53 protein-coding genes (2 of these 53 only partly in view) are annotated in these 55,323 nt (G+C 71.9%); 23 read left to right on the top strand and 30 right to left on the bottom strand.

Annotated elements, in window-relative coordinates; all coding sequences use genetic code 11:
- The 3 genes from ACWDVB_RS00500 to ACWDVB_RS00490 all read left to right on the top strand — a co-directional run.
- Positions 1–986: the 3' portion of a copper amine oxidase gene (locus ACWDVB_RS00500; protein ID WP_451513322.1), read on the top strand. The gene continues 331 nt to the left of window position 1, outside the view; the window shows 986 of its 1,317 coding nt (coding positions 332–1,317); the start codon falls outside the window, past its left edge; the stop codon is at positions 984–986.
- A 104-nt stretch (positions 987–1,090) separates the two neighbouring features.
- Positions 1,091–2,332 (top strand): SAV2148 family HEPN domain-containing protein, encoded by a 1,242-nt coding sequence (locus tag ACWDVB_RS00495; protein WP_451513321.1) that lies wholly within the window; start codon positions 1,091–1,093, stop codon positions 2,330–2,332.
- 126 nt (positions 2,333–2,458) lie between these two features.
- The gene (locus ACWDVB_RS00490; protein ID WP_451513320.1) at positions 2,459–3,181 is read left to right on the top strand and encodes an exonuclease domain-containing protein; all 723 of its coding nucleotides are present in this window, start codon (positions 2,459–2,461) and stop codon (positions 3,179–3,181) included.
- A 24-nt stretch (positions 3,182–3,205) separates the two neighbouring features.
- Here ACWDVB_RS00490 and ACWDVB_RS00485 read toward each other — a convergent pair whose 3' ends face one another.
- On the bottom strand, positions 3,206–4,069 hold the full coding sequence (locus tag ACWDVB_RS00485) for a phosphotransferase enzyme family protein (RefSeq protein WP_451513319.1): 864 nt from the start codon (positions 4,067–4,069) through the stop codon (positions 3,206–3,208).
- Between the two features lie 173 nt (positions 4,070–4,242).
- On the opposite strand from ACWDVB_RS00485, the gene ACWDVB_RS00480 reads away from it, so the two are divergent.
- Genes ACWDVB_RS00480 through ACWDVB_RS00470 form a run of 3 tightly spaced genes read left to right on the top strand, consistent with a single transcriptional unit; the run spans position 4,243 to position 7,294 of the window.
- A complete protein-coding gene (locus ACWDVB_RS00480) occupies positions 4,243–5,166 on the top strand; it encodes a carbohydrate ABC transporter permease (RefSeq protein WP_451513318.1) in 924 nt (307 codons plus the stop codon).
- On the top strand, positions 5,163–5,999 hold the full coding sequence (locus ACWDVB_RS00475) for a carbohydrate ABC transporter permease (protein WP_451513317.1): 837 nt from the start codon (positions 5,163–5,165) through the stop codon (positions 5,997–5,999). The genes ACWDVB_RS00480 and ACWDVB_RS00475 overlap by 4 nt, the downstream gene beginning before the upstream one ends.
- Positions 5,999–7,294: an ABC transporter substrate-binding protein gene (locus tag ACWDVB_RS00470; RefSeq protein ID WP_451513316.1), complete on the top strand. Its 1,296-nt coding sequence runs from the start codon at positions 5,999–6,001 to the stop codon at positions 7,292–7,294. Before ACWDVB_RS00475 ends, ACWDVB_RS00470 begins: the two co-directional genes overlap by 1 nt.
- A gap of 70 nt (positions 7,295–7,364) precedes the next feature.
- On the opposite strand, the gene ACWDVB_RS00465 is transcribed toward ACWDVB_RS00470, so the two are convergent.
- Positions 7,365–8,429: a hypothetical protein gene (locus ACWDVB_RS00465; RefSeq protein WP_451513315.1), complete on the bottom strand. Its 1,065-nt coding sequence runs from the start codon at positions 8,427–8,429 to the stop codon at positions 7,365–7,367.
- A 169-nt stretch (positions 8,430–8,598) separates the two neighbouring features.
- Here ACWDVB_RS00465 and ACWDVB_RS00460 point away from each other — a divergent pair, with 169 nt between their 5' ends.
- The 5 genes from ACWDVB_RS00460 to ACWDVB_RS00440 all read left to right on the top strand — a co-directional run bounded on the left by ACWDVB_RS00460 (position 8,599) and on the right by ACWDVB_RS00440 (position 13,610).
- Positions 8,599–9,000 carry a MarR family winged helix-turn-helix transcriptional regulator gene (locus tag ACWDVB_RS00460; RefSeq protein ID WP_451513516.1) on the top strand — a complete coding sequence of 134 codons (402 nt, stop codon included), beginning with the start codon at positions 8,599–8,601 and terminating at the stop codon, positions 8,998–9,000.
- A gap of 75 nt (positions 9,001–9,075) precedes the next feature.
- Positions 9,076–10,308, top strand: a complete 1,233-nt coding sequence (gene mgt / locus ACWDVB_RS00455) for a macrolide-inactivating glycosyltransferase (RefSeq protein WP_451513314.1) — start codon at positions 9,076–9,078, stop codon at positions 10,306–10,308.
- Between the two features lie 204 nt (positions 10,309–10,512).
- Positions 10,513–11,508 carry a CDP-alcohol phosphatidyltransferase family protein gene (locus ACWDVB_RS00450; protein ID WP_451513313.1) on the top strand — a complete coding sequence of 332 codons (996 nt, stop codon included), beginning with the start codon at positions 10,513–10,515 and terminating at the stop codon, positions 11,506–11,508.
- Between the two features lie 403 nt (positions 11,509–11,911).
- Entirely contained in the window at positions 11,912–13,120 is a 1,209-nt protein-coding gene (locus ACWDVB_RS00445) for a S8 family serine peptidase (RefSeq protein WP_451513312.1), read from the top strand.
- 121 nt (positions 13,121–13,241) lie between these two features.
- Positions 13,242–13,610, top strand: a complete 369-nt coding sequence (locus tag ACWDVB_RS00440; protein ID WP_451513311.1) for a nuclear transport factor 2 family protein — start codon at positions 13,242–13,244, stop codon at positions 13,608–13,610.
- Here the strand turns inward: ACWDVB_RS00440 and ACWDVB_RS00435 are convergent.
- The 16 genes from ACWDVB_RS00435 to ACWDVB_RS00360 all read right to left on the bottom strand — a co-directional run bounded on the left by ACWDVB_RS00435 (position 13,597) and on the right by ACWDVB_RS00360 (position 28,664).
- Entirely contained in the window at positions 13,597–14,124 is a 528-nt protein-coding gene (locus tag ACWDVB_RS00435) for a GNAT family N-acetyltransferase (protein WP_451513310.1), read from the bottom strand. The two genes, ACWDVB_RS00440 and ACWDVB_RS00435, sit on opposite strands and share 14 nt — an antisense overlap.
- Before the next feature lie 41 nt (positions 14,125–14,165).
- Positions 14,166–15,023, bottom strand: a complete 858-nt coding sequence (locus tag ACWDVB_RS00430; RefSeq protein WP_451513309.1) for an SCO6745 family protein — start codon at positions 15,021–15,023, stop codon at positions 14,166–14,168.
- An 11-nt stretch (positions 15,024–15,034) separates the two neighbouring features.
- Entirely contained in the window at positions 15,035–15,820 is a 786-nt protein-coding gene (locus ACWDVB_RS00425) for a sirohydrochlorin chelatase (RefSeq protein ID WP_451513308.1), read from the bottom strand.
- Positions 15,821–15,826: 6 nt separating this feature from the next.
- Positions 15,827–16,753: an ABC transporter permease gene (locus tag ACWDVB_RS00420; RefSeq protein ID WP_451513307.1), complete on the bottom strand. Its 927-nt coding sequence runs from the start codon at positions 16,751–16,753 to the stop codon at positions 15,827–15,829.
- Positions 16,740–17,531: an ABC transporter ATP-binding protein gene (locus ACWDVB_RS00415; protein WP_451513306.1), complete on the bottom strand. Its 792-nt coding sequence runs from the start codon at positions 17,529–17,531 to the stop codon at positions 16,740–16,742. The genes ACWDVB_RS00420 and ACWDVB_RS00415 overlap by 14 nt, the downstream gene beginning before the upstream one ends.
- Positions 17,532–17,577: 46 nt before the next feature.
- The gene (locus tag ACWDVB_RS00410; RefSeq protein ID WP_451513305.1) at positions 17,578–18,681 is read right to left on the bottom strand and encodes an aliphatic sulfonate ABC transporter substrate-binding protein; all 1,104 of its coding nucleotides are present in this window, start codon (positions 18,679–18,681) and stop codon (positions 17,578–17,580) included.
- 221 nt (positions 18,682–18,902) lie between these two features.
- Positions 18,903–20,258, bottom strand: a complete 1,356-nt coding sequence (locus ACWDVB_RS00405; RefSeq protein ID WP_451513304.1) for a sulfate adenylyltransferase subunit 1 — start codon at positions 20,256–20,258, stop codon at positions 18,903–18,905.
- Positions 20,259–20,260: 2 nt separating this feature from the next.
- Positions 20,261–21,199 carry a sulfate adenylyltransferase subunit CysD gene (gene cysD / locus ACWDVB_RS00400; protein WP_451513303.1) on the bottom strand — a complete coding sequence of 313 codons (939 nt, stop codon included), beginning with the start codon at positions 21,197–21,199 and terminating at the stop codon, positions 20,261–20,263.
- A complete protein-coding gene (cysC, locus tag ACWDVB_RS00395; RefSeq protein ID WP_451513302.1) occupies positions 21,196–21,795 on the bottom strand; it encodes an adenylyl-sulfate kinase in 600 nt (199 codons plus the stop codon). The genes cysD and cysC overlap by 4 nt, the downstream gene beginning before the upstream one ends.
- Positions 21,792–22,502, bottom strand: coding sequence for a phosphoadenylyl-sulfate reductase (locus tag ACWDVB_RS00390; protein ID WP_451513301.1), 711 nt, complete (start codon positions 22,500–22,502; stop codon positions 21,792–21,794). The genes cysC and ACWDVB_RS00390 overlap by 4 nt, the downstream gene beginning before the upstream one ends.
- Positions 22,499–22,678 carry a hypothetical protein gene (locus ACWDVB_RS00385; RefSeq protein WP_358583515.1) on the bottom strand — a complete coding sequence of 60 codons (180 nt, stop codon included), beginning with the start codon at positions 22,676–22,678 and terminating at the stop codon, positions 22,499–22,501. Before ACWDVB_RS00385 ends, ACWDVB_RS00390 begins: the two co-directional genes overlap by 4 nt.
- On the bottom strand, positions 22,675–24,372 hold the full coding sequence (locus ACWDVB_RS00380) for a nitrite/sulfite reductase (protein WP_451513300.1): 1,698 nt from the start codon (positions 24,370–24,372) through the stop codon (positions 22,675–22,677). Before ACWDVB_RS00380 ends, ACWDVB_RS00385 begins: the two co-directional genes overlap by 4 nt.
- Positions 24,373–24,511: 139 nt before the next feature.
- Positions 24,512–24,595, bottom strand: a complete 84-nt coding sequence (locus tag ACWDVB_RS00375; protein WP_317850486.1) for a putative leader peptide — start codon at positions 24,593–24,595, stop codon at positions 24,512–24,514.
- 123 nt (positions 24,596–24,718) lie between these two features.
- Positions 24,719–25,306 (bottom strand): GNAT family N-acetyltransferase, encoded by a 588-nt coding sequence (locus ACWDVB_RS00370; RefSeq protein WP_451513299.1) that lies wholly within the window; start codon positions 25,304–25,306, stop codon positions 24,719–24,721.
- Between the two features lie 130 nt (positions 25,307–25,436).
- Positions 25,437–26,735 carry a GAF domain-containing protein gene (locus ACWDVB_RS00365; RefSeq protein ID WP_451513298.1) on the bottom strand — a complete coding sequence of 433 codons (1,299 nt, stop codon included), beginning with the start codon at positions 26,733–26,735 and terminating at the stop codon, positions 25,437–25,439.
- 294 nt (positions 26,736–27,029) lie between these two features.
- On the bottom strand, positions 27,030–28,664 hold the full coding sequence (locus ACWDVB_RS00360; RefSeq protein WP_451513297.1) for an acyl-CoA dehydrogenase family protein: 1,635 nt from the start codon (positions 28,662–28,664) through the stop codon (positions 27,030–27,032).
- 17 nt (positions 28,665–28,681) lie between these two features.
- On the opposite strand from ACWDVB_RS00360, the gene ACWDVB_RS00355 reads away from it, so the two are divergent.
- On the top strand, positions 28,682–29,818 hold the full coding sequence (locus tag ACWDVB_RS00355; RefSeq protein WP_451513296.1) for a YihY/virulence factor BrkB family protein: 1,137 nt from the start codon (positions 28,682–28,684) through the stop codon (positions 29,816–29,818).
- Between the two features lie 33 nt (positions 29,819–29,851).
- On the opposite strand, the gene ACWDVB_RS00350 is transcribed toward ACWDVB_RS00355, so the two are convergent.
- Positions 29,852–30,721 (bottom strand): NAD(P)H-binding protein, encoded by an 870-nt coding sequence (locus tag ACWDVB_RS00350; RefSeq protein ID WP_451513295.1) that lies wholly within the window; start codon positions 30,719–30,721, stop codon positions 29,852–29,854.
- A gap of 80 nt (positions 30,722–30,801) precedes the next feature.
- Here ACWDVB_RS00350 and ACWDVB_RS00345 point away from each other — a divergent pair, with 80 nt between their 5' ends.
- Positions 30,802–31,740 carry an AraC family transcriptional regulator gene (locus ACWDVB_RS00345; RefSeq protein ID WP_451513294.1) on the top strand — a complete coding sequence of 313 codons (939 nt, stop codon included), beginning with the start codon at positions 30,802–30,804 and terminating at the stop codon, positions 31,738–31,740.
- A gap of 10 nt (positions 31,741–31,750) precedes the next feature.
- Positions 31,751–32,476 carry a helix-turn-helix domain-containing protein gene (locus tag ACWDVB_RS00340; RefSeq protein ID WP_451513293.1) on the top strand — a complete coding sequence of 242 codons (726 nt, stop codon included), beginning with the start codon at positions 31,751–31,753 and terminating at the stop codon, positions 32,474–32,476.
- On the opposite strand, the gene ACWDVB_RS00335 is transcribed toward ACWDVB_RS00340, so the two are convergent.
- Complete coding sequence (locus ACWDVB_RS00335; protein WP_451513292.1) at positions 32,459–32,902, bottom strand: VOC family protein; 444 nt, start codon at positions 32,900–32,902, stop codon at positions 32,459–32,461. The genes ACWDVB_RS00340 and ACWDVB_RS00335 overlap by 18 nt on opposite strands.
- A 100-nt stretch (positions 32,903–33,002) precedes the next feature.
- Between ACWDVB_RS00335 and ACWDVB_RS00330 the strand changes: the two genes are divergently transcribed.
- On the top strand, positions 33,003–33,416 hold the full coding sequence (locus ACWDVB_RS00330) for an NUDIX hydrolase (RefSeq protein WP_451513291.1): 414 nt from the start codon (positions 33,003–33,005) through the stop codon (positions 33,414–33,416).
- Positions 33,417–33,431: 15 nt separating this feature from the next.
- Here ACWDVB_RS00330 and ACWDVB_RS00325 read toward each other — a convergent pair whose 3' ends face one another.
- The 3 genes from ACWDVB_RS00325 to ACWDVB_RS00315 are packed head-to-tail and all read right to left on the bottom strand — an operon-like array spanning position 33,432 to position 38,793.
- Positions 33,432–34,169 (bottom strand): hypothetical protein, encoded by a 738-nt coding sequence (locus tag ACWDVB_RS00325; protein ID WP_451513290.1) that lies wholly within the window; start codon positions 34,167–34,169, stop codon positions 33,432–33,434.
- A gap of 45 nt (positions 34,170–34,214) precedes the next feature.
- Positions 34,215–35,807 (bottom strand): hypothetical protein, encoded by a 1,593-nt coding sequence (locus tag ACWDVB_RS00320; protein ID WP_451513289.1) that lies wholly within the window; start codon positions 35,805–35,807, stop codon positions 34,215–34,217.
- A 52-nt stretch (positions 35,808–35,859) separates the two neighbouring features.
- Positions 35,860–38,793 carry a glycoside hydrolase family 2 TIM barrel-domain containing protein gene (locus ACWDVB_RS00315; RefSeq protein ID WP_451513288.1) on the bottom strand — a complete coding sequence of 978 codons (2,934 nt, stop codon included), beginning with the start codon at positions 38,791–38,793 and terminating at the stop codon, positions 35,860–35,862.
- 185 nt (positions 38,794–38,978) lie between these two features.
- Between ACWDVB_RS00315 and ACWDVB_RS00310 the strand changes: the two genes are divergently transcribed.
- Positions 38,979–39,671, top strand: coding sequence for a pyridoxamine 5'-phosphate oxidase family protein (locus tag ACWDVB_RS00310; protein WP_451513287.1), 693 nt, complete (start codon positions 38,979–38,981; stop codon positions 39,669–39,671).
- A gap of 22 nt (positions 39,672–39,693) precedes the next feature.
- On the opposite strand, the gene ACWDVB_RS00305 is transcribed toward ACWDVB_RS00310, so the two are convergent.
- Positions 39,694–40,965 carry a hypothetical protein gene (locus ACWDVB_RS00305; RefSeq protein ID WP_451513286.1) on the bottom strand — a complete coding sequence of 424 codons (1,272 nt, stop codon included), beginning with the start codon at positions 40,963–40,965 and terminating at the stop codon, positions 39,694–39,696.
- Positions 40,953–42,224 (bottom strand): hypothetical protein, encoded by a 1,272-nt coding sequence (locus tag ACWDVB_RS00300; RefSeq protein ID WP_451513285.1) that lies wholly within the window; start codon positions 42,222–42,224, stop codon positions 40,953–40,955. Before ACWDVB_RS00300 ends, ACWDVB_RS00305 begins: the two co-directional genes overlap by 13 nt.
- Before the next feature lie 191 nt (positions 42,225–42,415).
- On the opposite strand from ACWDVB_RS00300, the gene ACWDVB_RS00295 reads away from it, so the two are divergent.
- Positions 42,416–44,974, top strand: coding sequence for a polysaccharide lyase family 8 super-sandwich domain-containing protein (locus ACWDVB_RS00295; protein WP_451513284.1), 2,559 nt, complete (start codon positions 42,416–42,418; stop codon positions 44,972–44,974).
- A gap of 29 nt (positions 44,975–45,003) precedes the next feature.
- Here ACWDVB_RS00295 and ACWDVB_RS00290 read toward each other — a convergent pair whose 3' ends face one another.
- Both ACWDVB_RS00290 and ACWDVB_RS00285 read right to left on the bottom strand, forming a co-directional pair.
- Positions 45,004–45,228 (bottom strand): ferredoxin, encoded by a 225-nt coding sequence (locus ACWDVB_RS00290; RefSeq protein ID WP_451513283.1) that lies wholly within the window; start codon positions 45,226–45,228, stop codon positions 45,004–45,006.
- A gap of 13 nt (positions 45,229–45,241) precedes the next feature.
- A complete protein-coding gene (locus ACWDVB_RS00285) occupies positions 45,242–46,555 on the bottom strand; it encodes a cytochrome P450 (RefSeq protein ID WP_451513282.1) in 1,314 nt (437 codons plus the stop codon).
- A 215-nt stretch (positions 46,556–46,770) separates the two neighbouring features.
- Here ACWDVB_RS00285 and ACWDVB_RS00280 point away from each other — a divergent pair, with 215 nt between their 5' ends.
- From ACWDVB_RS00280 to ACWDVB_RS00265, 4 genes are all read left to right on the top strand, one after another.
- Complete coding sequence (locus ACWDVB_RS00280; RefSeq protein WP_451513281.1) at positions 46,771–47,346, top strand: GNAT family N-acetyltransferase; 576 nt, start codon at positions 46,771–46,773, stop codon at positions 47,344–47,346.
- Positions 47,343–48,092, top strand: coding sequence for a class I SAM-dependent methyltransferase (locus ACWDVB_RS00275; RefSeq protein ID WP_451513280.1), 750 nt, complete (start codon positions 47,343–47,345; stop codon positions 48,090–48,092). Before ACWDVB_RS00280 ends, ACWDVB_RS00275 begins: the two co-directional genes overlap by 4 nt.
- A gap of 238 nt (positions 48,093–48,330) precedes the next feature.
- The gene (gene rsgA, locus ACWDVB_RS00270; RefSeq protein ID WP_451513279.1) at positions 48,331–49,473 is read left to right on the top strand and encodes a ribosome small subunit-dependent GTPase A; all 1,143 of its coding nucleotides are present in this window, start codon (positions 48,331–48,333) and stop codon (positions 49,471–49,473) included.
- Positions 49,474–49,625: 152 nt separating this feature from the next.
- Positions 49,626–51,104: a DNA-3-methyladenine glycosylase 2 family protein gene (locus ACWDVB_RS00265; RefSeq protein WP_451513278.1), complete on the top strand. Its 1,479-nt coding sequence runs from the start codon at positions 49,626–49,628 to the stop codon at positions 51,102–51,104.
- Here ACWDVB_RS00265 and ACWDVB_RS00260 read toward each other — a convergent pair.
- The 3 genes from ACWDVB_RS00260 to ACWDVB_RS00250 all read right to left on the bottom strand — a co-directional run bounded on the left by ACWDVB_RS00260 (position 51,040) and on the right by ACWDVB_RS00250 (position 53,014).
- On the bottom strand, positions 51,040–51,411 hold the full coding sequence (locus ACWDVB_RS00260; protein WP_451513277.1) for a PPOX class F420-dependent oxidoreductase: 372 nt from the start codon (positions 51,409–51,411) through the stop codon (positions 51,040–51,042). The two genes, ACWDVB_RS00265 and ACWDVB_RS00260, sit on opposite strands and share 65 nt — an antisense overlap.
- Before the next feature lie 80 nt (positions 51,412–51,491).
- Entirely contained in the window at positions 51,492–51,974 is a 483-nt protein-coding gene (locus tag ACWDVB_RS00255; protein WP_451513276.1) for a DUF456 domain-containing protein, read from the bottom strand.
- A 41-nt stretch (positions 51,975–52,015) separates the two neighbouring features.
- Entirely contained in the window at positions 52,016–53,014 is a 999-nt protein-coding gene (locus ACWDVB_RS00250) for a helix-turn-helix domain-containing protein (protein ID WP_451513275.1), read from the bottom strand.
- A 348-nt stretch (positions 53,015–53,362) separates the two neighbouring features.
- On the opposite strand from ACWDVB_RS00250, the gene ACWDVB_RS00245 reads away from it, so the two are divergent.
- Together ACWDVB_RS00245 and ACWDVB_RS00240 are read left to right on the top strand one after the other, a co-directional pair.
- Positions 53,363–54,637 carry a protein phosphatase 2C domain-containing protein gene (locus ACWDVB_RS00245; protein ID WP_451513274.1) on the top strand — a complete coding sequence of 425 codons (1,275 nt, stop codon included), beginning with the start codon at positions 53,363–53,365 and terminating at the stop codon, positions 54,635–54,637.
- A 64-nt stretch (positions 54,638–54,701) separates the two neighbouring features.
- Positions 54,702–55,323 carry the beginning of a pyruvate dehydrogenase gene (locus ACWDVB_RS00240; RefSeq protein ID WP_451513273.1) on the top strand. The gene runs 1,121 nt beyond the window's last position, so only the first 622 of its 1,743 coding nucleotides appear in the window; the start codon lies at positions 54,702–54,704; its stop codon lies beyond the right edge, outside the window.

The raw sequence follows: 55,323 nt of genomic DNA, 5'->3' as shown, positions 1-55,323 counted from the left end.
GTCAGGCCGAGTACGACGACATCACCGGCACCGACTTCGGCCAGAAGCTGCAGAACCTCCAGCCCGGCGAGTGCCCCGGCGGCACCATCAAGACCGTCAAGGTCCCCAGCCGGGGCGACGTGAAGGGCCTGTGCACCACCACGCGCGCGCGTGGGCACGCGTACCGCCTCAACGACGACGAGAGCACGGGCGGTACCGGCAAGGTCTACACGGGGCAGGGCAAGGACCTGCTGGTGTACACGGTGAACAAGGCGTCCTGGTACGAGTACATCACCGAGTGGCGCTTCTCCTCGGACGGCACCATCACCTCCAACGTGGGCGCGACCGGCAGCCTCTCGCCGTACGACTACGACGGCGGCGACAGCCGCGGCTGGCCCATCGGCAAGGGCGACCAGGCCAAGGCCGAGAGCCACGCCCACAACGTCTTCTGGCGGCTCAACTTCGGCCTGGACGGTTCGCCGAAGGCCAAGGTCGAGCAGTACGACTCGAAGGTCACCCCGCCCACCGGCCAGGGCAGCCCCACCACGAAGACGACCCGTACGAAGGTCACCAAGGAACTCGCCGGTGACCGCAAGGACATGCGTTGGTGGCGTGTGGTCAGCGGGGCCGGCAAGAACAAGGACGGCCACCCCAGGTCGTACGAGTTCGTGCCCGGGGCCAGCAACAAGCACGCGGGACGGCCGTTCACCAAGCATGACGTGTTCTTCACCCAGTACAAGAAGTGCGAGCAGTACGCGAGCAACAACATCGGCTGCCCGGCGGGCTCGCCGACCAGTGTCGACAAGTGGGCCAATGGGGAGAACCTCACGCACCCCATCAGCTGGGTGCACATCGGTTTCCACCACATCGCCCGTGACGAGGACCAGCAGCCGATGCCGGTGCACTGGCAGGGCTTCTCGCTGGCCCCGCGCGATGTCACGGCTATGAGCCCGCTCACTCCGCAGGACCTGGCGAACCAGAACGGCCAGCCCCCGATGGGCGGTTGAGAAAACACCCTGTGCATCCGGCTGCACCGCCCGCCGCTCCCGGAGTACCCTTCCTTGATCGTTGACCGGGGGAGTGGCTCGGGGGAGCGGAAGGCGGTGCGCGGGTGAGCTCGGGTGGGCGGGAGCTGCCCCCTGGTGACGAGGGTCACGAGGGGGGCTCCGCGGACGTACCCGCCGGAGCGGTGTCCTTGGCGCGGCCGATGGAGATGGGATCTCAGATCGGACCGGAACTGGACTGGGACGCCGACGCCTGGCGCGAGGTCCGTACGCGTGCCCAGCGTGCGGGGCGGGCCTACATCTGGCTGAATCTGGTCGAGCAGCGGCTGCGCGCGGTCGTGGCCGCTGTTCTGCGTCCCATCTACGAACCCGTCCACACCGACGACTGGGTCGTCGCCGCGGCCGGTCCCGCCGGGCAGGAGTGGGTGCAGCGGGCCGTCGCCGTACGCGAAGTGAGCCGCCGCAAGGGTTACTTGCTGGACCCGGCCGACGACAACGTCCTCAGCTTCCTCACGCTGCCCCAGCTGCGCGAGCTGATGGTGCAGCACTGGCCGTGCTTCGAGCCGTACCTCGACGACCGGCGCGACGTCGAGCTGGCCCTGGACGAGCTGGAGGTCACCCGGAACGTCGTCTCGCGCAACCGCGCCCTGTCGGAGGCGGTCCTCGCCCAGGCCGAGCGCGCGTCGGCCAAGCTCCTGGACATACTCGGCGCGGGCACCGACACGCCGTCCGCGCGGCGGCTTCCCGTGGACGCGGTCGAGGATCTGGTCGGCGACCGTTACGCGGATGTGGTGGCCGTGCACCCGGACCGGGTGCGCCTCCTGCGCCAGTTCCCCGCCGAGGACATCTTCGGCGGCGCCCGCCGCCTCGACGCGATCGGTATCGGCCTCAACCTTCTGGCGCAGAACTTCTCGGGGCGGCGTCTGGTCCGGCTGGCCGAGTCGGGGTGCCGGGTGCGGCTGCTGTTCCTCAACCCGGCGAGCAGCGCGGTCAAGCGCCGGGAGCGGGAGCTGGGCATCAAGAAGGGCGAGTTGAGCCGTTCCGTCGAGATGAACATCTTGCACATGCGCCGGGTGCGGGCGCGCCTGCGTGATCCGGGGGCCTTCGAGATCCAGGTCTTCGACGAGACGCCGCGCTTCACCGCGTATCTGGTCGACGGGGACGGGGCGGACGGTATAGCTGTCGTCCAGTCGTATCTGCGCAGGACGCGTGGGATGGAGGCGCCGGTGCTCGTGCTGCGCGGCGGCGGCCGCGTGGTGAAATCGGATGATCCGGGCGATGGTGGCCTTTTCGCCACATACCGCGAGGAGTTCGAGGTGGCGTGGGCGGACTCGCGGCCGGTGTCCTGACCCGTTCCATGGCACGCCCCATGACCCGCCCCGGCCCGGGTGAGTGGAACGCGGACCTCGGATTGTCAGTGGCGCATGGGATCGTGGTGGTCACTGGGGGAAAGCACCACGAGGAAGGGGGCGGCCATGGGCTGGCACCAGGAGCTGCTGATCGGTTTCGACCTGGAGACGACCGGGACGGATCCGGGCGAGGCACGCATCGTCACCGGGGCGGTGATCGAGGTCAAGGCCGGCGAGACGCTGGGGCGCCGCACCTGGCTGGCGGATCCGGGAGTTCCGATTCCGGACGAGGCGGTGGCCGTGCACGGCGTCACGAACGAGCGGGCCGCGGCCGAGGGCAGGCCCGCCGCCGAGGTGGCCGACGCGCTCGCCGACGTCCTCGTCTCGTACTGGCAGTCGGGCGTCCCGGTCGTCGCGTACAACGCGGTCTTCGACCTGAGCCTGCTCGCCGCGGAGCTGCGGCGGCACGGCCTGCCGTCCTTGCGCGAGAGGCTCGGCGGCGCGGAGCCCGGCCCGGTCATCGATCCGTACACCATCGACCGTTCCGTGGACCGCTATCGCAGGGGCAAGCGGAATCTGGAGGCGGTCTGCACGGAGTACGGCGTGGTCCTGGAGTCCGCCCACGACGCCGCGGCCGATGCCCAGGCGGCCGCCCGCCTCGCCTGCGCGATAGCCGGCCGCCACCCCAAGGTCGCCACCCTCGGCCCCGCGGAGCTGCACCGCCGCCAGATCGAGTGGTATGCGGAGTGGGCGGCGGACTTCCAGGACTTCCTCAGGAAGAAGGGCAATCCGGACGCGGTCGTGGACGGGGTGTGGCCCCTCAAGGAGCCCATACCCTCGGCGAGCTGAGCCGGAAGCCGTCGGCGAGCCGAGTCAGAAGGGGTACCAGCGCACCTCGGCGTCACCGTCCCGCAGGGACGCCACCCGCCGCCGGAACTCGGCGAGCGCCTTCGGGTTGGAGGGCGCGTGCTGCGCGACCCACGCACAGCTGGCCGTCTCCCGGGCGCCGCGCAGCACCGCGCACCCCTCCCACTCCCGCACGTCCCACCCGTAGACCGACACGAATCCGTCGTACGCCTCCGGGGGGAGCCCGTACCGGTCGCGGGAGAGCGCCATGACGACCAGATCGTGCTCCCGCAGGTCGGTGGAGAAGGTCTCCAGGTCCACGAGCACCGGGCCGTCCGGACCGATCAGGACGTTGCGGGGCAGCGCGTCCCCGTGGATCGGTCCCGGCCGGAGGTGCGGGGTCAGCGCGGCCGAGGCCGTCGCGAACCCGTCCCTGCGCTCGCGCAGATAGTCGGCGTCCGCCGGATCGATCGTGTCACCCGCGAGCCGCAGCCAGCGCTCCACACCGCCGAGCAGTTCGCGCCGAGGGAGTTCGAAGGAGGGGGAGTCCAGTGCGTGCACGAGACGCAGCAGCGCGGCGAGGTCACGCGGTTCGGCGGGGCGCACGGCTTCCGGGAGCCGGTGCCAGAGCGTCACCGGGTGGCCGTCGACCACCCGGGGCTCGGCCTCGGCGGCCCGCACGGCGGGGACGCCCGCCTTCTCCAGCCAGCGGGCGACGGCCAGTTCGCGCCGCGCCCGGTCGAGGAGTTCGGGGGCGTCGCGGCCGACCTTGACGACCAGGCCGCCGACGCCGAACACCGCGTTCTCGCCGAGGGCGAGCAGCTCGGCCCCACTCACCGGAACCGCCAGCTCCGCCGCGTCCAGTACGTGCCGCGCCCGTGCCTCGTCCATGCCGTGCCTCCCGCACCCGTTGCCCCGTTTCGCCGACAGTCTCGCATTCACACAGGCCAACAGGCATGCGAGGTGGCTGCGCAGCTGCTTGACGTATCAAGATCACATCAGCACGATGACGGGGGCCGCCAGGGCGGCCAGACCCGTATGAGCCGCCCGAAGGAGCCGATTCCGTGACATTGGCGACCGCGACGAAGCGGTCAGCGAGAGGCGCGCCGGACCGCGGGGTCGCGGACCACGGCGCGTGGTTCCTCGTGCTGCCCGCACTGATCCCGATCCTCGTCCTCAGCGTCGGCCCGCTCCTCTACGGCATCGCGCTGGCCTTCACCGACTCCCAGGCGGGCCGCACCGAGCCCACCCAGTGGATCGGTGCTCTCAACTTCCAGGACCTGCTGCACGACACGCTGTTCTGGGACTCGTTCCGCATCGGGCTGCTGTGGGCGTTCGGCGTGACCGTGCCGCAGTTCCTCCTCGCGCTGGGTCTGGCCCTCCTGCTGAACCAGCCGCTGCGGATGCGCTGGCTGGCGCGGGCGCTCGCGATCATCCCCTGGGCGATGCCCGAGGTGGTCGTCGGCATCATGTGGCGGCTCGTCTACCACCCGGACGCGGGCGTGCTGAACGAGACGCTCTCCGACCTCGGCCTCGGAGCCGGCAAGGACTGGCTGACCGGCACGGCCACCGCGCTCCTCGCCGTGATCGTCGTCGGCGTCTGGGCGGGCATGCCGCAGACCACCGTGGCCCTGCTCGCCGGGTTGCAGAACACGCCGCGCGAGTTGCACGAGGCCGCCGCGATGGACGGCGCGGGCGCCTGGCGGCGCTTCCGTACCGTGACCTGGCCCGCCATCAGACCGGTCGCCCTCGCCATCACGGCGCTCAACTTCATCTGGAACTTCAACTCCTTCGCCCTGGTCTACGTCCTCACCCAGGGCGGCCCCGGCGGCCGCACCCGCCTGCCCATGCTCTTCGCCTACGAAGAGGCCTTCCGCTACGGCCAGTTCGGCTACGCCGCGGCCATGGGCTGCGTGATGGTCGCCGTGATCTCCGTCCTCCTCGCCTTGTACCTCGTGGGCCGCCTGAAGGGAGGCGACGAGGCATGATGCGTACGAAGAAGTCGACCCGCGCCGCGCAGTACGCGGCGCTCGCCGCCTACCTCGTCTTCCTCGCCTTCCCGTTCCTCTGGCTGATCTCCACGGCCTTCAAGCCCGCACGGGAACTGGGCAGCCTGCACCCCACCTGGATCCCCAAGGACCCGACCCTGGAGAACTTCCGGCAGGCCTTCGACGAGCAGCCGCTCCTCCAGGCCGCCGGCAACTCCCTGGTGGCGGCGGTCAGCGCGGCCCTGATCTCGGTCGTCATCGCGACGCCGATGGCGTACGTCATGGCCAGGCACCGCACCCGCCTCGCGCGGGCGGCCACCGGCTGGGTGGTGGTCAGCCAGGCCTTCCCGTTCGTCCTGATCATCATCCCGCTCTTCCTGATCCTGAAGAACCTCCACCTGATCAACTCGCTGCTCGGACTGATCATGGCGTACGTGGTGTGGTCGCTGCCCTTCGCGCTGTGGATGCTCGTCGGGTACGTCCGCGCGGTGCCCGCCGAGCTGGAGGAGGCGGCGGCGGTGGACGGGGCGAGCAAGGCGCGTACGTTCGTGTCGGTCGTCGCGCCGCTGCTCGCACCCGGCGTCGTGGCCACCGCGATGTTCGCCTTCATCACCGCATGGAACGAGTTCTTCTTCGCGCTCGTCCTGCTCAAGACCCCGGAGAAGCAGACGTTGCCGGTCATCCTCAACCGCTTCATCGGTGCGGAGGGCGTCGCGGACCTCGGGCCGCTCGCCGCCGCGGCGTTCCTCGCGACGATCCCCTCGCTGGTCATCTTCGCGATCATCCAGAAGCGGATCACGGGCGGCATGCTGGCGGGGGCGGTGAAGGCCTGATGCGTGCCGTAGCGCGCCCGATCGCCGCCGCCGCGACGGCTCTCGCCCTGCTGCTCACCGGCTGCGGCGGCGACTCCGGCGACGGAGACGGGAAGATCACCCTCCAGTTCCAGTCGCTCGCCTGGCAGAAAGAGTCCGTCGACGCCAACAAGGCGCTGGTCAAGGAGTGGAACGCCACCCACCCCGACGTCCAGGTCGAGTATGTCCAGGGCAGTTGGGACAGCGTCCACGACCAGCTGCTCACCTCCTTCGAGGGCGGTGAGGCGCCGGACATCATCCATGACGCCTCGGACGACCTCGCCGACTTCGCGTACGGCGGCTACCTCGCGGATCTCGGCGAGCTGCTCCCCGAACGCCTCACGTCCGACATCCCGAAGCGCAGCTGGGAGACGACGACGTTCGGCGGCAAGGTCTACGGCGTGCCGTTCCTCCAGGAGCCGCGCGTCCTGATCGCCAACGCCAAGTGGCTGAAGGAGTCGGGCGTACGGATTCCCACGCCCGAGAAGCCCTGGAGCTGGGCGGAGTTCAGGGACGTCACCAAGGAACTGGGCGACGGCGAGGACGGGAAGTACGGCGTCGTCTGGCCGCTGAAGGAACCGGTCTCCGCGACGCTCAACCTCTCCCTGTCGGCCGGCGGCCGGATGTTCCACCGCGGTGCGGACGGCAAGGTAGACGTCCGCTTCGACGAGGGCGACGAGATCATGCCCCGCACGGTCCACGACCAGGTCAACAACGACAAGAGCGCCTCCGGGACGACCCTCGGCATGGGCGGTTCCGACACCCTGCCCGGCTTCTTCGGCGGGAAGTACGCGATGGTCCCGCTCGGCTTCTCCTACCGCCAGCAGATCGCCCAGCAGGCCCCCGAGGGCTTCGACTGGCAGGTGCTTCCCGCGCCCGCCGGGTCCCAGGGGCTCGCCCAGGGCGTCAGCCCGCAGACCCTGTCCGTCTCCGAGGACAGCCCGCACAAGAAGGAGGCGGCCGAGTTCATCGACTTCTTCCTCCAGCCGGGGAACATGGTGAAGCTGGCGCGCGGCGACTGGATGCTGCCGACCGGCAAGGAAGCGCTGAAGGACCCCGCGCTGCACACGGAGAAGAACGACTGGGCGACGGGCACCGCCCTCGCCGAGCATCTGCGCTCGGCACCCGCCCAGTCGGTGCGGGGCTACCCCGAGTGGAAGGACAAGGTCGCCACCCCGGCGTTCCAGGAGTACTACAGCGGGGCGATCGGCCTCGCGGAGCTGCGGAAGCGGCTGGTGAAGGACGGCAATCTGGTGCTCGCCAGATATCAGCGCTAGGAGCGCGTGGCGGGGCCGTGCCCCACGTGTGTCCGTAGGGTCGGGGGTGATGGGCAGCGGGCGCCGGGCCTTACACCGCCACCGACTCCTCCATCTCCTCCTCCTGCTCCTGCTCCGCCTCGCGGTGGGCGACGACCGGGGCCACCGCTGTGCGCCGGCGCCGCTCCCACAGCCCCGCGACGGCGACCATCAGCAGGCCGAGCGCGAGCCACGCGGTCAGCGTCACGACGTGCCGGCCGAGGTCGTGGCCGCCGAAGTAGAGGTGGCTGCGGATGCCCTCGACGAAGCCCGCGCCGTTCCAGAACGCGTGCAGCGAGCCGAAGAAGCCGTTCTGCAGCTCGGGCCGGAAGAGACCGCCGGACGTCGTGAAGTTCAGCATCACGAAGAGCACCATCATCGTCAGCGTCGTCCAGCGCTTGAGGAACGTATGCAGTCCTACGCCGATGAAGAGGACCCCGGCCGAGTAGAGCCAGGACATCGCCCAGACGCCCCAGAGGCCCTGGTGCGCCAGGTGGAAGATCGGCCCCGCGAGCGCCGCGCCGATGAGGCTGACCGCGAGGGAGACCCCCACGACGAGACCCGCGCGCGCCCGCATCCGCAGCCCCGCGCCCGCCGCGCCGAGCACGGCCACCGAGGCGTAGGAGCCGATGCTGACGGCGACGAGCAGGAAGAACAGGCCCTGGCCCGTGGGGTCGTCGGCCACCGGCGCCGCCACATCGGTGACCTTCAGCGGAACGCCCTGCTCTGCCGCGACCGGCGTGAAGATCTTCTGCACCGCCATCGCGCTCATGTCGGACCCGGCCGAGGCGACGATCAGCTCGGGCGACTTGGCGTCGGGGACATAGGCCCCGGCTATGTCCAGGGACTTGAGCGCGTCGACCGCCTGCCCGCGGTCGGCGAGGGTGCGTACGTCGAGCGCGTCGCCCGCCTTGTCCTTGACGGTCTGCGCGAGGACCTGGGTCTGCGGGCCCGTTCCGACGACGGCGATCGGCAGGTCGTTCGGCTCGGGCGTGACGAATGCGCCCATGTAGGCGAGGCCCATGCCGAGGCACATCAGCAGGGGCGTCACCAGATGGAGGAGGACATGGCGCAGGGTGTCGCGCAGTCCGGGGGCGGGTGCCGCGGTGGCGGACATGGGGGCTCCAGGTAGGGGGAAGGTAGTAGTTGGTAAATACAACTCTCTCTTGATGTTGTACTCTACAACCATTCGGGAAGAGGGAGAAATCGTGACCGAACGAGACGGTGTCCGCAGTGGCCCCACCCCGGGTCCCAGGGATGAGTCCATCGAGATCATCCAGCGGGAGATGACGGCGTTCGCCCGGCGGGCGCGTGCCACCGCCGCGCGGATGCACCCCGAGCTCTCACTCGTGTCCTTCACGCTGCTCAGCCACCTCGAAGACCGGGGCGGCTGCCGGGCCACGGACCTGGCCGCGCACTACACCCTCGACAAATCGACGATCAGCAGACAGGTGGGGGCCCTGGAGAAGGCCGGGCTCGTCGAGCGGCGGCTCGATCCGGCGGACCACCGGGTCCATGTCCTGCACCTCACCGACCGGGGCAACGACGTGCTGGCGCAGGTCGGCAACGCCCGCCGGGTCGCCTTCCAGGAACGCCTGGGGGAGTGGAGCGGGCCGGACCTGTCGCGGTTCGCCGCGTATCTCCTGCGCTACAACGAGTCGGCGGAGCGGGAGCCGGGCGTCGAATGAGGCGGTGAGTCGGCAGATGGGGCGCACATGCCCAATATGTTGCACGAGACGTATCGTCTCGCTTAAGGTCTGGGTATGACCCCACCCCGGCCCGACAGGCCCGCCCACATCGCCATGTTCTCGATCGCCGCCCACGGCCACGTGAACCCGAGCCTCGAAGTCATCCGGGAACTCGTCGCCCGCGGCCACCGCGTCACGTACGCCATCCCGCACGCCTTCGAGGGGAAGGTCGCCGAGACCGGCGCCGAACCCCGGCTCTACGACACGACGCTCCCGTCGCCGGACGACGACCCGGACGCCTGGGGCACCGAGCTGATCGACAACATCGAGCCGTTCCTCGCCGACGCGATCGAGGTCCTGCCGCGGCTCGCCCGCGCCTACGAGGGCGATGAGCCCGACCTCGTCCTGTACGACATCACCTCGTACCCGGCGCGGGTCCTCGCCCGTCGCTGGGGCGTCCCCGAGATCTCGCTCTCGCCGAACCTCGTCGCCTGGGACGGTTACGAGGAGGAGGTCGCCGAGCCGATGTACGCGGAGCTGAGGGAGTCCGAGCGCGGCCGGGCGTACTACGACCGCTTCGTCGGCTGGCTCGCCGAGAACGGCGTCACGCAGCACCCCGACTCCTTCGTCGGCAGGCCGCCGCGCTCGCTCGTGCTGATCCCGAAGGCGCTGCAGCCGAACGCCGACCGGGTCGACGAGAGCGTGCACACGTTCGTCGGCGCCTGCCAAGGTGACCGGGTGGCGCAGGGCGACTGGGAGCGGCCCGCCGGCGCGGAGAAGGTGCTCCTCGTCTCGCTCGGCTCGGCCCTCACCAAGCAGCCCGGCTTCTACCGCGAGTGCGTCAAGGCCTTCGGGGACCTGCCGGGCTGGCACGTGGTGCTCCAGGTCGGCAAGCATGTCGACGCGAGCGAGCTCGGCGAGGTGCCGGGGAACGTGGAGGTGCACCACTGGGTGCCGCAGCTGGCGATCCTCAGGAAGGCGGACGCGTTCATCACGCACGCGGGCGCGGGCGGCAGTCAGGAGGGGCTGGCCACCGCGACGCCGATGGTGGCCGTGCCGCTGGCCACCGACCAGTTCGGCAACGCCGACATGCTGCAGGGGCTCGGTGTGGCCCGGCGGCTGCCGATGGCGGAGGCGACTGCCGACGTGCTGCGCGAGGCGGTCCTCGCGCTGGTCGAGGACCCCGAGGTCGCCCGCAGACTGGCCGCGGTCCAGGCCTCGATGGCGGCGGAGGGCGGCACGCGGCAGGCGGCCGATCTCATCGAGGAGGAGCTGGCGAAGGCGCGGGCCGCCCGACCCTCGGCGTAACGCTGTGTGACGCCATTCAGTAAAAGCCGGGACATTTGGTAACGCTCAGGTAACGCGGCACTGTCCTGGAAGGGCCATTGACTCGTCCTGAAAGGTTGACTGTTACCCCCGGTGAAAGGTTGCACGCCGGGAATCTTGTGACTTGCACGAACCCCTCCCTAGCGTGAGGTGAACTTTCGTCGAACGCCAGGAAGTTGACCCCACATGCGTCGAGACATACCGCCCCTCGCCGAGGTGCGTCGCATCACTCAGAAGAAGCGCGACGCGTGGTGGACCGTGTTGCTTGTCGACCCGGTCGCCACGCCGCTCGTGCGGTTCACCGCGATGCGCACGAGAATCACGCCCAACCAGATCACGTGGGGCGCGTTCCTTCTCGGTCTCGGCTCCGCCGCGTGCTTCGCGCTCGGCGACTGGAAGTGGCTCGCCCTCGGCGCCGTCATCTACCACCTCAGCTTCATCCTCGACTGCATGGACGGCAAGGTCGCCCGGCTCACCGGACAGGGTTCGGTCTTCGGGGCCTGGCTCGACTTCGTCTTCGACCGCATCCGCGTCATGGTCTGCGGCGTCGCCCTGATGGGCGGCCAGTACGAGCGCACCGGCGACACCCTCTACATCTGGCTCGCCCTCGTCGTCGTGGCGCTCGACACCCTGCGGTACATCAACTCGCTGGAGATCTTCAAGATCCGCCACTCCATGCGCAAGCAGATCAAGTCGCGCATGCGGGCCGCGCGGCGCGCGCTGAACGCGGCGGAGCTCGCCTTCATGGAGGACCTGCTGCGGGACAACCCCTCGGCGGACATCGAGCAGGACCTCCAGCGGGCCGCGGACGAGGCCGACTACGCCCCGCAGACGGCGGAGGGGACCGGTGCCGACGGGGAGGCGGCGCCGGTCGCGCCGCCCAAGAAGCAGGTGGTCGACCTGCACCAGGAGTTCCGGCGGAAGTTCCCCGCATATCTGCGGGCCCGCTCCTTCCTGCTGCGCCACCGCATCCGCGCGCACCTGGTGAGCGGCATCGAGTTCCAGATGGGCGTCTTCATGATCGGCCCGCTCTTCGACGTGGTGATCCCCGCGACGATCGTCTCCGGTGCGCTGCTGCTGGTCTTCGAACTCGCCATCATCTACAAGCTGCTGCTGTCGACGCGTGACTTCACGCGGACGATCGACTCCTTCGAGGAGCAGAAGGTTCCCGTCGCGGCGTAATCCGCGTCGTCCGTACGTCGTTCGTACATCGTTCGTACGTCATGTTTACGCCATGCCGGGCGGGCTGGGATCTCCAGCCCGCCCGGCATCGCGCTGTGGGGGGACGCTCGCGCGTGGGGCGCAAAATGCTTGCCGTCACCCGGAGTTGGGGTGCTTGGGTCCCTGGATGTCCGTTCCGATGCGGCAAGATCCGGTTTGTTATTACAGAACCTTGTTGAACAAGTCACAGCTGCATGTAGGTATTGATCTGCGCGCGTCAATCAGTCAGGGTTTCGTCCCAACACCCGGAGATCTTCCGGGCGTCAGGGGACGTCGCGACGACTTGTTCGCCACGGCACTCCTCTGGCAAGACAGCTGAATACCCCCCACATCCCCCCACACACCACGAGGAGACCCCTCCTTCATGGCAACTCACAAGCGCGCCCGCACGATGAAGCTCACCGCCGCGATAGCCACCACCGCCACCGCGATCGGTGTCACCGTCTTCGCCACCTCCTTCGCCGGCGCGGCCACCCCCGCCGAGGGCAAGGTCTACGGCGCCGACGCCAAGGGCGCCGTCGCCGGCAGCTACATCGTCATGCTCGACGAGAAGGCGGACAAGGACGCGAAGTCCGACCTCGCCGAGGAGTACGGCGGCGAGCTCAGGCGCAACTACTCCTCCGCCATCAACGGCTTCTCGGCCAAGGGCCTGACCGAGACCGAGGCCAAGCGCCTGGCCGCCGACCCGGCCGTCGGCAAGGTCGTCCAGTCGAAGAGGTTCACCATCGACGCCACCCAGGCCAGCCCGCCCTCCTGGGGCCTGGACCGCATCGACCAGGCGGACGCCGCGGGCGACAGCAAGTACACCTACCCGGACGCCGCGGGCGAGGGCGCCACCGCGTACGTCATCGACACGGGTGTCCGCGTCAGCCACAAGGACTTCGGCGGCCGCGCCACCTCCGGCTTCGACGCCATCGACAACGACGACAACGCCGACGACGGCAACGGCCACGGCACGCACGTCGCCGGGACCATCGCCGGTGAGGCGCACGGCGTCGCCAAGAAGGCGAAGATCGTCGCGGTCCGCGTCCTGGACGACCAGGGCTCCGGCACCACCGAGCAGGTCGTCGCGGGCATCGACTGGGTCACCAAGAACCACCAGGGCCCCTCCGTCGCCAACATGAGCCTCGGCGGCGGCGCGGACGAGGCGCTCGACGCGGCCGTCCAGAAGTCGATCGCCGCGGGCGTCACCTACGCGGTCGCCGCCGGCAACGAGTCCAGCGACGCCGCCCAGGTCTCCCCGGCCCGCGTGAAGGAGGCCATCACGGTCGCCTCCTCCACCAAGGACGACGCGCAGTCGGACTTCTCCAACTTCGGCTCGGCCGTGGACCTCTACGCCCCGGGCTCGGACATCACCTCCGCCTGGAACACCGGTGACGACGCCACCAACACCATCTCCGGTACGTCGATGGCGGCCCCGCACGTCGTGGGCGCCGCCGCCGTCTACGTCGCCGCCCACCCGGACGCCAAGCCCGCGGACGTCGCCAAGGCCCTGACCGACGGCGCCACCCCGGACAAGATCTCCAACCCGAGCGAGGGCACGCCCAACAAGCTCCTGAAGGTCGTCGAGTAACCCTCGCCGCCCACTGAGCCGCGGCCGCCGTGCCCACCCCCACGGGGCACGGCGGCCGCTTCACCGTCCGCGCACGCATATCGTGTGCGCATGGTGACCAGGACATACGTGGAGATGACCCGTGTCTGAACACACCCCCGCCGTGGAAGCCGCCATCGAGGGCGAGCTGCGCCTCCTCGACCCCGAGGCGCGGGCCTCGCCGAAGCTCTTCGGGGCGCTGCTGCACCCGGAGTTCACGGAAATCGGCGCGTCCGGCACGCGCTGGGACCGGGAGTCGATCGTAGGGGTCCTCACGGCGCGCCCCGACCCCGCGAGCCGCGCCACCACGACCTCCCACATGCGGGGCGTCCAGCTCGCCGACGACCTGGTGCACCTGACCTTCGACACGGACACCAGCGGCCGCCGCGCCCACCGCAGCTCGCTGTGGCGCCGCACGGGCGACGGGTGGAGGCTCTGGTTCCACCAGGGGACACCCTTCAGCGAGGGGTGAGGGGCTGCTGAACCCGGGAGGTCAGCAGCAGAGTAGTGCTGCCGTTCTCCTCCGGAACCTCGCGCTGCTGGGTGTAACCGAGGCGTTTGAGGACGGTGATGGAGGCGGTGTTCTCCGCGTCCACGGTCGCGTGCACCTCGGCGAGCCCGAGGGTCTCGTGCCCGTACGAGGTCAGCAGCCGCGCCAGCTCCGTCCCCAGACCGAGGCCCCAGCTCTCCCTGGTCAGTCCGTAGACGATCTCGTGCCCGTCGAGCCAGGTCTCCGGGGAGGGCTTGATCTCGGCGTGCCCGACGTAGCGCCCCTCGTACCGCACCGCCCACACGGGAAAGCGCTCCTCGGCGTAGACGAGGCTGAATATCCGCCCGAACAGCGCGCGGTCCTCCGCCGCGCTCTGCATCCCGTCCCCGAACCAGCGGCCCACGGCCTCGTCCTGGAAGAGCGCGACGAAGTGCGCCTCGTCGGCGGCGGCATAGGCGCGGAGCGAGAGACGTTCGGACCGCAGTTCGGGTGTCATCCGCGAGACGGTATGGGGCGGGGACGGGCGGGGCAAGCGCTTTACCCCACCGTTCGCGGCAGCCCGATGGGATTGGGGTAGGGCAGGACGCCGGAGTTCTGGATGGAGCGGGCCGCCGGGTGGAGGGCGGCGAGGAGGGTGTCCGCCGCGGGGATGGTGAGGGGACGCAGCAGGCGGTCCGACAGGCGGTCCGTGTCGTCCTCGATCAGCTCGCGCTCCGTCACCCCGCGTTCGGTGACGCGGCCCGCCGTGTCGATCAGGCCGCGGCCGCGCAGCCGGTCCACGGACGTCTCCCACTCCTCCTCGCTCCAGCCGCGGTCCTGGCGGATGCGTGCCGCGTCCACCCTGCCGGTCGCGGCGGCCAGGGCGAGGGCCTCGCACGCGTCCAGGCCGTGGTCGGCGAGGGCCGCCACATGCGCGTCGCCGCGGAACTCGCGTACGCAGGTGGACAGTTGCCACAGGCGTTCCACCGGGTCGGCGCGGTCCGTCAGGTCGCGGTTGGCGGCGAACAGGGGACGGGCCAGTGGCGGCGCGTCGTCGACCACGGCTGTCAGGGGTGGGTTGGCCGCTGTCGTCAGGACGGCTATGTCGGGGACCAGTTGGCGCAGGGCGCGGGCCGCGAGGCGGGCCCGCTCCTCGACGACCCGGTCCGGTGAGGCGTACTCCCAGGCCGAGGGCAGGGCGCGCGCCACCATGCCCGGCGCGAAGACACCGAGTGCCGCCGAGGCGACGCCCGGCCCGACGCGGCCCATCGGCGCGGTACGGGCGGCGAAATACCCCATCCAGAAGCCCTTGAGGCCCACCGCGCGGCCGAGGCCGCGGCAGCGCTCCTCGAAGTAGATCACCGCGTGCAGGGGTTCGGTCCGCAGCCACAGTGTGCGGGATCGGCTCGGGGTCATGAACCCACAAGCTAGGCCAGTGCGGGAATCCGCGCCAGAGGAGCAACGGGGCAGGCCTCGGGCGCGTACGTCTCGTCGTAGCGCCGCACGAGCAGCCGCGCCACCGCTGGTGCGGGGCCGAGGACGTCCGCGAGTACGTCCGCCCCGGCGGCGCCCCGCGCGATGCGGTCCGGCAGGAAACCGGGCGCGAGGACGTAGGGGGCGACCGCCACTCGCCGTACTCCGGGCACGGCACGCAGTGCGCGCACGGCGTCCTCCGTGCGCGGCAGGGATGCGGAGGCGAACGCAGGCCGCACGGCACACCAACCGGTGAGCCGCCACTCCCGCGCGATTTCAGCGATCACTGCGATCGCCTCCGGGTCGGATGACCCCGCCGAGGCCAGCACGACCCCGGTCGAGGACTTGTCGGCGGGGTCGAGCCCCGCCTCGTACAACCGCTGCTCCAGGGCGTGCAGGAGGAGCGGGGACGGGCCGAGTACCGGTGCCTGGCGGATGCGCAGGGACGATGGGGCCTCGCGCAGCACCGCCGGGATGTCCGCCTTGGCGTGGAACGCGCGCGTCAGGAGGAGCGGCAGTGCCACGACGTCTCGTACGCCTTCGGCCGCGAGCCTCTCCAACACATCCGGCACCGAAGGGGCGTTGAAGTCCAGGAAGCCCGTCTCCACCCGGAGCCCCGGGCGCAGCGAGCGCACCCGGCGCACCAGCGCGTGCACGGTCGCGGCGTGCCGCGGGTCGCGGCTGCCGTGGGCGATGACGAGCAGCACGGGCCGGTGCGTGAGGAGTACGGGTCGGCGCATGGTGAGTCAGCTCTTCACGAGGAGACCGCGGCCGCGCAGCACGCGCCGCTCCAACGGACTGAAGATGAGCAGGTCGATGGCGATGCCGACGATCAGGATGAGGAAGATGGCCAGGAAGATCATGGGCATGGAGCTGGCGTTGCGGCCGTTCTCCAGGAGCTGGCCGAGACCCACACCCAGCTCCGGCGACGACGCGATGATCTCGGCGGCCATCAGGGAGCGCCAGGAGAACGCCCAGCCCTGCTTGAGCCCCGCGAGATAGCCGGGCAGCGCCGCCGGGAGCACGATGTGCCAGGTGTGCCGCAGCCCCGTCGCGCCGAGCGTGCGGCCCGCGCGCAGGAACAGGGGCGGCACCTGGTCGACGCCCGACACCAGGCCGTTGGCGATGGACGGCACGGCGCCGAGCAGGATCACCGCGTACATCATCTTGTTGTCCAGGCCCAGCCAGAGCACCGCTGGCGGCACCCAGGCCACGGAGGGAAGCGACTGGAGTCCGGAGAGGATCGGGCCGATCGCGGCCCTGATGAACCGCACCCGGGCGACGATCAACCCGAGCGGCGTGCCGATCGCCAGGGCGAACACGAAGCCGAGCAGGCCGCGTGAGACGGATGTCCAGATGAAGTCGAGGAGCGTGCCCTGCAGCCACGCCTCGCGCACCTCGTCCCAGACCGCGGACGGCGAGGGCAGCTTGCCCGGGTCGTCGACGACCTCGAAGGAGACCAGCGCCTGCCAGACCAGCAGGACGAGCAGCACCGCGGTGAGCGGCGGAAGCACCTTCTGCACCAGGACCTGGCGCACCGGGGTGCGGACGGGCCCCGCGGTGGTCTCCAGGGCGTCGAGCCCCGCCTCCAGGCCGGCGAGGTCCTGGCTGTCCCCGGCCTCCTTGGCCGCCCCGGCCTCCTTGATGGGGCCGGTCGTCTCAGTGCTGGCCATGTCGGCGGATCTCCCCACGCAGTTTCTCGGTGATCTCGACGGACAGTTCCGCCACGGCGGAGTCCTCGATGCGGCGCGGGTGCGGGATGTCGACCCGCCACTCGTGCGCCACCCGGCCGGGACGCGACGAGAGGAGCACGACGCGCTGGGCGAGGCGCACGGCCTCGCGGACGTTGTGCGTGACGAAGAGGACGGAGACGTTCGTCTCGCGCCAGACGCGGGTCAGCTCGTCGTGCAGCACGTCACGGGTGATCGCGTCGAGCGCCGCGAACGGCTCGTCCATCAGCAGGAGCCTGCTGTCCTGCGCGAGTGCGCGGGCCAGCGCCACGCGCTGGCGCATGCCGCCGGACAGCTCGTGCACGCGCTTGCCGTACGACCCCTGCAGCCGGACGAGTTCGAGCAGCTCCTCGGCCTTCGGGCGGCGCTCCGCCTTGGGTACGCCGCGCAGCTTCAGGGCGAGTTCGATGTTCTTGCCCGCGGTCAGCCACGGGAAGAGCGCGTGCTCCTGGAACATCAGGGCGGGCCGGCCGTCTGTCGTGATGGCGCCCGCCGAGGGCTTGTCGAGCCCGGCGACCAGATTGAGCAGCGTCGACTTCCCGCAGCCCGAGGCTCCCAGGAGCGTGACGAATTCGCCCGGCGCGACATCGAGCGTGATGTCGTCGAGGACGAGCTGGGACCCGGCGGGACCGCCGAACGACTTCGATACGTGCTCGATCCGGGCGGCCTGCGTTGTCGCGGTGCGGATGTCGTCCGCGGCCTCGGCGAGGGTGGTCGCCATGGTCGTCACCTCCTGGGAACTCCTGGGAACTGGGCTTATTCCGGGACTACTCGACGCCGAGACCGGCGTCGTCGACCGGGGACTCACCCGCGGCCTGGAGGACCTTGTTCAGCGGACGGAGGTCGTAGATGCCCTTGAGGTCGGGCTTCTCCAGGAGGCCGGCCTTGACCGCGTGGTCCGCCTCCGCGTCGAGGGTGGCGGCCAGCGGGTCGTTGGTCGTCCGGATGGACTTCCACGCCGGGTCGAGGACCTCGGCGGGCAGCGCCTTGCCGGAGTCCGCCTTGAGCTGGGCGTTCGCGGCGGCCTTCGCCTTGTCCGGGTTCTTCTCGATCCACGCGTTGGTCTTCACGGCGCCGCGCAGGACGGCCTCGACGACCTTCGGGTGCTCCTTCAGGAAGCTCTGCTTCACGATGATGTTGGTGATCACGAACTTCTTGTCCGGCCAGAGGTCCGCCTCGTCGAGGAGGACCTTGCCGCCCTCGGCGACCAGCTTGGACGCGGTCGGCTCTGGCACCCAGGCGCCGTCGATGGAGCCGGACTTGTAGGCGTCCGGGGTGATCTTGTTGTCGGTGCGGATTACCGACACGTCGCCCTTGCCGCTCTGCGCGTCGACGTTCCAGCCCTGCTCGGCGATCCAGTTGAGGAAGGCCACGTCCTGGGTGTTGCCGTGCTGCGGCGTCGCGATCTTCTTGCCCTTGACGTCGTCCAGGGACTTGATCTTCTCGGGGTCCACCACGAGCTTCACGCCGCCGGAGGCCGACCCGCCGATGATGCGCAGGTTCGTGCCCTGGGACTTGACGTAGCCGTTGATGGCGGGGGAGGGGCCGATCCAGCCGATGTCGATCGAGCCCGCGTTCAGCGCCTCGATCTCCGAGGGACCGGCGTTGAACTGGGAGTACTTCGCCTCCGTGCCGCCCAGCTCCTTCTGGAACAGGCCCTCACGGCTGCCGACCAGGGCGGTGGCGTGGGTGAGGTTCGGGAAGTAGCCGATCTTCACGCTGTCCAGGCCGTCGATCTTCTTCGCGCCCGCGGCGATCTTGGACTTGTCGTCCTGGTCCGTCGCCTCGGAGCCGTAGCCGCAGGCGCCGAGCGCCAGGGCCAGCAGGGGCAGCGCCGCCAAGGCGGCGAATCGGGTACGTGGTGCAGGCACGGGAGGTGGTCCCCTCGTAGGCCCGGCGCACGCCGTCAGGTCGTGGCCGGGAGGTCGGCAGGTCTTCGTCTTCGCGTACGTCGTACGGGGAGGGCGCGCATGCGGTGCGCGTACGTCATCGCGCACATCGCGCCACTCCGCCCTGCCCGCTGCCGAGGGCGCCGCTGCCGATGCGGCCGCCCTCCTTCGCGAACGTCGCGAACACGTCGACGTAGGTCATCTCAGAAGTCCCAGCCCTCGTCATCGGCCGGGGCCACGGTCTTGGCCTCGGGTGGCGTGGCGAACGCCTCGCCCGCCATGCCCGCCGCGAGCGTCGTGCCGTCGGCCGGGTCGATCAGCAGGAACGAGCCGGTGCGCCGGGAGTCCGCGTACGCGTCGAGCGCGAGGGGCTCGGCGGTACGGACCTTCACGCGCCCGATGTCGTTGGCGACGAGCTGCCCCGGCTCCGGGTGCTGGGACAGGTCGTCCAGGGTCAGCCGCGAGGGGATCTCCTTGACGATCGCCTTGACCGTGCGGGTGGTGTGCTTGAGCAGCACCCGCTGGCCGACGCCGAGCGGCCTGTCCGCGACATGGCAGACCGTCGCCTCGATGTCCTGCGTGGTCGGCGGGGTGTCCCCGCTCGGCACGATCAGGTCACCGCGGGAGATGTCGATGTCGTCCTCCAGGAGCAGGGTGATGGACTGCGGCGTCCATGCCACGTCCACGGCCGTGCCCAGCAGGTCGATCCCGGTGATCTTGGAGGTGCGGCCCGAGGGCAGGACCGTCACCGACTCGCCGACGCGGAAGGTACCGGCGGCGATCTGGCCCGCGTAGCCGCGGTAGTCGGGGTGTTCGGCGGTCTGCGGGCGGATCACGTACTGCACGGGAAGCCGCGCGTGGCAGGAGGTCAGGTCGTGGCTGACCGGGACCGTCTCCAGGTGCTCCAGGACGGTGGGGCCGCCGTACCAGTCCATGTTCGAGGACGGCTCGACGACATTGTCGCCGGTGAGTGCGGAGATCGGGATCGCGGTGATCTCCGGGACGCCCAACTCCAGCGCGTACGCCGTGAATTCCTCGGCGATCCGCGCGAAGACCTTCTCGTCGTACGCGACGAGGTCCATCTTGTTGACGGCGAGGACGACGTGCGGGACGCGCAGCAGGGCGGCGACGGCGGCGTGCCTGCGGGTCTGCTCGATGACGCCGTTGCGGGCGTCGACGAGGACGACGGCGAGGTCGGCGGTGGAGGCGCCGGTGACCATGTTGCGGGTGTACTGCACATGCCCCGGGGTGTCGGCCAGGATGAACCGGCGCCGGGCGGTGGCGAAGTAGCGGTAGGCCACATCGATGGTGATGCCCTGCTCGCGCTCGGCGCGCAGGCCGTCGGTGAGCAGCGCCAGGTCGGGCGCGTCGGCGCCCCGGTCGGCCGACACGCGCTGGACGGCCTCCAGCTGGTCGGTGAGGACCGACTTGGAGTCGTGCAGCAGGCGGCCCACGAGGGTGGACTTGCCGTCGTCGACGGATCCGGCGGTGGCGAACCGCAGCAGCGTGGTGGCCGACAGATCGGCCAACTGCTCGGTGGCGACTGTGGTGTTGCTCATGGTTAGAAGTACCCCTCGCGCTTGCGGTCTTCCATCGCGGCCTCGGACATCTTGTCGTCGGCGCGTGTCGCCCCGCGCTCGGTCAGGCGCGACGCGGCGATCTCGGCGATGACGGCGTCCAGCGTGGTGGCGTCCGAGTCGACGGCGCCGGTGCAGGACATGTCGCCCACCGTGCGGTAGCGGACCAGCCGCTTCTCCGTCGTCTCGTTGTTCTTGGGGCCGCCCCAGTCGCCCGCGGTCAGCCACATCCCCGCGCGCTTGAAGACCTCCCGCTCGTGCGCGAAGTAGATCTGCGGGAGCTCGATGTCCTCGCGGGCGATGTACTGCCACACGTCCAGCTCGGTCCAGTTGGAGAGCGGGAAGACACGGACGTGCTCGCCGGGCGCGTGGCGGCCGTTGTAGAGCTGCCACAGCTCGGGCCGCTGACGGCGCGGGTCCCACTGCGAGAATTCGTCACGAAGGCTGAACACCCGCTCCTTCGCGCGCGCCTTCTCCTCGTCGCGGCGCCCGCCGCCGAAGACGGCGTCGAACTTCTCGCTCTGGATCTTCTCGGTGAGCGGCACGGTCTGGAGGGGGTTGCGCGTCCCGTCGGGGCGCTCGCGCAGCTTTCCGGCGTCGATGTACTCCTGCACGGACGCGACGTGCAGCCGCAGCCCGTGCCGGGCCACCGCCCGGTCGCGGTACTCGATGACCTCGGGGAAGTTGTGCCCGGTGTCCACGTGCAGCAGCGAGAAGGGGATCGCCGCCGGGGCGAACGCCTTCAGCGCCAGATGCAGCATGACGATGGAGTCCTTGCCGCCGGAGAAGAGGATCACCGGCCGCTCGAACTCGCCCGCGACCTCGCGGAAGATGTGCACCGCCTCGGACTCCAGGGCGTCCAGGTGGCTGAGCGCGTAAGGGCTGTCGGTGCCCTCGTCGGTCACAGTGGCGACGGTGGTCATGCCAGACCCCTCTCGGTGAGCAGCGCGTGCAGGGCCGCGGCGGACTCTTGCACCGTCTGGTCCTGCGACTCGATGCGCAGATCGGGCGACTCGGGCTCTTCGTAGGGGTCGTCGACGCCGGTGAGCCCGGAGAGCTCGCCCGCCGCCTGCTTGGCGTACAGGCCCTTCACATCGCGTACGGAGCAGACCTCGACCGGCGTCGCGACATGCACCTCGACGTACGCGGTGCCGCCCGCCTGGTGGCGCTTGCGCACCGCCTCGCGGCTGTCCGCGAACGGCGCGATCACCGGCACCAGGGCCAACACGCCGTTGCGAGCGAGCAGTTCGGAGACGAAGCCGATCCGCTGCACGTTGGTGTGCCGGTCCTCGCGGCTGAAGCCGAGGCCCGCCGAGAGGAACTCGCGGATCTCGTCGCCGTCGAGCACCTCGACGCGGCGGCCCTCCTCACGCAGGCGGCCCGCCAGTTCGTACGCGATGGTCGTCTTGCCGGCGCTGGGCAGGCCGGTGAGCCAGACGGTGGCTCCGGTCACGTGGTTCTCCTGGGTCTCTTGCTGCCGAGTCTCTTGCCGCGGCGTCTCTCGCTGTGCCGCGGTCATCCGTGGATCCCGCACTCGGTCTTGGCGTTCCCGGCCCAGCGGCCGGCGCGTGCATCCTCGCCCTCCAGCAGGCGGCGGGTGCAGGGGGCGCAGCCGACCGAGCCGTAACCGTCCATCAGGAGGGGGTTGGTGAGGACGCCGTGCTCGGCGACGTAGGCGTCGACGTCGTCCTGCGTCCAGCGGGCGATCGGCGACACCTTGACCTTCCGCCGCTTCTCGTCCCAGCCGACGACCGGGGTGTCCGCCCGGGTCGGCGACTCGTCGCGGCGCAGCCCCGTGGCCCAGGCCGCGTACGAACTGAGGCCGTCCTCAAGGGGCTTGACCTTGCGCAGCTTGCAGCACAGGTCGGGGTCGCGGTCGTGCAGCTTCGCACCGTACTCGGCGTCCTGCTCGGCCACGCTCTGACGCGGCGTCAAGGTGATGACGTTGACGTCCATCACGGCCTCGACGGCGTCGCGGGTGCCGATGGTCTCCGGGAAGTGGTAGCCCGTGTCGAGGAACACGACGTCGACGCCGGGCATGGCCCGCGAGGCGAGATGGGCGACGACCGCGTCCTCCATGGAGGAGGTCACGCAGAACGTCTTCCCGAAGGTGTCGACGGCCCACTGGAGGATCTCCAGGGCCGAAGCGTCCTCCAGGTCGCGCCCGGCCTGCTCGGCGAGCGCCTTCAACTCCTCGTCCGTACGGGCCTTCTGAGTGACAGTCATATCTGGTCCCCTCCACCGTCGGTGTGCCGAACTCCCCGGGCGAGCAGCCCGAGGAACTTCAGCTGAAAGGCCCGGTTGCATGCCGCGCATTCCCAGGCGCCGTGCCCGGTCTCGTTCGGTCGCAGGTCCTCGTCACCGCAGTAGGGGCAGTGGAAGGGGGCGGCTCGCTCGCTCACTTCAGGTCCTCCTCGGAGGCGCGCGCGGTCCAGGTGGCGAAGCGCTCGTCGTCCGTGCGCTGTTCCTGGAACCGCTTGAGGACCCGCTCGACGTAGTCGGGCAGCTCGTCGGCGGTGACCTTCAGGCCGCGCACCTTGCGGCCGAAACCGGCGTCGAGGCCGAGCGCGCCGCCCAGGTGCACCTGGTACCCCTCGACCTGGTTGCCACTGTCGTCGAGGACCAGCTGGCCCTTGAGGCCGATGTCGGCGACCTGGATACGGGCGCAGGCGTTCGGGCAGCCGTTGATGTTGATGGTGATCGGCTCGTCGAACTCCGGGATGCGGCGCTCCAGTTCGTCGATGAGCGAGGCGCCGCGCGCCTTGGTCTCGACGATGGCGAGCTTGCAGAACTCGATGCCCGTGCAGGCCATCGTGCCGCGCCGGAACGGCGAGGCGTTGACCCGCAGATCGAGGGCTTCCAGCGCGGAGACGAGCGAGTCGATCTGCTCCTGGGCGACGTCGAGCACGATCATCTTCTGCTCGGCGGTGGTGCGCAGGCGTCCCGAGCCGTGGGCCTCGGCGACCTCGGCGATCTTCGTGAGGGTGGCGCCGTCGACGCGGCCGACGCGGGGCGCGAAGCCGACGTAGAAGCGGCCGTCCTTCTGCCGGTGCACGCCGAGGTGGTCGCGCCAGGTGCCAGCGGGCTGCTCGGGCGCGGGGCCGTCGGTCAGCTTCCGGTCGAGGTACTCGTCCTCCAGGATCCGGCGGAACTTCTCCGGGCCCCAGTCGGCGAGCAGGAACTTCAGGCGGGCGCGGTTGCGCAGCCGGCGGTAGCCGTAGTCGCGGAAGATGCCGATGACGCCGCCGTACACGTCCGGCACGTCCTCCAGCGCCACCCACGCGCCGAGGCGCACGCCCAGCTTGGGGTTGGTGGAGAGGCCGCCGCCGACCCAGAGGTCGAAGCCGGGGCCGTGCTCGGGGTGGTGGACGCCGACGAAGGCGACGTCGTTGATCTCGTGGGCGACGTCCAGCTGCGGGGAGCCGGAGATCGCGGACTTGAACTTCCGCGGCAGGTTCGAGAACTCGGGGTTGCCGATGAAGCGGCGCTGGATCTCGTCGATGGCGGGGGAGCCGTCGATGATCTCGTTCTCGGCGACACCGGCCACCGGTGAGCCGAGGATGACGCGCGGCGTGTCGCCGCAGGCCTCGGTCGTGGAGAGCCCCACGGCTTCGAGCCGCCGCCAGATCTCGGGAACGTCCTCGATGCGGATCCAGTGGTACTGGACGTTCTGCCGGTCGGTGAGGTCGGCGGTCCCGCGCGCGAACTCCTCGGAGATCTCACCGATGACGCGCAGCTGCTCGGTGGTCAGCCGCCCGCCGTCGATGCGCACGCGCAGCATGAAGTACTCGTCGTCCAGCTCCTCCGGCTCCAGGATGGCGGTCTTGCCGCCGTCGATCCCGGGCTTGCGCTGGGTGTAAAGCCCCCACCAGCGCATACGTCCGCGAAGATCGTTGGGGTCGATGGAGTCGAAGCCGCGCTTCGAGTAGATCGTCTCAATGCGTGTCCGCACATTGAGACCGTCGTCGTCCTTCTTGAACTGCTCGTTCCCATTGAGCGGCGTGAAGTGACCCACGGCCCACTGGCCCTCGCCGCGGTGACGGCTCGCCTTGCGGCGGGGCGTGGCTGGGGCGGGCTTCTCTGGCGTGGCGGGCATGGGGTTACGTCCTTCGGGGCAGCGGGAAAGCGGCTCTCTGACCTGCGGGTATGGGCACATGCGGAAATGTGCGCGCGGCGCTGCGCAGGGAGGGAAGCGGGGAAGATCAGTGATCAGACGTGCGGCGTCGCTGACTCGATCAGCAAGCCGGACACATGGCGCTGGACATGCGGCCGAGGTCGACGTGGCGTCGACTCACCAAGGCGTTTCCAGTGCGGTCCATGCCGGAAGCGTGTCACGGGACTTTCGGCCCAGTCCAGCATTATCCAAAATGTGGACACCCTTGTCCCGCATCGTGGACAAGGGTGTCGTCGGTCACAGCGAACCGGAAAGCGGAGGAGCCGAATCAGCCGCGGGCGGCCCCCGGCCACGGGCCCGGAGCAACAACCTCCGCTTCCTGCTCGACCTTGGTGTCGAAGAGCTTGAAACCGCGCCGCTGATAGTTGTCCATGGCGTGCTCGCCGTCCAGGGAGCAGGTGTGCAGCCACACCCGCTCGGTCGGCGTGAGTCCCGGCCACCGCTCGGCCAGGTCCCAGGCGCGCGCCACGCCGTAAGAGAGGAGGTGCCCGCCGATCCGGCGGCCCCGGAAGGCGGGGAGCAGCCCGAAGTACGTGATCTCGACGACGCCCGGCGCCGCGTCCCCCAGCTCGCCCCGCGCCATCAGCTCCACGTACCCGGCGGGCGTCCCCCTGTCGTACGCGACCCACGTCTCCACGCCGGGCCGGTCCAGCAGCTTCTGCCACTCGGCATAGGTCAGGGACAGCCGGTCGGTCCAGCGGATGTCCCCGCCGACGGACGCGTAGAGGAACCGGCTGAACTCGGGCGACGGCACTTCGGCGCGCACGATCCGCACATCGCCCTCGGGCACGGCGGCGGGCAGCAGATCGCGGGGAGACGTCTGCTCCAGCGACCACGTGGTGACAGTGAGACTCATGGGGCTCAGCGAATCACGGGCCGGGCTCCTCGACGCGGCCGGGGGCCGGTGTCGAAGCGGGCCCGCAAGGTGCTGCTCAAGGCTCCGCCCCGCGCGATGCTGCTCAAGGCTCCGCCCCGCGCGATGCTGCTCAAGGCTCCGCCACGCTCCTCGCGTCTCGTATCGCTGGGGCGGTCGAGTGCGGCAGGAGGCCGGCCGGGCTGTCCGGCGATATGACCTCCACCTCGACGTCCTCGTGCAGACGGTAGGGGCGGTGGGCGAGCAGTCCGCCCAAGTACCGCCGCACTCGGGAGAGTTCCGCCCGGACCGTCACCGTCCGCGCCGGATCGCCGAACATGTCCTGTGCCAGCTCCGACGCGCTGCGCCCCTCGCGGTGCGTGGCGAGCAGATAGAGCAACTCGGCGTGGCGCGGGCTCAGTTCGTGTGTCCAGTCGCGGGCGCCGCCGAGCATCGCGAGCGTCCACCGGCGCGGTCCGCTCACATCGAGGACCAGCCGGGTCACGGAGGGCGGCTCCGGTGTGTCGCCCGGGTTCTCCAGGCGCAGCAGCCAGCCGCCGGGCAGCGGCTCCACCCGGCAGGAGCCCAGCGAGGGAAGCCAAGTGTGGCCCGCCGCCAGGGACTTGGGCAGGGCGAGGCGGTCCGCGGGGGGCATGCCCGTCACCGCGGCGGTCCAGCCGTGCACGTCCACGGCGATGGCCCGCCCGTCGAGTCGCGCGAGGACCGGGGCCGCCACCGCCCGCAGCCGCTCCAGCGCCGTCACATGCCGCTCGCGCAGCCGGGCCTCGGCGAGCTTGGCCACCGAGTCGACCAGGGCGAGCGTCGCCGGATGCATGGTCCGCAGCGGGCCGCTGACGTCGACCACGCCGAGCAGCCGGCCGTCGCGCGGATCGGTCACCGGCGCGCCCGTGCACGTCCACGGGTGGTGGGTCTGCACGAAGTGCTCGGCGGAGAAGACCTGCACGGGGCGGCGCACGATGAGCGGGGTGCCTATGCCGTTCGTGCCGACGACGCTCTCCCCCCAGTCCGCGCCCGGTTCAAAACCGAGCGAGTCCGCCTTGCGCAGCACCGCGGCGCTGCCCTCGCGCCACAGCACCCGCGCCTGCGCGTCGCAGACGACCATGATGTGCTGTGCGGCGTCCGCCACCGAGACCAGGGCGTGGCGCAGGACCGGCAGGATCTCCAGGAGCGGCGAGGCGCGGCGGCGCTCCTCCAGCTCCTCCTCGCTGAGCAGCCGGGCCCGGACGTCGTGGTCGGGGTCGACGCCGCCGGTCAGCATGCGCCCCCAGGACTCGTGGATCACCGGCCGCGGCATGACGTGCGGCCGCTGTCCGGAGAGCGTCGCGTCGCGCACCGCCTTCAGGAGCCGTGCGGCGTGTGCGAGGTCCATGGCGGAGAGCCGCGCGAGGTCGATCGTCGAAGGGGCGTTCATCACCACTGGGTCCTTTCCGGCCAGACCAGTGCGTAGCGGCACCCCCTCATCGTGCCTTGCGGAGCGCCCCCCGAGGTATTGGTTCGACGATGAATCAACTGGAGGAGGGAGCGCGTTGCAACCTCATGCAACCCTCGCGAACGGCTGTGCGGTGACGGAATCTGGACACCACGCCGCCCGTGCGGTGTTCATGCTCCTCAAGGGGCCTGAAAGACGGGGGTGGTGCCGTGTCGGCGCAGCACCACCCCCGTGTCAGTGTCAGCACACTGTCAACAACGGTCGTGATCAATGCATCTAGGCCGTCGGAGCCGCCCGCTCCACTACCGAGGCCAGATCCAGGCTGTGCGGCAGCGTCCCGAACGCCGTGCCCCAGTCACCGCCGAGCCGTGACGCGCAGAACGCGTCGGACACCTCCGAAGGCGCGTACCGCACGAGCAGCGACCCCTGGAGCACCAGCGCCATGCGCTCCACGAGCCGCCGTGCCCGCGCCTCGATGCCGTCGAGATCGGCCAGTTCCGTCAGCAGGCCCTTGATCGCGCCGTCCAGGCGGTGGTCGGCGCCACGGGCCTTGCCGACCTCCTGGAGGAACGCGTTCAGCGCCTGCGGTTCGCGTTGCAGCGCCCGCAGGACATCCAGCGCCTGTACGTTCCCCGACCCCTCCCAGATGGAGTTGAGCGGCGCCTCCCGCAGCAGCCGCGGCATGCCCGACTCCTCGACGTAGCCGTTGCCGCCCAGGCACTCCAGCGCCTCGCCGACCATCGGCGTGCACCGCTTGGTCACCCAGTACTTAGCGGCCGGCACCGCGAGCCGCAGGAACGCCCGCTCCTGCTCGCTCCCGTCGTCGTACGCCGCCGCGAGCCGCAGCGCCAGCGTCGTGGCCGCCTCCGATTCGAGCGCCAGATCCGCCAGTACGTTGCGCATGAGCGGCTTGTCGACGAGCTTGCCGCCGAACGCCTCCCGGTACGTGGCGTGGTGCACCGCCTGCGCGACGGCCTGCCGCATCAGCGCCGCCGAACCGATCACGCAGTCGAGCCGGGTCGCCGCGACCATCTCGATGATGGTGCGCACCCCGCGCCCCTCGTCGCCGACCCGGCGCGCCCACGTCCCGTCGAACTCGACCTCGCTGGAGGCGTTGGAACGGTTGCCCAGCTTGTCCTTGAGCCGCTGGATGGCGAAGGCGTTCCGCGAGCCGTCCTCCAGGACCCGCGGCACGAGGAAGCAGGTCAGCCCCTGCTCGGCCTGCGCGAGCACCAGGAAACCGTCGGACATGGGCGCGGAGCAGAACCACTTGTGCCCCGTGAGCACGTACGTCCCGTCCTCGGCGAGTGCCTGCGCGCGCGTCGTATTGGCCCGTACGTCACTGCCGCCCTGCTTCTCCGTCATGCCCATCCCGAAGAGGGCGCCGGCCTTCTGCGACGCCGGGCGCAGCCCCTGGTCGTAGATGGTCGAGGTGAGGCGCGGCTCCCACTCGGCGGCGAGCGCCGGGTCGGCGCGCAGCGCGGGCACCGCGGCGTGCGTCATCGAGACCGGGCAGCCGTGCCCGCCCTCGGTCTGCGTCCACACCAGGAACCCGGCGGCGCGTCGCAGATGCCCGCCGGGCCGCGACCAGGCCCCGGTCAGGCCCGCGCCGACCGCCTTGCCGAGCAGCCGGTGCCAGGACGGATGGAAGTCGACCTCGTCGATCCGGTGGCCGTAGCGGTCGTGGGTGCGCAGCACCGGAGGGTTGTCGTTGGCGAGCGCTCCCCACTCCTGTGCCTGGGCGGAACCGGCGCTGCGGCCGAGCAGCGAGAGCTCGTCGCGGGCGGAATCGAGGAGCGCCGGATCAAGATGCCGCTCGACGCCCTCCACGAGGGCCCGGTCGGACGCGAATACGTCATATCCCACCAGGGGCGGAGCCTGGTTGGTCACTGTGTGGGTGGTGGCTGCCATGCCGCTACGGTAAGGAGGTGCACCAGGCAAATGAAACACCCGGGCGTCCCTCGGGACGCTGGAAACGGGCCCGCGCTCTCTACCGCAACGTCTCCAAGCGCAGGACCGCCTGGCTGCTGCTCAAGGACACCGTCAATTCCTGCATGGAGTACCGCATCCTGGGGCTCGCGGCCGAGGCGGCGTTCTTCACGCTGCTCTCCGTGCCGCCGCTGCTGCTGAGCCTGATCGGGCTGCTCGCCTACGTCGACCGGTGGACCGGCGCGAACACCATCGCCAGCGTCGAGAGCAACATCCTGGAGGCGTCCCGCACGGTCCTGTCCGACCGGGGGGTCAGCCAGATCGCGCAGCCGATACTGGAAGACGTCATGAAGGTCGGCCGCCCCGACGTCATCTCCATCGGCTTCCTCTTCGCCCTCTGGTCGGGCTCGCGCGCCGTCAACGTCTTCATCGACACGATCACCGTGATGTACGGCCTCGACGGTGTGCGCGGCATCGTCAAGACGAGGGTCCTCGCCTTCGGGCTCTTCATCGTGGCGCTGCTGATCGGCTCGGTCGCGCTGCCACTGATGGTGGCGGGGCCGGACGCGGTGGTGAAGCTCCTGCCGGGCTCGACGACGGTCGTCCAGATCCTCTACTGGCCGGTCGTCGTCATCCTCTCCGTGGTCTTCCTGACGACGCTGTACCACGTGTCGGTGCCGGTGCGGTCGCCGTGGGTGGAGGACATGCCGGGCGCGCTGATCGCCCTGGCCATGTGGGTGCTCGGCAGCTTCCTGCTCCGCATCTACCTCACCAGCACGGTGGAGGGCCCCACGATCTACGGCTCGCTGGCGGCGCCGGTCGCCGTGCTCCTGTGGATCGGCGTGTCGGCCTTCGCGGTCCTGGTGGGCGCCGCGGTCAACGCGGCGATCGACCGCGTCTGGCCGTCCGTCGCCACGGCGGCCGCGCGCGCCGCCAACGACCGCATAAGGGAGGCGCAGGCCGCCGAGGTCGTCGCCCGGGCCGCCGCGGCGCGCGAGGCATTCATCGACCCCGACGACCCGGAGATGCCGTCCGAGTTCCCCGAGCGGTGGTCCCGCTTCCTCCCTCCGGACGATGTGACGTCGCGTCTGCGGACGCATGTGAAGAAGAACGGCACGGATCGTCCTCCGGAGTAGCGGAAGGGTCCGGAGCAGCGGAGGGGCCCGGACTCAGTTCTTCCAGGTGCCCGCCTCGGCCTGTTCCCGGGCGAAGTCCGCGAAGTCCCTGGGATCCCGGCCCAGCGCCTCCCGTACCCCCTCGGAGAGCACCGCGTTGCGACCGTCGAGGTTCGTCTCGAACAGCTCGACCAGGAACTCCGCCTCCTCCGGCGGCACCCCGAACTCCGTGAGCGCGGCCCCGTAGTCGCGGGCCGAAACCGGGACATAGGCGATGTCCCGCCCGGCCGCCGCCGAGACCTCCGCCACCGCCTCCCGGAAGGAGAGAAGCCGCGGCCCCGTGAGGTCAAGGGTCCGCCCCGCGAACCGGTCGCCGCCGGTCAGCGCGGCCACCACCACATCCGCGACATCCCGCACGTCGATGAAGGGCTCCAGCACCTCACCCCCGGGGAAGACCAGCTCCCCGCCCCGCATCCCGTCCAGGAGCGGCCCTTCGCCGAGGTTCTGCGCGAACCAACTGGCCCGTACGATCGTCCACAGCGCCCCGGAGTCCCGCACGGCCTGCTCCGTGGCGTGCGCCTGCCGCTCACCGCGGGCGGAGAGCAGCGTGAGCCGCCGTACGCCGAGCTCCACCGCGAGGCGGGCGAACGCGCCGACCGTCTCCGCCGCGCCGGGCGCGCCGACGTCCGGCAGATACGCGAGATGCGCCGCGTCGGCGCCCCGCAGGGCGTCCGCCCACGTCGACCGGTCCGCCCAGTCGAACCGCACCGCACCGCCTCGCGAGGCCGACCGCACCGTGAGCCCCGCCGCCTCGGCGGACTCCACGACCCTGCGGCCCACCCGGCCGGTCGCCCCCGTCACCAACACCGTCATGTTCTCTGTGCTGGTCTTCTCTGTGTTCGTCTTCGCTGTGTTCGTGGTCATGGCTCCAGTGAACTGTCCCGGGATCGGCCGGACCATCGCCCAGGCACTCACGGCCATACGCCTGCGTCTACGCTGCCGCCATGGACGTACTCGCAGGCTTGCTGGAGGGCCCGCGTGCACGGGGCGCCTTCATGATCCGCGCCCTGTTCGAACCGCCCTGGTCGGTGCGCATCGCCGACGAGGCACCCCTGTCAGTCATGATCATGGTGCGCGGCACCGCGTGGATCGTCCCCGAGGACGGGACGCCCGCACAGCGCATCCGCCCCGGCGACCTCGCCATCGCCCGCGGCCCCGACCACTACACCTGCGCCGACGACCCCACCACCGAGGCGCTCGCCGGGATCCAGCCGGGCGAGCGCTGTGTGCCGCTGGGCGGCGCACCGTTCGGGAAGTACAAGGACCTCGGGCTGCGCGCCTGGGGCGAGTCGCACGACAGCTCCGTGGAGATGCTGATCGGTACCTACCAGATGCGCGGCGAGATCACCGGACGGCTCCTCGACGCGCTGCCGCCGCTGCTCGTGCTGCCCACCGAGGTGTGGGACTGCCCGCTCACCCCGCTGCTCGCCGACGAGATCAGCAAGGACGAGCCGGGCCAGGACGTCGTCCTCGACCGGCTCCTGGACCTCCTCCTGATCGCCGCGCTGCGCGCCTGGTTCTCCCGCCCCGAGGCGGCGGCCCCCGCCTGGTACCGGGCGATGGGCGATCCCGTCGTCGGCCGCGCCCTGCGCCTGCTCCAGGACGATCCGGCGCACCCCTGGACGATCGCGGACCTCGCCGCGCGGGCGGGCGTCTCGCGGGCCGCGCTGGCCCGGCGGTTCGCCGACCTGGTGGGGGAGCCCCCGATGACGTACCTGACGAACTGGCGGCTCGCGCTCGCCGCGGACCTGCTGCGCGACAGCGGACTGACGATCGGCTCGATCGCCCGCAAGGTCGGGTACGGCAGCGCGTTCGCGCTCTCCGGCGCCTTCAAGAGGGTCTACGGAGTCAGCCCCCAGGAACACCGCGTCCGCGCGGCGTAGCCTTCCTCACATGGCGTGTCAGCCCGATGAGCAGGGGGAGTACTGGGAGCGGCCGTCCCGGCTGACCGGCGCGGTCATGTGGACCCGCACGTCCACGGACGCCCCCGGCGACGCCCGCCCCGTGCTGCCCGACGGCTGCATGGACCTGCTGTGGACCGAGGGCAGGCTGTTCGTCGCGGGCCCGGACACCCGCGCGTACGTCCCCGCCGACACCGAGCCCGGCGGCCGCCACGTCGGCATCCGCTTCCACCCCGGCACCGCCCCCGCCCTCCTGGGCGTCCCGGCCCACGAACTACGGGACCTGCGCGTCGAGCTGGCCGATCTGTGGACGGCGGCGAAGGCGCGCCGCCTGACGGGCCGGGTGGACGGCGCACGTGATCCGATGGCCGCCCTGGAGGCGGTCGCCGTGGAGTGCGCAGCCGACGCGGAGCCGCCCGACCCGTTCCTCGCCGAGGTCGTCGGATCCCTGGGCGCAGGCCGGTCGGTCGCCGGGACCGCGGCGGCCCTGGGCGTCAACGCCCGCCTCCTCCACCGCCGTTCACTGCCCGCCTTCGGCTACGGACCCAAGACGCTGGCCCGGGTGCTCCGGCTCCAGCGGGCGCTCGCGCTGGCCCGCGGAGGACTGTCGTACGCGGACACCGCGGCCGCCACGGGCTTCGCCGACCAGGCCCATCTCGCGCGCGACGTAAGGGAGTTGACCGGAATGCCGCTGACCGGGCTACTCGGCGGCCGCTGACCGCCCGGCGTCCCCCAGCGGTGCGAAGAGGTCGACGCCGTTGCCGTCCGGGTCGAGCACGACCGCGTACCGCTGCCCCCAGGGCGCGTCGAACGGCGCCAGCTCGCTCCTGTACCCGGCGCCCGTCAGCTCCGCGTAGGACGCGTCGACGGCCTGCGGAGTCCCGCAGTGGAAGGCGAGCCCGATCCGCCCCCCGCCGGTGGGCGGGCGCCACCCCTCATGGAAGGACCGGATGGTCTCCTCCGTGTCGAAGGCGATGCGCAGGCCCCCGGGGAGCGCGGCCTCGACGTGCGGCGCGCTCTCGGAGCCCTCGGCGAACTCCAGGCCGAGCCGGCGGTAGAAGGCGAGCGAGGCGGCCATGTCGGAGACGGCGAGGCCGACCAGATCGAATCGCGGAGTGGGTGTGCGAGTGGGTGTGCTGTTCATGTCCGTGAGCGTATGTGCCGGGCCGACGACCGGTCTTGAAGGAATCGGACACGGTCTGCCCGACTGTCCCGGCCCCCGATTCCCCGCTACGGTGGAAGGCATGGATTATCCCGGCGAGAACCGGCTCGCGGCGGCCGTCGTCGCCCACCGCGGCCGTGTCCTGCTCGTACGCCGCAGCGAGACCGAGCGGTTCCTGCCCCGGGTGTGGGGCGTGCCGTGCGGAAAGCTCGAACCGGGCGAGAGTCCACGCGACGGCGTCCTGAGAGAGCTGAAGGAAGAGACCGGCCTCCTCGGCCAGGTGCTGCGCAAGGTCGGCGAGTCGTCGTTCCTCAGTACGTACCGGGGCCACGAGACCAAGAACTGGCAGGACAACTTCCTGGTCCGGCCGCTCTCCTTCGACGTGATGCTGCCCCTGCCCGACCAGGAACACCGCTGGCTGGCCCCCGCCGAACTCGCCACGGTCGAGATCGACGACTACAACCGCGACATCGTCCGCCAGGCCTTCAGCCGATGAGCCGGGCCGGGACCTTCAGCCGATGAGCTCCGCGAGAACCCTCAGCTCCGTCAAGTAGTCCCGCACCTCCAGTGGCTTCTTCGCCACCGCCCGCGTCGGCGCGTCCCCCGCGTCGGGCTCGGTGAACACGTCCGTATAGCGCCGCCGCCCCGCCCCGGTCTCCAGGAACAGCGTCACCGTCGGCCCGGGCGCCGCGCACCACGCCCGGTGCAGGGCGTACGACGGCAGCGCGTACCCGCTCCCCGCCGCGTACAGAGCGCTCTGCGTCAGCCGCAGCCGCGCCCGGCCCGCCGGCTCAAGGAGCCAGTCGCCCTCCTCTCCCGTCAGGGACTCCCGGAACCACGCGGCGGCCTGCCCGCCCCCGCTGTCCTCGCCGCCGTCCTCGACCGGCTGGTACAGCTCCATGCCGAGCGCGCCCCGCACCACGTGGGAGGCCAGCGGGGACCGGTGGTTGTGGATGTCCTCCCGCGCGCTCTCCTTCGGATGCCACACGTGCGCGCGCAGCCGGTGCCGGGGCCCGCCGTCGATCAGGAGCAGCTTGTCGAAGCCGAGGACGTGGCGGTACGAGAGCAGCGCGCACCCCGAGGGGTCTCCGACGCCCGTCGCCAGCTCGGCCACCAGAGGCAACAGGCGCTCGGGCGAGCCCAGTTCGGCGACGACCGCGCGGGCGGCCCGCACCAGGTCGTCCTCCGTCGGACCGCCCAGGGCCCCTTCGAGGAGCCGCCTGGCGTTGTACACATGCCGAGCACCCACAGCACTCTCCCCCTCGTCCGCGCCCACCCGCGCAGGTCCCGGGGTTCAGGCACCCGGCTGATACATCCATACGGCATGTGCCCGCAGCGCCGAAAGGCCCTGATAGGTCATCCACAGGGGTCGGCCGAGATCATGCCCGTCCCAGTTCCATATCCCGTCGTCCTGCTGGCGCCACACCGAGCCGACGGCCGCCGTGAGGAGCGTGTGCCACTCCTCCTCACGGCCCTCGTCGGAGGCGATCCGCCAGGCACCCGGCGTCAGCAGCGCCCGCACCATCCAGGCGGCCGTGAAGTGGCGTACGAACAGCACCTCTTGGCGCCAGGAGTCGACGGGGTGCGGGCGGCGCACCTCTTCCTGGGTGTTGGTCAGGTCCACGCAGCCGTCGTGCGGCGGCTGCGGGCAGGCGAGCAGCCAGCGCACACCGTCCTCGCGGGCCGCCCGGGTGTTCGTGTCCTCGTCCAGGACGCGGGCCGCCCGGTCGAGGGCGACCACGGCCTGCGCGGTGTGCGCGGGGGAGGGCCGGGTGGCCGGGGCGCCGCGCAGCGTGGGGCCCCAGCAGCGGCGGTGCTCCCTGGCGGGGTCCGTGATGGTGCGGTCGACCAGCTCGTCCCGCAGCCGGGCCACGTCGGGGGAGTGCGGCGCCGCGCGGAGCAGGCCGCGCAGCACCGTGGTCACCACGTGCGTCCTGCCGAAGCCGGACGGTTCGAGCTCCACGGTGAAGCTCGCGGCGCAGCGGGACGCCTCGGCGGCGACCCGCTCCGGGTCCGCGCCGGCCCGGGCGAGGGCGCCGAGCGCGAGCGCGGTCACCTCGGGGCGCGGTTTCGAGCCCTGGGAGCGGGCCGCCCAGCCGCCGTCCCGCAGCCGTAACCGCCACAGGGTGTCCGTCAGGTCGCTGACGCCCAACCTTCCGTCGGGGGCGCCGAGTTCGAGGACGGTGTGCAGGCCGTAGGCGGTGCCGGTCGGTGTGGGCCGCACCGGCCTGGTGTGCTCGTCCAGGGCGTGCGGCCAGCCGATGAGCCTGCCGCGCTCGGGGTCGTCGAACGTGGCCAGTTCCGCGGCGAGCGTGGCGTGCGACGCGGCGAGGAGCGCCGGGAGCGGACCGGGGAGGGAGGAAAGGAGGGAAGGGGTGGAGGGGGTGGAGGGTGCGGAAGAGGTGGACGGAGCGGGCGCCGGGCCGGTGCGGGGTCCACGCGGACGGGGCAGGCCCGCGAGTCCCGGATGGCCGAGGGGGCCGAGGTGACCGCGGTGGCCGTGGCGGCCCCCGCCGGACCCGCCCGCGACCGTACCGTCGCCTCCACCACCGTCTCCCCGACCGCCACCGCCACCGCCACCGCCACCACCTCCGCCATCGTCACCGTCGCCCTCCCCGGCGCCCGCCCTCGCCCTGAGCAGCGCGGCCGAGAGCCAGGCGGCGAGGCCCACGCCGAGGCCGCTCACCGCCGCGATGCCGTACCGCGCGGCGTCCGCCGAGATCGCGTCCGGCAACACGCCGACCAGTGACTGGAACACCGCGTATCCGGCGGCGGCGCAGCCGAAGCCGCCGAGCCAGCCCACGAAACGCCCCGGGGGCGCGTCGGGCCGCGGGTCCGGGTCTGGTTCCGGCCTCGACGGGCCACGGCCGAGCCGCTGCTGTGACATGGGGTGCTCCCTCCCCCCAGGGCGGCGCGTGGGGTCGGTGTTCCCCTCCAGTCTAGTGCCGGGCGGCTCCGTTTCCCCGGGTCACGGCGGTGGAGAAGGTGACGTCCAACCTTTCGGCTCGGGCGCGGAGTTGGTATTCCGGCAGGGCGCCGGGGCCGCAGGACTGCGAGCCGATGCCCTGCTGGCCGATGTCGAGATTGACCCACACGGTGTCGCCGGGGGTGAGGTCCGTGCGGTGCCGGGCGGCGTCGAGCTGCTCGGTGGTCCAGCGGCGTGCGGTGAACCACGGCCCGTGGCCGCTGTCGATCCGCAGACCGCCGATCTCCGCCCAACGGAGGTCCGGCCGGGCGCCGTTCTCCTGCGGGCGCACGTACGGCGTCTGCATCCGGTCGATGTCCGACTCCCAGAGGCCGATCGCCGAGGCCGCACAGGTGTCGGGGTAGGCCTCGCCGGGCCCGCCGCCGAACCACCGGACCGGCCCGGACGCGCCGGGCAGCCCGAAGCGGATGCCGACGCGGGGCAGCGGCACCGGCCACTCGCCCTCCGGTTCCACTTTCAGCATCAGCAGCAGCCGGGCGCCGTTCGACTGCCAGCGGTACTCCACCCGCAGGCCCAGGTCGCTCGCCGCCGGCGCCACCCGGGTGCGTACGGTCAAGGCGTCCTCACTCAACTCGACCGCGTCGACGCGGTGTTGCATGCGGTCGAGCCCGAGCTTGCGCCACCGCGCGGCCAGGGAGGGCTCGGGGCGCCAGGGCATGCCGTTGTCGTTGTCGGTGGGGGCCCGCCACACGTCCAGGCGCAGGTCCTTGACCTCCAGGCCGCCGAAGGACAGCAGCGTTCCGCGGGCGTCGAAGGCGGCGGGTCCGAGTGCGATCCGCCGTCCTTCGCGCACGGGGGGCGTGCCGCCCGGCACCGGCAGCACCATGCCGACCTCGACGACCAGCTGGGCCCACGCCACCACGTGGCCGCGCGGCGCCCACGCCGTGTCCTCGGCGAGCACCGCCCGCACCGTCCAACGGGTCTCCGCGTCCCGGCCGCGCGTCGGCGCCGGGGGCAGCTTCACCTCGGCGTGCTCGCCGGGCCCGACCGGGGGGACCGCCAGGGTGCCGTCCGCGACACTCACGCCGTCCACCTCGTACGACCAGGTGAAGGAGAGGTGGCCGAGCGTCGCGAAGTCGTACAGATTGGTGATCCGTACGGTCCCGTCGCGGCCGTCGCCGTCGATGCGGACCGGCTCGACGACCTTCTTGTACTCGACGAGGCCGGGGGACGGGGTCCGGTCGGGGAAGACCAGCCCGTCGCAGACGAAGTTGCCGTCGTGCGGCTGCTCGCCGAAGTCGCCACCGTAGGCGTACTCGTACGAGGGGTGCGCGATCCCGTGGTCGATCCACTCCCAGATGAAGCCGCCCTGGAGCCGCTCGTACGTCTCGAAGAGGTGCTGGTACTCCGTGAGACCGCCAGGGCCGTTGCCCATGGCGTGTCCGTACTCGCAGAGGACGAACGGGAGTTGGCGCCGCGTCTCGGGGCCCTCGTCCTCTCCGCGGCCGATGGTCTCCACCTCGGCGTGGGCGGCGTACATCCGCGAGTACATGTCGGTGTCCGCGCAGGAGCTGTCGCCCTCGTAGTGGAGGAGACGGCTGTCGTCCCGTGCACGGATCCAGTCGGCCATGGCGGTCAGGCCGCGGCCCGTGCCGCACTCGTTGCCCAGCGACCAGACGACGACCGAGGCGTGGTTCTTGTCGCGCTCGACCATGCGGGCCGCGCGGTCCAGGAGCGCGGGCGTCCAGCGGTCGTCGTCGGCCGGGTTGCCGCGCCAGTCCACCGCCTGGAAGCCGTGGGTCTCCAGGTCGCACTCGTCGACGACCCACAGGCCCAGCTCGTCGCAGAGGTCGAGGAAGGCGGGGTGGGGCGGATAGTGGCTGGTGCGGACCGCGTTGATGTTATGACGCTTCATCAGCAGGACGTCCGCGCGCATCGTGTCGCGGTCGAGGGCGCGGCCCGTCTCCGGGTGGAACTCGTGGCGGTTGACGCCACGGAAGAGGATCCGGCGGCCGTTGACCTTGATGACGCCGTCCTCGACGGCGACCGTGCGGAAGCCGATGCGCAGCGGGATCCGTTCGCCCGCCGTGGCCAGGACCCCGTCGTAGAGCCTCGGCGTCTCGGCGGTCCACGGCTCGACGGGCACGGTGACCGCCTCGCCCGTCGCCACGTTGATGCCCAACTCCGGGACGGAGACGCGACCTTGAGCGTCGGCGTCGACCCGTAGCGTGCCCGTGCCCGCGCGGTGGTCGTACGACGCGTGGACGAAGTGGTCGCCCGCGCTGCCCTCGGGCCGGTGCAGCAGCGCCACGTCGCGGAAGACGCCCGGCAGCCACCACTGGTCCTGGTCCTCCAGATACGACCCGGAGGACCACTGGTGGACGCGGACGGCGAGGACGTTGCCCTCGGGGCGCAGCAGCGCGCCGACGTCGAACTCGTGGGCGAGGCGGGAGCCCTTGAAGTCGCCGAGCCGCGTGCCGTTGAGCCAGACGCGGGCGCAGGACTCGACGCCGTCGAAGCGCAGGACGGCGGTGCCCGACCGCGGCCAGCCGGCGGGCAGGTCGAAGGTGCGCAGATGGTCGCCGGTGGGGTTGTCGGTCGGCACGCGCGGCGGGTCCACCGGGAACGGATAGAGCTGGTTGGTGTAGTGGGGCGCGCCGTGGCCCTGCAGTACCCAGTGGCCGGGGACCGTGATCTCGTCCCAGGCCGCCAGGGCCCCGCTGTCGTGGCCGTCGGCGGCGAACGCGCCGGTCGCGAACGCGCCGGTCGCGAACGAGTCGTCCTCGGTGTCGGCGGTGGGCGAGAGGCGGAAGCGCCAGGTCCCGTTGAGGGAGAGGGTGGGGGCGTCCGACGTCGCGTACCAGGCGCGGGGCGGGAGGGTGCCGGTGCCGGGGGAGACGTCCTCGTGGTGGAGATCCGTACGTTCCATGCGCTCCATACGTTCCATGCGCTCCATCAGACCGTGCCGGGGCGGCGGCTCACCATTGTTTCGGAGCGGGAGTTGTTGGACTCTTCGGGCGCGACTTGGACGGGTGTGGTGACGGCTGCGGATAACGCGGACGGAAGGACCCGGCTGTACGAGATCCGTTGAGGTATGGCAACTGAACCGCGATATCGGTAAGTTGTCGCCGTGTGAACAGACGAACTCAGCCGTCAGCGCTGCCCCCGGAACTGCCCGTCACCGACCGCACCCGCCACCGTCGGCTCCGCGAACAGGGCAGCCTGGAGCGCGCCGACCTCGAAGCGATCCTGGACGCGGGCTTCATCTGTCACCTCGGTGTCGTCGTCGACGGCCACCCGATGGTCGTACCCACCGTCTACGGCCGTGACGACACGCGGCTCTTCCTGCACGGCTCCGTCGCCAGCCGCAGCCTCGCCGCCGACCCCGAGGCGCCGGTCTGCGTCACCGTCACCCACGTCGACGGGCTGATCCTGGCCCGCTCGGTCTTCGAGCACGGCGTGAACTACCGCAGCGCGATGATCCACGGGGTCCCGCGCGAGGTGACCGACCCCGAGGAGAAGCTGCGCGGCCTGCGCCTGCTCACCGAGCACGCGGCGCCCGGCCAGTGGGAGTACGCGCGCCGCCCCAGCCGCAAGGAGCTGGCCGCGACCACCCTGCTCGCGCTCTCCCTCGCGGAGGCCTCCGTCAAGGTCGCCGTCGGACCGCCGGACGACGGCGAGGGCCCGGACGCCGCACTCGGCGTCTGGGCGGGCAACCTCCCGCTGACGGCCACGTGGGGCGAGCCCGTCGCCGATCCGCTGCTGCCCGCCGGGATCGAACCGCCGCCGCACATCGCGAGGCGCGGCGGGACCCGGCAGGGGTGAGCGCGGGCCGGCGCCCGGGGTCTCAGGGCAGCTTCGGCGCCCCGCAACCGTGTTCCTTCGCCGAGCGCCGCGCGAACTCCTTCAGCGCGGCCCGCTCGTACGCCAGGTCGGCGGCGGATGGCCTCGGGGCGCGGCGCTCACCGTCCGCGTCGTACTCCTGCCCGTCCGTCGCGTCGCCCGGCCGCACCGTGAACAGCGCGGGGCCGCCGCCGTCGCGGCACACCGCGCTCGCCCAGTGGCCGCCGCCCCGCAGCTCTCCCGCCGGGCTCTCGCCAGGGACGGGCTCGTCGGAGTACTGGCCGTGACGCTCCTGTTGACGCGCGCGCTCGTCGACCGCGTACGGCCCGTAGTACGCGACCAGCGCATAGCGCCGCTCCTCGTCGGCCGGGCCCGTGGCCGGTGTGCCGGTCCGGCCGCCCGCGAGCACGCACACCTCTACCGGACCGCCCGTACCCGTGCCTTCCCAGGCCCGGGACACCCGCGAGCCCCGGCCCGGGATGCCGCGGCAGGACCCGGACGCGTCGGCGAGCGGCACGTCCTCGTCGGCGTTCACCGGCAGCGGCACGGTACGCAGGGGCTTGCCGAGCCGGGCGTCGCAGCCCCACTGCCCCGACGCCTTCGCGGCCGTCGCGGTGGCGATCCGTGCGAAGGCGGTGCGGCGCCGCGGGTCGTCGAGCGTGCCGTCCTCCTCCTCCACGTCGACGGTGACGAGCAGACCGCCACGGCCGCGGGCGCAGTCCAGGAGCACCGTGGTGGTCGCCGACTCGTCGCCGGCCAGGTTCGTGAAGCTCTCACCGGTCGTGAACAAACCCTGCCAGCCGCCGCCGAGCGCGGCGGGCGACAGCTCGGCCGGCACCTGCGGGTACGGCGAGCCGTCACCGCGCGCCACCTCGGCCTCGCGGTCCTCGGCCGTGCTGTTCCCGCGCCGCTCCGGCACCCTCCGCACGGTGACCTCGACCGAGGCGTCATGCGTCGGACGGCCCGCGTGGTGCTCGGTGTCGCGGAGGACGGCGCACGTCACCTGACGCGTGTCGCCGTGGGCGCCCCGGCCCTCGGCCCCCACGTGCACCCCGCCGGGCCCGCTCCTGAACGGCCCCTCGCCGAGCACGGCCCGCATCTCGTCGGAGGGCAGCACGCCCCCGCACGCCTCGTCGAGCACCTCCTGCGCCGCACGGCGCTCGTACGGCCCGCCCCACCAGTAGTAACCGCCCGCGATCAGGGCCAGGGCGACCAGCACCCCGCAGGACGCGATCACCACGCGCCCCGCCTTGGTCTCCCACGTCAGCCGCGCCACTCCTGTACCTCTCCCATGATCTGCGTGTCGCGGCAGTGTGCGCGCTTCGGCCAGCCCGCGGGCGCCGCGAGATAGCGGTCGAGGACGGCGCGGACCTGCTGCGAGAGCCGTCGCCGCTCCTTCGGTCCGAGCACGACTGTCTCTCCGTCCACGCCGTGACCGAAGCCGAGTTCGGGGGTCACCGTGACGCGGTGGTAGGTCGGTCCCGCGTCGCACTCCGAGCGGGCCCAGAGGGCGAGCAGCGGATCGTCGCCGGACCGCGAGACCGTGACGGGCTTCCCGGTGCCGGGCCGGTCGTCGGGGTCGGGGTCGGGGTCGGGGACGTGATTGTTGCCCCGATGACTGTCGTACGCGCCGCCCGCCAGCACGCCCGACCAGCTTTCCGCTCCCGCCGCCTTGACCGCGAACTCCTCCGGCGACCCCGCGGTGTCGTCCCACCGGCCGCCGCACACACCCGTGCGCCTGCTGTACGTCGACGCGTTCCGGTCGAGCTTCCAGTCACCGGTCGCGAACCGCAGCGCCTTGGGGGAAAGCCAGTCGCACAGCTTCGGCGCCTTGGCCGGGGCGCCGCCGGACGCGGGCCGGGACCGGAGGGGCTCGCTGCCGCAGCCCTGCTTCCTCGCCACCCAGTCGGCGACCCGCACCGCCGTGCGGGACGCGAGGAGGCGGTCGGCCTCGGGGACGTGGTATTCGTCCGCGGCCGAGGGCAGGTCCACCGTGACGAGCAGGTCCCGCGCCGGGCGCACACGGCCGGTCAGGCCCTTCGGGCAGTCGGCGAGCAGGGCGGCCGACACCGTGCTGCCGTTCAGCCGGTCGTCGGTCGACACGGCGCCCAACGCGCTGTCGGGCAGCGGCAGTCCGAAGCCGCCGTCGAGCGCGGGCGGGGAGACCCGGGTGAGCACGGCCTCGGCCCGCACCCGCGCCTGCGCGTCCGGCTCCCAGGCGTCACCGCCACCGCCCCACGACAGCGTGCAGTCGAGCAGCGCGCGGCTCTCCCGGCGAGGGTGCAGCATCGTGCCGAACTCGTGCAGTACGCCGGTCCTGTCATCCGGCACGAAGGAACGGAGCTCCTCCGGGAGCAGGCCCGCACACGCCCGCGCCAGCTGCTTCTCATTGGCCGCGAGCCGCTCCGCACGCTCCTCGGATCTCGACACGACGGCCCAGGTCACCGAGGCCACGCCCACCACCAGGGCAATCAGAGACGCCACCAGCGGCGATGTGCGCCGTCGCGCCGCGCGCAGCACGCCCACCCCCGGCATGATGCTCCCCTTCCCCCGTGAACCGCATCAAGATCAGGGGGACGGTATCAATGCCGCCCGGCGCGTCGCCGCGCGGACCCTTGTCGCGGCCGGGGGCATCTGCTTGACTCCGCCCGCCTGAACACGTGTCCGAGCCACGTGTTCCGTCAGCACCCGCCAGAACGCCCCGTACGCCGCCGGTGGAGGCCGCCATGGAGATCACCCGCAGACGCCTGCTGTCCGCCCTGTCGGCCGCCGGACTCCTTGCGGTGATCCCCGTGGGCCTGGCGGACGCCGCCACGGCGGCCGAGGGCCGCGCCCGGCTGCTCGCCAACACCGTGGCGGTCCTCGCGGGCACGGCCGCCTCCAACGCCCGGCCGGAGACGGCCGCGAAGCTCGCCGCCATCGAGCGGACAGCACGGGCGAACCTGAAGGCCATGGACGACGCGGGCGAGGGTGAACTCTTCGCCGGACTCGCGCTCGGCACCGACGAGACGAACCTGAACACCGCCTACCGCCGCCTGTACGAGATCGCCCTCGCCACCCGCACACCCGGCTCCGGGCCGCACGGCGACACCGCCGCCCAGCGCCGCGTCATCGACGGCCTGACCTGGCTGCACGAGCGCTACTACGGCGACCAGGCCAAGGGCTACTACGGCAACTGGTTCCACTGGGAGATCGGCATCTCCCAGCACATCAGCAAGACCCTGGCGCTCCTCGCGGACGAAGTGCGCTCCTACCGCCCGGAGCTGGTGCGCACCTACGTCGCCTCCATGGACGCCTATCTGCGCAACGGCACCGACGGCGACGTGGACCTCGACTCCCGCTTCCACACCGGCGCCAACCTCGCCGACATCACCACCAACCGCATCCTCCAGGGCGCCCTCCTCGGCTCCCTCGGCCACGAGGGTGATGCCCGCATCCGCAAGGCCCTCACCGACCAGCTGACGGTGTTCCTCACCATCGACCCCTACCAGCTGCGGCACGGCGTGACGGACGGCCACTACGCGGACGGCTCGTTCATACAGCACGCCTCCGTCGCGTACACGGGTTCGTACGGAAAGGGCCTGCTCACCCGCGTCGTGCAGACCCTCAAGATCCTCGACGGCACCGGCTTCGCGCACGGCGAGGAGCTGGTACCGACCGTGTACGGCTGGGTGAAGGACGGCTTCGCCCCGCTGATCTTCGAGGGCTGGATGCTGGAGATAGTCAAGGGCCGGGCCGTGGCGCGCACGGACTCCGGGTACACCGACGTGGCGGTGGTCGTGGAGGCCGTCGTCGACCTCTCCTCGCTCGCGGCCGGGGCCGAGGCCACCGCCCTCAAGAGCTACGTCAAGCACATCAGGGCCACCTCGCGCACTCCCCTCGACCCGTCCCGGTTCGTCTCCCCGGTCAGCATCGTCCACCACGCCGACATCATCGCCGACGACTCCGTGCCGCCCGCCGACCTCAACCCCGCCGAACGCAGTGTCGCCTTCAATGCCATGGACAAGACAGTGCACCGCAGACCGGGTTACACCTTCGCGCTCGCGCGAAGCTCCGACCGGATCAGCAAGTACGAGTACATGAACGGCGAGAACCTCATGCCGTGGTTCCAGGGCGACGGCGCGTACTACCTCTACCTCTCCGGCCAGGACCAGGCCCAGGCGTACGGCGTCGACTACTACACCACGGTGTCGCCGTACGGCCTCGCGGGCGTCACCGCGCCCGTCGAACAGCGCCGCAGCGTACCGGAGTTGTACGGCAAGGCGTACTACGACAACCCCGGACACCCCCTCCACTTCACCTCGTCCTCCGAGTCGCAGAACAAGTACGTCTACTTCCCGCGCGGCACGAACAGCCACTCCGGCGGCGCCGTCCTCGGGACGTACGGCGCCACGGGCATGGTGCAGTCCAGCGACGCGGCCTACCACGACCGGGCCCTGCTCCCCCACGACTTCGTCGTGTATCGGGGCGCTACGGCGACGAAGTCGTGGTTCCTGCTCGACGACGAGATCGTGGTGCTCGTCGCGGGTGTCGGTGACGCCGCGGGACGGGCCGTGACCACGACCGTTGACGCCCGCACCGCCGCCCCCGACGACCGGACCTCGCTCACCGGCACGCGCCGCGACGGCCGCGCCTGGTCCGGCCCCGGCACCGCGGACCTGCGCTGGCTGCGCTACGCCAACGCCACGCAGGGCACCGCCGTCGGCTACGTCTTCCTCGACACCCCGCCGGTACGGGTGTCCCTGGACCGGGTCACCCGCAGCCGCCGGGTCGTGCGCACCGCCAACCCCGACACCCCGGTGACCCGTTCGGTCCTCGGCGTGACGGTCGACGGGGCGGCCGGGGCCCGGCCGACGTGCCTCGCCTACGCGTTGGTGCCGAACGCCACCGAGCACCGGCTGCGCGCCCACCGCCACGGCCCGCTCAAGGTCCACGCCAACTCGCCGCGCCACCAGGCGATTTCCCACAGCGCGCTCGGCCTGACGGCCGCCAACACCTTCACCCCGGGGCGGCACGAGGTCGCGGGGCTACGGGTCGAAGGCCCCGCCTCGGTCATCGTGCGCCGCGAGGGACACCACGGCGGCAAGGGTGCGAGCACCGCCGTCGCCGTGTCCGACCCGACCATGGGCCGGGACCGGGTCACGGTGCTGCTCCGCGGCCGCCGCCTCCGGGCGACCGCCGCGGACCCCGGCGTACGGGTGAGCCAGGTCCCCGGCGGTACGCGGATCGACGTCGACACACGTCACGCGTACGGCAGAAGCTTCACGGTCACCCTGCGCGCCTGAAAACGCCGCTAAGAGGCGCTCCGTGTCGTCTACTCAGCCAGCACCTCCGGCAGGCTGATGGCCTGCACGGGGCACGCCCGCGCGGCCTCCCGGACCATCGGGTCGCCGCCGCCGTCCTCGCGGCCCGGCAGCACCTGACTGAAGCCGTCGTCGTCCTGCGTGAAGACCCCCGGCGCGGTGAGCGCGCACATGCCCGCGCCCACGCACCGATCGGTGTCCACGTGAATCACCTTGTCCGTAGCGTCACTCTCCATGAACGGTCAACTCCTACCAGACGACGGGGAGTTCCAGCAGCCCCTGGATCGTGTCGCCCTGCTTGCAGGGGATCTCCTCGGCGGGCACCGCGAGACGCAGCCCCGGCAGCCGGTCGAAGAGGGACCGCAGGGCGATCTCGACCTCCGCCCGGGCGAGGTTCTGGCCCAGGCACTGGTGGATGCCGAAGCCGAAGGCGAGGTGGTGGCGGGTCTCGCGGTGCCAGTCGAGCCGCTCCGGCTCCTCGTAGGCGGCGCCGTCGCGGTTGATGACGGACGTGGCGAAGACGACGCCCTCACCGACGCGCAGGGTGCTGCCCGCGATCTCGATGTCCTCGCTCACCACCCGCAGCAGGCCCTCCGCGATGGACAGATAGCGCAGCAGCTCCTCGACCGCGGCGGGCATCAGCGGCTGCCCGTCGGCGAGACCGGCCCGCAGCTCGGCGAGGTGCTCAGGGTGCTGGAGCAGCGTGAACGTACCGAGGGAGATCATGTTCGCCGTGGTCTCGTGGCCCGCGACGAGCAGGATCGTGGCCAGGTCGGCCAGTTCCTCCAGGTCCACGGTGCCGGCCGCGAGCTGCTGGTGGATCAGCTCGTCGAGGAGACCCTCACCCGGCTCCTTCCGCTTGCGGTCGATCAACGCGTAGAAATACGCGTCCAGCTCGTCCCGCGCCGCCTGGGTGTTCTCCGCGCCGGGGCCGCGCAGCAGGCGCCGCGACTGCTCCTCGAAGAAGTCGTGGTCGGCGTAGGGCACCCCGAGCAGGGAGCAGATCACCATCGACGGCACCGGCAGCGCGAACGCGCCCACCAGCTCGGCGGGCGGCCCCTGCGCCTCCATGGCGTCCAGGAGCCGGTCGACGGTCTCCTGGATCGCCGGGCGCAGGGCCGCGACGCGCTTGACCGAGAAGCTGGGGATCAGCATCCGCCGCTGGGTGTTGTGCCGGGGGTCGTCGACGCCGAGCAGCGCGATGCTCCGGTTGCGGACGCGGGCGAAGCGTTCGGTGGGCGCGGGGAAGTTCTCGTTCTCGCGGTCCGCGGAGAGCCGCTGGTCGGCGAGGAGTTCCCGGGCCACGGTGTGCCCGGTGACCACCCAGACGACGCGCCCGTCCCAGAGGGTCACCCGGGAGAGCGGACGGTCCTCGCGCAGAGGCGCGTAGCCGGTGGGCGGGTGGTAGGGGCAGGTTCGGTTCTGGGGGAAGGGGATGGGGGTGGAGGATGGGGCGGGGGCTGGGATGAGGGTTGGGGTCGGGGTGGAGGCCGGCGCTGTCTCAGCTGTCTCAGCTGATTCCGCTGGCTCCGTTGTTTCCCGTGACTTCGTTGTCTCCGGCATGGACGTACCTCGCAAGCGCAGATTTCCCTTACCTGCCCCCATTGGATGCCTGGGGCATCTATCTCGTCCACGGCAAGACCGGCCAGATCGGCGACGCGGCCGAGTTGTCCGGAACACCCCCTCCGCGCCGGGCTCCAACAGGGGCGTACAGCTTGCCCGAGGGGCGTGCGAGGATCCAGGAGAACCGCGCGCGGCCACTGTGGAGGATGAAGAGGATGTTCGCGATACCCCTGGGTGACGGAGCCGAACTGCGCCCGCTGGAGCCGTGGCAGGCCGAGGAGTTCCTGGCCCATATGGACCGCGGCCGTGCGTTCATAGGCCAGTACGTCGGTCTCCCCGACGTCGCCGCCGACCTGGGGTCCGCGCGCGGCTGGCTCCAGGTGTACGCCGACAAGGCCGCCGCCGACGCCGGCCGCCTGTACGGCATCTGGCTCGACGAACGCCTCGTCGGCGGCGTCCTCTTCCGGGTCTTCGACGCGGCGTCCGGCAACTGCGAGGCGGGCTGCTGGCTGGAACCGGCCGCCTCCGGGCGCGGCCTGGTCACCCGCGCCGTGCGCGTCCTGATCGACTGGGCGGTCGAGGTGCGCGGCATGCACCGGGTGGAGTGGCTGGTGGCCTCCGGGAACCGGCCGAGCATCAATGTGGCCAAGCGGCTCGGCATGAGCCTCGAAGGGGTCCAGCGGGAGAACGACCCCTACCGGGGGGTACGGCAGGACACGGAGATCTGGGCGGTACTCGCACCCGAGTGGCGCGCCGCGCGGGCCGAAGGGGCCGAGGGCCCGGCGCGGTGACCGTCGACGACGCCTTCGGCCATCCGCGGCTCGCCGCGCTCTACGACCCGCTCGACCCGGACCGGAGCGACCTCGACGCGTACCTCCGCATGGCCGAGGAGTTCGGCGCGCGCCGCGTCCTGGACATCGGCTGCGGTACGGGCGTCTTCGCGCTGCTGCTCGCCGAGCGCGGGACCGAGGTCGTCGGCGTCGACCCGGCCCGGGCGTCCGTCGAGGTGGCCCGCGCCAAGCCGGGGGCCGAACGGGTGCGCTGGCTCGTCGGCGACGCGACCGCGCTCCCGCCGCTGCGCGTCGACCTCGCGACCATGACGGCGAACGTGGCCCAGGCCATCGCGGACCCGGCCGCCTGGCGGGGCACTCTGCGGGGCGCGCACGGAGCGCTGCGGCCGGGCGGCCGCCTGGCGTTCGAGACCCGGGACCCGGCCAGGCGCGCCTGGGAGAACTGGCACCGCGAATCCTCGCACGCCGTGACGGAGGTGCCAGGTGTCGGACAGGTCGAACACTGGGTCGAGGTCACCGCGATCGACGGGCCGCTGGTGTCGTTCCGCTGGACCTACGCCTTCGCGACGGACGGGCAGGTGCTCACCTCGGACTCGACGCTGCGCTTCCGGGGACGGCAGGAGATCGAGGGGGACCTGGCCGCCGAGGGGTTCGAGGTGGAGGACGTACGCGACGCCCCCGACCGGCCGGGCCGGGAGTTCGTCTTCGTCGCGCGGCGGCCGGCGGCCGGGGCCGGCTCCCGGTAAATGGCTGGCGCGGCGCGGGAGCCGGGACCTAAGCTGCGTAGCGTTCCTCGGTGGCCGTTCGGCCGCCGTTCTCGGCCGAGCAGGACCAGGAGGTGTGACCGATGGCTGTCGTCGCGGTGGGCGCTGCCCGCATCCGGAAGTTCGTCAAGTCCACCTCCGTGGCCACCGGCTGACCGAACGCCTTACTCCGCGCGCCTTCGTGCGCGTGCGCCGGGGCCACCCTGTGAAGGGTCACCCCTTGTCTTTCTGCTCTCTTCCGTTCTCCTCCCGTCCCGGTTCGTCTCCGGGTTCGTCCTCGCCCGTCCCGCACCCCCTGGCCCCCTACGGCTGGGACGCGGACTGGGAGACCGAGTTCGCACCGTACGCGGCGCAAGGGCTGCTGCCCGGCCGCGTCGTCCGCGTGGACCGCGGGCAGTGCGACGTCGTCACCGCCCATGGAACCGTCCGCGCCGACACCGAGTTCGTCACCCCGCGCGACCCGCTGAAGGTCGTGTGCACCGGCGACTGGGCCGCCGTCGACCCGGACGGCGGCGACCCCCGCTACGTACGCGCGTATCTGCCCCGGCGTACGTCCTTCGTGCGCTCCACCTCGTCCAAGCGGTCCGAGGGGCAGATCCTCGCCGCCAACGTCGACCACTCGATCATCGCGGTCTCGCTCGCCGCCGAGCTCGACCTCGGGCGGATCGAGCGGTTCCTCGCGCTCGGCTGGGAGTCGGGCGGGCAGCCCGTCATCGTGCTCACCAAGGCCGACCTCGTACCGGACAGCGCCACGCTCGCGCACCTCGTCGAGGACGTGGAGACCTCGGCCCCCGGCGTGCAGGTGCTGCCGGTCAGCTCCACGGCCGGGGACGGCGTCGACATCCTCGCCGCGGTCGTCTCCGGCGGTACGTCGGTGCTGCTCGGCCAGTCCGGCGCGGGCAAGTCGACGCTGGCGAACGCGCTCGTCGGCGCCGACGTCATGGAGGTCCAGGCGATCCGTGACGCCGACGGCAAGGGCCGGCACACCACGACGACCCGCAACCTCCTGCTGCTGCCCGCGGGCGGCGTCCTCATCGACACGCCGGGGCTGCGCGGCGTCGGCCTGTGGGACGCCGGAACCGGCGTCGGGCAGGTCTTCTCCGAGATCGAGGAGCTGGCGGAGAACTGCCGGTTCCACGACTGCGCCCACGCCGCCGAGCCCGGCTGCGCGGTGCACGCCGCCGTCGCGGACGGCACGCTTCCCGAACGCCGTCTCGACAGCTACCGCAAGCTGATCCGCGAGAACCAGCGCATCGTCGCCAAGACGGATGCCCGGGTCCGCGCGGAGCTGCGCCGCGAGTGGCGGCTGCGGGGGGCGGAGGGGCGCGCGGCGGTGGAGGCGAAGCGGGGGCGCTTGCGCTGAGCTGAGCGGGTCGGGCGGTTGGGGAGCTGCGGGTCCGTTGTGGCTGGGCGCGCAGTTCCCCGCGCCCCTCAGGGGGCGCGTCTCCACGCGGCCCGCGAAGACGTAACGCAGTGTCCGAATTCCGCCAGCCGCTCCGACCCCGTGGGGTCAGAATGGGTGGCGTGATCGATGAAGAGACCAGGTACGAGGCCGTGCGGAGCCGGGACGCCCGGTTCGACGGTGAGTTCTTCTTCGCCGTCGAGACGACCGGTATCTACTGCCGCCCCAGCTGCCCCGCCGTCACGCCCAAACGGCAGAACGTCCGCTACTACACCACGGCCGCCGCCGCCCAGACCTCCGGCTTCCGCGCCTGCCGCCGCTGCCGGCCGGACGCCGTCCCCGGCTCCGCCGAGTGGAACGTACGCGCCGACGTCGTGGGCCGCGCCATGCGCATGATCGGCGACGGCGTCGTCGACCGCGAGGGCGTCCCCGGGCTCGCCGTGCGGCTCGGCTACAGCGCCCGGCAGGTGCAGCGCCAGCTCACCGCGGAGCTGGGCGCGGGCCCGGTCGCGCTGGCCCGCGCCCAGCGGGCGCACACCGCGCGCGTCCTGTTGCAGACCACGGATCTGCCGGTGACGGAGATCGCGTTCGCCGCCGGGTTCGCCAGCGTCCGGCAGTTCAACGACACCATCAAGGCCGTGTACGCGCTCACGCCGACCGCCCTGCGCGCCGCCGCCCCCAAGCGCGGCGCGGCGCGGGCCACGCCCGCCGCCGGCATCCCGCTGCGCCTCGCCCACCGGGGCCCCTACCAGGCCGCTCCGGTCTTCGACCTGCTCGCGGACGAGACGGTCCACGGCATCGAGGAGGTCACCGGCGAGCGCGGCGCCCGCACATACCGGCGTACGCTCCGACTGCCGTACGGGACGGCCATCGTGGCCGTCGAGGAGGCGCGTTCCCCGGCCACGGCGGGCGGCGGTTCGAGCGCCCAGGCCGTGCGCCGCGGCGGCTGGCTCGACGCCCGGCTGCACCTCACCGACCTGCGGGACCTCACCACGGCCGTGCAGCGTCTGCGCCGCCTCTTCGACCTCGACGCCGATCCGTACGCCGTGGACGACCGGCTCGGCGCCGACCCCCGGCTCGCCCCGCTCGTCGCCGCCCGGCCCGGGCTGCGCTCGCCGGGCGCGGCCGACCCGGAGGAGTTCGCGGTACGCGCGCTCGTGGGGCGGGCCGGCGCCGAACGGCTCGTGGAGCGGCACGGCAAGGTGCTGGACGCCGCGTGCGGGCGCCTCACCCACGTCTTCCCCGGACCCTCCCAACTGGCCGCCGAGCCCGGCCCGCTCGGCGCGCTGGCGACGGCGCTCGCCGACGGTGTGCTGCGCCTGGACGCGGGGGCGGACCGGGACGACGCCGAGGCGGCGCTGCTCGCCCTGCCCCGTCTGGGCGCGAGGACGGCCGCGCTGATCAGGATGCGGGCGCTCGGCGACCCGGACGTGGCCGCGCCCGGTGAACCGGAACCGGTCCGTGACGCCTGGCGCCCTTGGCGCTCGTACGCCCTGCGCCACCTGCGGGCGGAGCGGGCCCCGGGACTCAGCCCGCGTCGAGCCCCCAGCTGTGGATCCGCCTCGGATGGATACGGATCAGCTCCTCGCTGAAGCCGGGCCCCAACTCGTGGGGACCGTTGAGCAGTTCGGCCTCGCCGCGGATGTCGATGCCCCGCACCTGCCACGGCCTCAGGCTCACCACGTCGTCGACGACGAGGGACACCTTCGGGTTCGCCTGGAGGTTTCGCCACTTCTTGGTGGTGCCGAGAGCATGGCCCCCGACGAGGATCGTGCCGTCGTCCTGCGGGAAGAAGCCGACGGGGTTCGCCTGCGGCTGGCCCTTGGGGTCGACCGTGGCCATCCGCCCCAGGCGCTGGGACTTGAGGTACGCGCGCTCGGCTTCGCTGAATTCGGTCATGCGGCGAGCCTCGCACGCGTATGCGGCCCGCCGACGCGGATGTGCCACGTTCACGTCAGCGCCGGCCAAGGCCCTACGACCTAGCCCCAGAAGACCGCCCCCAGCCACGCCCCGAGAATCAGCAGGCACGCGAAGAGCTCCGTCAGGACGCTCGTGCCGCCCATCCGCATGGCCGTCCGCGTCGCCGCCACCGCCTCGCCGCGGCCGCCGAGCCGCAGCCGCTCCCCGGTGTAGATACCGGCGACGAAGCCGGGGATCGCGCCGATCACCGGCACCACGCAGAAGCCCAGCAGCGCCCCGGCCCCGGCGAAGGCGGCCATCCGGCGCGTGGCGCCGCTCTCCCGCAGCCTGCGGGGCGGCAGCTGCCAGCGCACCGCCTGCGCCACGAGCAGCACGACGGACGCGCCGACGAGGACGCCCCAGGCGAGCCCCCTCGGGTCCTGCAGCGCCCACCACAGGACCGCGGCCCACACCAGCCACGGCCCCGGCACTCCGGGCACCAGCACTCCGCACAGGCCGAGCAGCATCACCACGCCGACCAGCAGGAGTTCCCACACTCCCATCTGCCCAGAGTGCAGCAGATCCGGCGAAACCGCAGGTCAGATTAGTCAGCGCGGGGGCGGCGCGCGACCCAGTCCCGTTCGTACGCGTGCCAGCCGAGCTGGAGCCGCGTCGTGACGCCGGTCAGCTCCATCAGCCGCTTCACCCGGCGCTGCACCGTACGGAGCCCCAGGTCCAGCTGCTTGGCGACGCTCGCGTCGGTCAGGCCCGCGAGGAGCAGCGAGAGGATTTCCAGGTCCGTTCCGTCCGGGCCCTCGGGCGCCTCCTCGCGGACCGTGCCGCCGTCCTCGCCGAGGCGCAGCGGCAGCGCCTCCCGCCAGACCGCCTCGAAGAGGCCCGTCAGCGATTCGAGCAGTCCGCTGGCGTGCACGACGAGCGCGGCGGGCTCCGCCGTCCGCGAGGTGAGCGGGACCATCGCGAGCGAGCCGTCGGCGATCACCAGCTTGGTCGGGACGCGGTCCACCACCCGCACCTGCTCGTCGCGGCCGAGCGCCGTCGACAGCTCGATCAGACCGGTCGGCAGGTCGAGGACCGTACGCTCGACCACCACGCGGTAGCTGACGCCCCGGTCCGCGGCCTGCTCCTCGGCGCTGTTCTCCATGCCGGTGATCGCGACGGGGCTGCCGGTCACCAGCGCGCACACCTCGTCGCTCGCCCCCAGCTGCAACTGGAGGAAGCGCTGCGAGACGGCGGCCGCCCCCGTGACCACCTCGACCAGGTCGTGGACGGTGGGCTCGGTGGCCTGCGCGCGGTACTCCTCGGCGAGCAGGGTCGCCGCCAGCTCCGCCTTCTCCAGCTCGTGCCGCCGCTGGGTGAGCAGCGCGCCGAGCGCGACGCCGGGCGGCGCGGCCACCCAGCGGCCCGCCCTGCCGGAGGCCTGCGCGGCCAGACCGTGCCGCTCCAGGCGGCGCAGCGCCCGCTCGGTCTCGGGCTCTCCGAGGGTGAGTCTGCGGGCGAGGTCGGACACGTCGGCGGCGCCCACCGACACCAGCGCCCGATACGCCGACTCGTGCGTCTCGTCCAGACCTATCGCTGCCAGCATGCGGCGACGCCCCTCCCCGAAGCTCCGTTCCGACGGCACCATGGCGGGAAACAGCCACGGCGTGAACCCGCCCCAGGACATCATCCCCGCACCTCGCTCCCCCGACGACAAGGTGACGCCACCGCGGCACCGACCGCGGCCGCCCCTGCCGGATTGACCTCGGCGCCACGGGGCACGCGGGTACAGGCCGGGTACGACGTGCGCCGGCCACCCGGACGCCGCCGGGCGGTCCTCCTGTGGGGGGTGGGCCCGCCCGGCGGCTCCCGGCATGCCCGGGACCGTAGTCAGATGGTCGGAATTTCCGGATGCACCGTTTTCGTACGGCCCCCGCGGTGGAAAATTAGGGGCATGAGCCAGCAGGGGGAGAGGCGCACCGGTCGCGATGACGACTGGTGGGGGCAGCTGTATGACGACGCCACACAGGACACGGGCCCGGCGCCCGCACCGGACACCCTCGACGACAGGTTCGCCTCGGCGGCGGACACGGTGAAGGAAGGACTCCCCTCCGGACCAGGGCCGCAGGGCGCGATCCCGCCGCAGGGCGCTGTCCCGCGTCAGTACGCGCCCGGCGTTCCGGGGGCGGGACCCGCCGCCCACGAGGCCGATCCGTATGGGCCCGAGGAGGCCGCCGCACCGCCGGGCGGGCCGCCCGCCCCCGCCGGTGTCGCGTACGTGGGTGACGGACCGCCCACCTACGAGCCCGACCCCACCGTCCTGCCCGCCGCCGACCCCGACGACCTCGGCGACCTCGTCGCGGACACCGTCCTCGACGGGGCGCGGTACGGCGCCTCCACCCTGCGCGCGGCCTCCATGCGCGGCGACTCCGCCCGCTACCGCGGCGAACAGCGCCGCGACTCCCTGCTCACCGCCCGCTTCGGCACCGGCGAGAACGCGCTGCTGCTGGTCGCCGTGGCCACCGGTGCCCGCGCCGCGCCGGGAGCGCACCGCGCGGCCGCCGAGGCGTGCGAGTGGATCGGCCGGGCCGTGGGGCGCAGCCACCAGCGGCTCGCGCAGGACATCAGGGCCGCCCGCCGCGGCGACCTGAAGTCGGGCCTGCACCGCCTCATCGACCGCAGCCTCGGCAGGCTCCGCGCCCACGCCGCCGACCTGGGACTGCGCCCGGACGAGTACGCCGCCGCCCTGCGCTGCCTGCTGCTGCCCGCCGACCCCCAGTGCCGTACGCGGGTCTTCTTCGGCGTCGGCGCGGGCGGCCTCTTCCGGCTGCGTGACGGCGAGTGGCAGGACATCGAGCCCCGCGTCGCCGACGCCACGGGCGACGCCGTGGTCGGCTTCGGCTCCCCGCCGCCCCGGACCCCGGCGGGCGACCACCTCACCATGGACCTGGGCATCACCACACCCCCGAGCCCCTACGAACCGGCGCCGGAACCACCCCGCGACCCGTTCCGCTTCCGGGCCTCGGTCGCCCGGCCGGGTGACACGCTCCTGCTGTGCAGCGGCGGCCTCGCGGAACCGCTGCGCGGCGAGCCCGAGCTGGCCGGACACCTCACCCGCCGGTGGGAGAAGAGCGGTCCGCCGGGGCTCGCCGCCTTCCTGGCCGACGTCCAGGTCAGGGTCAAGGGGTACGCCGACGACCGTACGGCCGCCGCGGTCTGGGAGGCATGACCGCCGCACCTGTGAATTCATGGACCAGAGGTTCCGGTTCCCAGGGTGAAGAGGTGCGTACCGCATGGCCAAGCAGAACGTCGCCGAGCAGTTCGTCGACATCCTCGTCCGCGCGGGCGTGCAGCGCCTGTACGGAGTCGTCGGCGACAGTCTCAACCCGGTCGTGGACGCCATCCGGCGCACGAAGGGGATCGACTGGGTCCAGGTGCGGCACGAGGAGACCGCCGCCTTCGCGGCCGGCGCCGAGGCCCAGATCACCGGCAGGCTGGCCGCCTGCGCGGGCTCCTGCGGCCCGGGCAACCTCCACCTCATCAACGGCCTGTACGACGCGCACCGCTCCATGGCCCCCGTCATCGCCCTCGCCTCGCAGATCCCCTCCAGCGAGATCGGCCTCGGCTTCTTCCAGGAGACCCACCCCGACCGGCTCTTCCAGGAGTGCAGTCACTACTGCGAGCTGATCTCCAGCCCCAAGCAGATGCCCCGGCTGCTCCAGACCGCCATCCAGCACGCCGTCGGCCAGTCCGGTGTCGGCGTCGTCTCGCTGCCCGGCGACGTCGCCTCCGAGGAGGCCCCGGCCAAGGCCGCCGAGACCGCCCTGGTGACCTCCCGCCCCACCGTGCGCCCCGGCGACGAGGAGATCGAGAGGCTCGCGGCGATGATCGACGACGCCGACAAGGTCACCCTCT

Source organism: Streptomyces sp. NPDC003379, assembly GCF_053589195.1.
This window is presented reverse-complemented; position numbering and strand designations above follow the sequence as displayed.

Excerpts from the sequence above, each read along its gene's own strand:
- ACWDVB_RS00260 (WP_451513277.1), bottom strand. The coding sequence starts at position 51,411 with ATGACCGAATTCAGCGAAGCCGAGCGCGCGTACCTCAAGTCCCAGCGC.
- ACWDVB_RS00250 (WP_451513275.1), bottom strand. The coding sequence starts at position 53,014 with ATGCTGGCAGCGATAGGTCTGGACGAGACGCACGAGTCGGCGTATCGG.
- ACWDVB_RS00255 (WP_451513276.1), bottom strand. The coding sequence starts at position 51,974 with ATGGGAGTGTGGGAACTCCTGCTGGTCGGCGTGGTGATGCTGCTCGGC.
- ACWDVB_RS00445 (WP_451513312.1), top strand. The coding sequence starts at position 11,912 with ATGGCAACTCACAAGCGCGCCCGCACGATGAAGCTCACCGCCGCGATA.
- ACWDVB_RS00470 (WP_451513316.1), top strand. The coding sequence starts at position 5,999 with ATGCGTGCCGTAGCGCGCCCGATCGCCGCCGCCGCGACGGCTCTCGCC.
- ACWDVB_RS00460 (WP_451513516.1), top strand. The coding sequence starts at position 8,599 with ATGACGGCGTTCGCCCGGCGGGCGCGTGCCACCGCCGCGCGGATGCAC.
- ACWDVB_RS00285 (WP_451513282.1), bottom strand. The coding sequence starts at position 46,555 with ATGCCGGAGACAACGAAGTCACGGGAAACAACGGAGCCAGCGGAATCA.
- ACWDVB_RS00265 (WP_451513278.1), top strand. The coding sequence starts at position 49,626 with ATGGGTGGCGTGATCGATGAAGAGACCAGGTACGAGGCCGTGCGGAGC.
- ACWDVB_RS00280 (WP_451513281.1), top strand. The coding sequence starts at position 46,771 with ATGTTCGCGATACCCCTGGGTGACGGAGCCGAACTGCGCCCGCTGGAG.
- ACWDVB_RS00490 (WP_451513320.1), top strand. The coding sequence starts at position 2,459 with ATGGGCTGGCACCAGGAGCTGCTGATCGGTTTCGACCTGGAGACGACC.
- ACWDVB_RS00300 (WP_451513285.1), bottom strand. The coding sequence starts at position 42,224 with ATGCCGGGGGTGGGCGTGCTGCGCGCGGCGCGACGGCGCACATCGCCG.
- ACWDVB_RS00330 (WP_451513291.1), top strand. The coding sequence starts at position 33,003 with ATGGATTATCCCGGCGAGAACCGGCTCGCGGCGGCCGTCGTCGCCCAC.
- ACWDVB_RS00450 (WP_451513313.1), top strand. The coding sequence starts at position 10,513 with ATGCGTCGAGACATACCGCCCCTCGCCGAGGTGCGTCGCATCACTCAG.
- ACWDVB_RS00415 (WP_451513306.1), bottom strand. The coding sequence starts at position 17,531 with ATGGCGACCACCCTCGCCGAGGCCGCGGACGACATCCGCACCGCGACA.
- ACWDVB_RS00360 (WP_451513297.1), bottom strand. The coding sequence starts at position 28,664 with ATGGCAGCCACCACCCACACAGTGACCAACCAGGCTCCGCCCCTGGTG.
- ACWDVB_RS00425 (WP_451513308.1), bottom strand. The coding sequence starts at position 15,820 with ATGCGCCGACCCGTACTCCTCACGCACCGGCCCGTGCTGCTCGTCATC.
- ACWDVB_RS00320 (WP_451513289.1), bottom strand. The coding sequence starts at position 35,807 with ATGTCACAGCAGCGGCTCGGCCGTGGCCCGTCGAGGCCGGAACCAGAC.
- ACWDVB_RS00290 (WP_451513283.1), bottom strand. The coding sequence starts at position 45,228 with ATGGAGAGTGACGCTACGGACAAGGTGATTCACGTGGACACCGATCGG.
- cysD (WP_451513303.1), bottom strand. The coding sequence starts at position 21,199 with ATGACCACCGTCGCCACTGTGACCGACGAGGGCACCGACAGCCCTTAC.
- ACWDVB_RS00485 (WP_451513319.1), bottom strand. The coding sequence starts at position 4,069 with ATGGACGAGGCACGGGCGCGGCACGTACTGGACGCGGCGGAGCTGGCG.
- ACWDVB_RS00350 (WP_451513295.1), bottom strand. The coding sequence starts at position 30,721 with ATGACCACGAACACAGCGAAGACGAACACAGAGAAGACCAGCACAGAG.
- ACWDVB_RS00340 (WP_451513293.1), top strand. The coding sequence starts at position 31,751 with ATGGCGTGTCAGCCCGATGAGCAGGGGGAGTACTGGGAGCGGCCGTCC.
- ACWDVB_RS00380 (WP_451513300.1), bottom strand. The coding sequence starts at position 24,372 with ATGCCCGCCACGCCAGAGAAGCCCGCCCCAGCCACGCCCCGCCGCAAG.
- ACWDVB_RS00375 (WP_317850486.1), bottom strand. The coding sequence starts at position 24,595 with ATGGACCGCACTGGAAACGCCTTGGTGAGTCGACGCCACGTCGACCTC.
- ACWDVB_RS00315 (WP_451513288.1), bottom strand. The coding sequence starts at position 38,793 with ATGGAACGTATGGAGCGCATGGAACGTACGGATCTCCACCACGAGGAC.
- ACWDVB_RS00390 (WP_451513301.1), bottom strand. The coding sequence starts at position 22,502 with ATGACTGTCACTCAGAAGGCCCGTACGGACGAGGAGTTGAAGGCGCTC.
- ACWDVB_RS00245 (WP_451513274.1), top strand. The coding sequence starts at position 53,363 with ATGAGCCAGCAGGGGGAGAGGCGCACCGGTCGCGATGACGACTGGTGG.
- mgt (WP_451513314.1), top strand. The coding sequence starts at position 9,076 with ATGACCCCACCCCGGCCCGACAGGCCCGCCCACATCGCCATGTTCTCG.
- ACWDVB_RS00365 (WP_451513298.1), bottom strand. The coding sequence starts at position 26,735 with ATGAACGCCCCTTCGACGATCGACCTCGCGCGGCTCTCCGCCATGGAC.
- ACWDVB_RS00370 (WP_451513299.1), bottom strand. The coding sequence starts at position 25,306 with ATGAGTCTCACTGTCACCACGTGGTCGCTGGAGCAGACGTCTCCCCGC.
- ACWDVB_RS00420 (WP_451513307.1), bottom strand. The coding sequence starts at position 16,753 with ATGGCCAGCACTGAGACGACCGGCCCCATCAAGGAGGCCGGGGCGGCC.
- ACWDVB_RS00405 (WP_451513304.1), bottom strand. The coding sequence starts at position 20,258 with ATGAGCAACACCACAGTCGCCACCGAGCAGTTGGCCGATCTGTCGGCC.
- ACWDVB_RS00475 (WP_451513317.1), top strand. The coding sequence starts at position 5,163 with ATGATGCGTACGAAGAAGTCGACCCGCGCCGCGCAGTACGCGGCGCTC.
- ACWDVB_RS00430 (WP_451513309.1), bottom strand. The coding sequence starts at position 15,023 with ATGACCCCGAGCCGATCCCGCACACTGTGGCTGCGGACCGAACCCCTG.
- cysC (WP_451513302.1), bottom strand. The coding sequence starts at position 21,795 with ATGACCGCGGCACAGCGAGAGACGCCGCGGCAAGAGACTCGGCAGCAA.
- ACWDVB_RS00345 (WP_451513294.1), top strand. The coding sequence starts at position 30,802 with ATGGACGTACTCGCAGGCTTGCTGGAGGGCCCGCGTGCACGGGGCGCC.
- ACWDVB_RS00435 (WP_451513310.1), bottom strand. The coding sequence starts at position 14,124 with ATGACACCCGAACTGCGGTCCGAACGTCTCTCGCTCCGCGCCTATGCC.
- ACWDVB_RS00465 (WP_451513315.1), bottom strand. The coding sequence starts at position 8,429 with ATGTCCGCCACCGCGGCACCCGCCCCCGGACTGCGCGACACCCTGCGC.
- ACWDVB_RS00335 (WP_451513292.1), bottom strand. The coding sequence starts at position 32,902 with ATGAACAGCACACCCACTCGCACACCCACTCCGCGATTCGATCTGGTC.
- ACWDVB_RS00295 (WP_451513284.1), top strand. The coding sequence starts at position 42,416 with ATGGAGATCACCCGCAGACGCCTGCTGTCCGCCCTGTCGGCCGCCGGA.